Annotated in this window: 54 protein-coding genes and 1 other RNA gene (2 of these 55 cut by a window edge); 24 read left to right on the top strand and 31 right to left on the bottom strand. The window is 68.2% G+C overall.

Annotated features, from left to right (window positions below):
- The 6 genes from galU to BSP_RS00785 form a co-directional block, all read right to left on the bottom strand.
- Positions 1-617: the 5' portion of a UTP--glucose-1-phosphate uridylyltransferase GalU gene (gene galU / locus BSP_RS00810; RefSeq protein ID WP_152948972.1), read on the bottom strand. The gene continues 262 nt to the left of window position 1, outside the view; the window shows 617 of its 879 coding nt (coding positions 1-617); the start codon lies at positions 615-617; the stop codon falls past the left edge of the window.
- 82 nt (positions 618-699) lie between these two features.
- Complete coding sequence (locus BSP_RS00805; RefSeq protein ID WP_152948971.1) at positions 700-1,770, bottom strand: substrate-binding domain-containing protein; 1,071 nt, start codon at positions 1,768-1,770, stop codon at positions 700-702.
- Between the two features lie 87 nt (positions 1,771-1,857).
- Positions 1,858-2,763, bottom strand: a complete 906-nt coding sequence (phnE, locus tag BSP_RS00800; RefSeq protein ID WP_370513365.1) for a phosphonate ABC transporter, permease protein PhnE — start codon at positions 2,761-2,763, stop codon at positions 1,858-1,860.
- The gene (gene phnD, locus BSP_RS00795; RefSeq protein WP_054764039.1) at positions 2,760-3,776 is read right to left on the bottom strand and encodes a phosphate/phosphite/phosphonate ABC transporter substrate-binding protein; all 1,017 of its coding nucleotides are present in this window, start codon (positions 3,774-3,776) and stop codon (positions 2,760-2,762) included. The genes phnE and phnD overlap by 4 nt, the downstream gene beginning before the upstream one ends.
- A complete protein-coding gene (gene phnC, locus BSP_RS00790; protein ID WP_152948970.1) occupies positions 3,773-4,579 on the bottom strand; it encodes a phosphonate ABC transporter ATP-binding protein in 807 nt (268 codons plus the stop codon). Before phnC ends, phnD begins: the two co-directional genes overlap by 4 nt.
- A gap of 143 nt (positions 4,580-4,722) precedes the next feature.
- The gene (locus BSP_RS00785) at positions 4,723-5,955 is read right to left on the bottom strand and encodes a DUF2254 domain-containing protein (protein ID WP_152948969.1); all 1,233 of its coding nucleotides are present in this window, start codon (positions 5,953-5,955) and stop codon (positions 4,723-4,725) included.
- Between the two features lie 242 nt (positions 5,956-6,197).
- On the opposite strand from BSP_RS00785, the gene BSP_RS00780 reads away from it, so the two are divergent.
- The gene (locus tag BSP_RS00780; RefSeq protein ID WP_152948968.1) at positions 6,198-7,463 is read left to right on the top strand and encodes a type III PLP-dependent enzyme; all 1,266 of its coding nucleotides are present in this window, start codon (positions 6,198-6,200) and stop codon (positions 7,461-7,463) included.
- A gap of 61 nt (positions 7,464-7,524) precedes the next feature.
- On the opposite strand, the gene BSP_RS00775 is transcribed toward BSP_RS00780, so the two are convergent.
- The 7 genes from BSP_RS00775 to BSP_RS00745 form a co-directional block, all read right to left on the bottom strand.
- A complete protein-coding gene (locus BSP_RS00775) occupies positions 7,525-9,930 on the bottom strand; it encodes a hypothetical protein (RefSeq protein ID WP_152948967.1) in 2,406 nt (801 codons plus the stop codon).
- A complete protein-coding gene (locus BSP_RS00770) occupies positions 9,927-10,817 on the bottom strand; it encodes a hypothetical protein (protein ID WP_152948966.1) in 891 nt (296 codons plus the stop codon). Before BSP_RS00770 ends, BSP_RS00775 begins: the two co-directional genes overlap by 4 nt.
- A 67-nt stretch (positions 10,818-10,884) precedes the next feature.
- A complete protein-coding gene (locus BSP_RS00765) occupies positions 10,885-12,009 on the bottom strand; it encodes a GTP-binding protein (protein ID WP_152948965.1) in 1,125 nt (374 codons plus the stop codon).
- A gap of 43 nt (positions 12,010-12,052) precedes the next feature.
- Positions 12,053-12,277 carry an alkylphosphonate utilization protein gene (locus BSP_RS00760; protein ID WP_152948964.1) on the bottom strand — a complete coding sequence of 75 codons (225 nt, stop codon included), beginning with the start codon at positions 12,275-12,277 and terminating at the stop codon, positions 12,053-12,055.
- Positions 12,278-12,370: 93 nt separating this feature from the next.
- Positions 12,371-14,518: an NAD(+) synthase gene (locus BSP_RS00755; protein ID WP_152948963.1), complete on the bottom strand. Its 2,148-nt coding sequence runs from the start codon at positions 14,516-14,518 to the stop codon at positions 12,371-12,373.
- A gap of 235 nt (positions 14,519-14,753) precedes the next feature.
- Positions 14,754-15,515: a type I methionyl aminopeptidase gene (map, locus tag BSP_RS00750; protein WP_152948962.1), complete on the bottom strand. Its 762-nt coding sequence runs from the start codon at positions 15,513-15,515 to the stop codon at positions 14,754-14,756.
- Positions 15,512-15,724 carry a ParD-like family protein gene (locus BSP_RS00745; RefSeq protein ID WP_007443174.1) on the bottom strand — a complete coding sequence of 71 codons (213 nt, stop codon included), beginning with the start codon at positions 15,722-15,724 and terminating at the stop codon, positions 15,512-15,514. Before BSP_RS00745 ends, map begins: the two co-directional genes overlap by 4 nt.
- Before the next feature lie 466 nt (positions 15,725-16,190).
- Between BSP_RS00745 and ftsY the strand changes: the two genes are divergently transcribed.
- The 5 genes from ftsY (at position 16,191) to BSP_RS00720 (ending at position 19,598) form a co-directional block, all read left to right on the top strand.
- Positions 16,191-17,126 (top strand): signal recognition particle-docking protein FtsY, encoded by a 936-nt coding sequence (gene ftsY / locus BSP_RS00740; RefSeq protein ID WP_152948961.1) that lies wholly within the window; start codon positions 16,191-16,193, stop codon positions 17,124-17,126.
- Position 17,127: 1 nt separating this feature from the next.
- Positions 17,128-17,784: an inner membrane-spanning protein YciB gene (locus BSP_RS00735; protein ID WP_152948960.1), complete on the top strand. Its 657-nt coding sequence runs from the start codon at positions 17,128-17,130 to the stop codon at positions 17,782-17,784.
- A 117-nt stretch (positions 17,785-17,901) separates the two neighbouring features.
- Complete coding sequence (locus tag BSP_RS00730) at positions 17,902-18,516, top strand: MarR family winged helix-turn-helix transcriptional regulator (RefSeq protein WP_054764027.1); 615 nt, start codon at positions 17,902-17,904, stop codon at positions 18,514-18,516.
- Positions 18,517-18,574: 58 nt separating this feature from the next.
- Positions 18,575-18,850 carry a YdeI/OmpD-associated family protein gene (locus BSP_RS00725; protein WP_152948959.1) on the top strand — a complete coding sequence of 92 codons (276 nt, stop codon included), beginning with the start codon at positions 18,575-18,577 and terminating at the stop codon, positions 18,848-18,850.
- A gap of 406 nt (positions 18,851-19,256) precedes the next feature.
- The gene (locus BSP_RS00720) at positions 19,257-19,598 is read left to right on the top strand and encodes a hypothetical protein (RefSeq protein WP_152948958.1); all 342 of its coding nucleotides are present in this window, start codon (positions 19,257-19,259) and stop codon (positions 19,596-19,598) included.
- A gap of 384 nt (positions 19,599-19,982) precedes the next feature.
- Here the strand turns inward: BSP_RS00720 and BSP_RS00715 are convergent, their stop codons facing one another.
- From BSP_RS00715 to BSP_RS00695, 5 genes are read right to left on the bottom strand one after another with little or no spacing between them, the layout of a single operon-like run.
- Positions 19,983-20,414 carry a phasin gene (locus tag BSP_RS00715; RefSeq protein WP_224764409.1) on the bottom strand — a complete coding sequence of 144 codons (432 nt, stop codon included), beginning with the start codon at positions 20,412-20,414 and terminating at the stop codon, positions 19,983-19,985.
- 38 nt (positions 20,415-20,452) lie between these two features.
- Complete coding sequence (locus tag BSP_RS00710) at positions 20,453-21,238, bottom strand: creatininase family protein (RefSeq protein WP_152948957.1); 786 nt, start codon at positions 21,236-21,238, stop codon at positions 20,453-20,455.
- Between the two features lie 25 nt (positions 21,239-21,263).
- On the bottom strand, positions 21,264-21,878 hold the full coding sequence (locus tag BSP_RS00705; RefSeq protein WP_054764025.1) for a TetR/AcrR family transcriptional regulator: 615 nt from the start codon (positions 21,876-21,878) through the stop codon (positions 21,264-21,266).
- Positions 21,878-23,488, bottom strand: a complete 1,611-nt coding sequence (locus BSP_RS00700; RefSeq protein ID WP_152948956.1) for a DHA2 family efflux MFS transporter permease subunit — start codon at positions 23,486-23,488, stop codon at positions 21,878-21,880. Before BSP_RS00700 ends, BSP_RS00705 begins: the two co-directional genes overlap by 1 nt.
- Positions 23,485-24,564 (bottom strand): HlyD family secretion protein, encoded by a 1,080-nt coding sequence (locus tag BSP_RS00695; protein ID WP_152948955.1) that lies wholly within the window; start codon positions 24,562-24,564, stop codon positions 23,485-23,487. The genes BSP_RS00700 and BSP_RS00695 overlap by 4 nt, the downstream gene beginning before the upstream one ends.
- Before the next feature lie 144 nt (positions 24,565-24,708).
- On the opposite strand from BSP_RS00695, the gene BSP_RS00690 reads away from it, so the two are divergent.
- Together BSP_RS00690 and nth are read left to right on the top strand one after the other, a co-directional pair.
- The gene (locus BSP_RS00690; RefSeq protein ID WP_152948954.1) at positions 24,709-26,025 is read left to right on the top strand and encodes an NAD(P)/FAD-dependent oxidoreductase; all 1,317 of its coding nucleotides are present in this window, start codon (positions 24,709-24,711) and stop codon (positions 26,023-26,025) included.
- A complete protein-coding gene (gene nth / locus BSP_RS00685; protein WP_152948953.1) occupies positions 26,022-26,780 on the top strand; it encodes an endonuclease III in 759 nt (252 codons plus the stop codon). Before BSP_RS00690 ends, nth begins: the two co-directional genes overlap by 4 nt.
- Positions 26,781-26,786: 6 nt before the next feature.
- On the opposite strand, the gene BSP_RS00680 is transcribed toward nth, so the two are convergent.
- Positions 26,787-27,266 (bottom strand): MarR family winged helix-turn-helix transcriptional regulator, encoded by a 480-nt coding sequence (locus BSP_RS00680; RefSeq protein WP_054764020.1) that lies wholly within the window; start codon positions 27,264-27,266, stop codon positions 26,787-26,789.
- A 155-nt stretch (positions 27,267-27,421) separates the two neighbouring features.
- Here BSP_RS00680 and BSP_RS00675 point away from each other — a divergent pair, with 155 nt between their 5' ends.
- Positions 27,422-28,900: a PAS domain-containing methyl-accepting chemotaxis protein gene (locus BSP_RS00675; RefSeq protein ID WP_152948952.1), complete on the top strand. Its 1,479-nt coding sequence runs from the start codon at positions 27,422-27,424 to the stop codon at positions 28,898-28,900.
- Here the strand turns inward: BSP_RS00675 and BSP_RS00670 are convergent.
- The gene (locus tag BSP_RS00670) at positions 28,897-29,763 is read right to left on the bottom strand and encodes a RimK family alpha-L-glutamate ligase (protein WP_152948951.1); all 867 of its coding nucleotides are present in this window, start codon (positions 29,761-29,763) and stop codon (positions 28,897-28,899) included. The two genes, BSP_RS00675 and BSP_RS00670, sit on opposite strands and share 4 nt — an antisense overlap.
- Before the next feature lie 92 nt (positions 29,764-29,855).
- On the opposite strand from BSP_RS00670, the gene BSP_RS00665 reads away from it, so the two are divergent.
- Positions 29,856-30,872, top strand: coding sequence for an adenosine kinase (locus BSP_RS00665; RefSeq protein WP_152948950.1), 1,017 nt, complete (start codon positions 29,856-29,858; stop codon positions 30,870-30,872).
- Between the two features lie 167 nt (positions 30,873-31,039).
- Here the strand turns inward: BSP_RS00665 and BSP_RS00660 are convergent, their stop codons facing one another.
- Positions 31,040-32,170 (bottom strand): aromatic ring-hydroxylating dioxygenase subunit alpha, encoded by a 1,131-nt coding sequence (locus tag BSP_RS00660; protein WP_054764016.1) that lies wholly within the window; start codon positions 32,168-32,170, stop codon positions 31,040-31,042.
- A 109-nt stretch (positions 32,171-32,279) separates the two neighbouring features.
- On the opposite strand from BSP_RS00660, the gene BSP_RS00655 reads away from it, so the two are divergent.
- From BSP_RS00655 to BSP_RS00645, 3 genes are all read left to right on the top strand, one after another.
- On the top strand, positions 32,280-33,251 hold the full coding sequence (locus BSP_RS00655) for an alpha/beta fold hydrolase (protein ID WP_054764015.1): 972 nt from the start codon (positions 32,280-32,282) through the stop codon (positions 33,249-33,251).
- Positions 33,248-33,871: a class I SAM-dependent methyltransferase gene (locus BSP_RS00650; protein ID WP_152948949.1), complete on the top strand. Its 624-nt coding sequence runs from the start codon at positions 33,248-33,250 to the stop codon at positions 33,869-33,871. Before BSP_RS00655 ends, BSP_RS00650 begins: the two co-directional genes overlap by 4 nt.
- A 106-nt stretch (positions 33,872-33,977) precedes the next feature.
- Complete coding sequence (locus BSP_RS00645; RefSeq protein WP_152948948.1) at positions 33,978-36,071, top strand: transglycosylase domain-containing protein; 2,094 nt, start codon at positions 33,978-33,980, stop codon at positions 36,069-36,071.
- Between the two features lie 188 nt (positions 36,072-36,259).
- Here the strand turns inward: BSP_RS00645 and BSP_RS00640 are convergent, their stop codons facing one another.
- Together BSP_RS00640 and BSP_RS00635 are read right to left on the bottom strand one after the other, a co-directional pair.
- Positions 36,260-36,988 (bottom strand): M48 family metallopeptidase, encoded by a 729-nt coding sequence (locus BSP_RS00640; protein ID WP_152948947.1) that lies wholly within the window; start codon positions 36,986-36,988, stop codon positions 36,260-36,262.
- On the bottom strand, positions 36,954-38,234 hold the full coding sequence (locus BSP_RS00635; RefSeq protein ID WP_152948946.1) for a polyhydroxyalkanoate depolymerase: 1,281 nt from the start codon (positions 38,232-38,234) through the stop codon (positions 36,954-36,956). Before BSP_RS00635 ends, BSP_RS00640 begins: the two co-directional genes overlap by 35 nt.
- 212 nt (positions 38,235-38,446) lie before the next feature.
- Here BSP_RS00635 and BSP_RS00630 point away from each other — a divergent pair, with 212 nt between their 5' ends.
- Both BSP_RS00630 and BSP_RS00625 read left to right on the top strand, forming a co-directional pair.
- Entirely contained in the window at positions 38,447-38,785 is a 339-nt protein-coding gene (locus BSP_RS00630; protein WP_054764012.1) for a hypothetical protein, read from the top strand.
- A gap of 116 nt (positions 38,786-38,901) precedes the next feature.
- The gene (locus BSP_RS00625) at positions 38,902-40,125 is read left to right on the top strand and encodes a hypothetical protein (RefSeq protein WP_152948945.1); all 1,224 of its coding nucleotides are present in this window, start codon (positions 38,902-38,904) and stop codon (positions 40,123-40,125) included.
- Between the two features lie 4 nt (positions 40,126-40,129).
- Here BSP_RS00625 and cysQ read toward each other — a convergent pair whose 3' ends face one another.
- Entirely contained in the window at positions 40,130-40,972 is an 843-nt protein-coding gene (cysQ, locus tag BSP_RS00620) for a 3'(2'),5'-bisphosphate nucleotidase CysQ (RefSeq protein WP_152948944.1), read from the bottom strand.
- A 108-nt stretch (positions 40,973-41,080) separates the two neighbouring features.
- On the opposite strand from cysQ, the gene chpT reads away from it, so the two are divergent.
- The 3 genes from chpT (at position 41,081) to BSP_RS00605 (ending at position 43,043) form a co-directional block, all read left to right on the top strand.
- Positions 41,081-41,758: a histidine phosphotransferase ChpT gene (gene chpT, locus BSP_RS00615; RefSeq protein ID WP_152948943.1), complete on the top strand. Its 678-nt coding sequence runs from the start codon at positions 41,081-41,083 to the stop codon at positions 41,756-41,758.
- Positions 41,759-41,853: 95 nt separating this feature from the next.
- A complete protein-coding gene (locus BSP_RS00610) occupies positions 41,854-42,231 on the top strand; it encodes a response regulator (protein WP_054764008.1) in 378 nt (125 codons plus the stop codon).
- Positions 42,228-43,043: a protein-glutamate O-methyltransferase CheR gene (locus tag BSP_RS00605; RefSeq protein ID WP_054764007.1), complete on the top strand. Its 816-nt coding sequence runs from the start codon at positions 42,228-42,230 to the stop codon at positions 43,041-43,043. Before BSP_RS00610 ends, BSP_RS00605 begins: the two co-directional genes overlap by 4 nt.
- A 35-nt stretch (positions 43,044-43,078) precedes the next feature.
- Here BSP_RS00605 and cckA read toward each other — a convergent pair whose 3' ends face one another.
- The 4 genes from cckA to fliQ all read right to left on the bottom strand — a co-directional run bounded on the left by cckA (position 43,079) and on the right by fliQ (position 47,333).
- Complete coding sequence (gene cckA, locus BSP_RS00600; RefSeq protein WP_152948942.1) at positions 43,079-45,124, bottom strand: cell cycle histidine kinase CckA; 2,046 nt, start codon at positions 45,122-45,124, stop codon at positions 43,079-43,081.
- Between the two features lie 63 nt (positions 45,125-45,187).
- Positions 45,188-46,264 (bottom strand): flagellar biosynthesis protein FlhB, encoded by a 1,077-nt coding sequence (gene flhB / locus BSP_RS00595; RefSeq protein ID WP_054764005.1) that lies wholly within the window; start codon positions 46,262-46,264, stop codon positions 45,188-45,190.
- Positions 46,257-47,039, bottom strand: coding sequence for a flagellar biosynthetic protein FliR (fliR, locus tag BSP_RS00590; protein WP_152948941.1), 783 nt, complete (start codon positions 47,037-47,039; stop codon positions 46,257-46,259). The genes flhB and fliR overlap by 8 nt, the downstream gene beginning before the upstream one ends.
- Positions 47,040-47,069: 30 nt before the next feature.
- Positions 47,070-47,333 carry a flagellar biosynthesis protein FliQ gene (gene fliQ / locus BSP_RS00585; RefSeq protein ID WP_054764003.1) on the bottom strand — a complete coding sequence of 88 codons (264 nt, stop codon included), beginning with the start codon at positions 47,331-47,333 and terminating at the stop codon, positions 47,070-47,072.
- A 152-nt stretch (positions 47,334-47,485) separates the two neighbouring features.
- On the opposite strand from fliQ, the gene dinD reads away from it, so the two are divergent.
- From dinD to BSP_RS00570, 3 genes are all read left to right on the top strand, one after another.
- Complete coding sequence (gene dinD / locus BSP_RS00580) at positions 47,486-48,328, top strand: DNA damage-inducible protein D (RefSeq protein ID WP_152948940.1); 843 nt, start codon at positions 47,486-47,488, stop codon at positions 48,326-48,328.
- Positions 48,329-48,557: 229 nt separating this feature from the next.
- Positions 48,558-49,157: a GTP cyclohydrolase I FolE gene (gene folE, locus BSP_RS00575; RefSeq protein WP_152948939.1), complete on the top strand. Its 600-nt coding sequence runs from the start codon at positions 48,558-48,560 to the stop codon at positions 49,155-49,157.
- 46 nt (positions 49,158-49,203) lie between these two features.
- The gene (locus BSP_RS00570) at positions 49,204-50,361 is read left to right on the top strand and encodes an acyltransferase (protein ID WP_152948938.1); all 1,158 of its coding nucleotides are present in this window, start codon (positions 49,204-49,206) and stop codon (positions 50,359-50,361) included.
- An 8-nt stretch (positions 50,362-50,369) separates the two neighbouring features.
- On the opposite strand, the gene BSP_RS00565 is transcribed toward BSP_RS00570, so the two are convergent.
- Positions 50,370-52,214 carry a DNA polymerase III subunit gamma/tau gene (locus BSP_RS00565; RefSeq protein ID WP_152948937.1) on the bottom strand — a complete coding sequence of 615 codons (1,845 nt, stop codon included), beginning with the start codon at positions 52,212-52,214 and terminating at the stop codon, positions 50,370-50,372.
- Positions 52,215-52,523: 309 nt separating this feature from the next.
- An RNA gene (gene ffs, locus BSP_RS00560) (signal recognition particle sRNA small type) lies at positions 52,524-52,619 on the bottom strand.
- Between the two features lie 47 nt (positions 52,620-52,666).
- Here ffs and nudC point away from each other — a divergent pair.
- A complete protein-coding gene (gene nudC / locus BSP_RS00555) occupies positions 52,667-53,587 on the top strand; it encodes an NAD(+) diphosphatase (protein WP_152948936.1) in 921 nt (306 codons plus the stop codon).
- Between the two features lie 20 nt (positions 53,588-53,607).
- On the opposite strand, the gene BSP_RS00550 is transcribed toward nudC, so the two are convergent.
- Entirely contained in the window at positions 53,608-54,345 is a 738-nt protein-coding gene (locus BSP_RS00550) for a 3-deoxy-manno-octulosonate cytidylyltransferase (RefSeq protein ID WP_194166988.1), read from the bottom strand.
- A 156-nt stretch (positions 54,346-54,501) separates the two neighbouring features.
- Between BSP_RS00550 and BSP_RS00545 the strand changes: the two genes are divergently transcribed.
- Both BSP_RS00545 and BSP_RS00540 read left to right on the top strand, forming a co-directional pair.
- The gene (locus BSP_RS00545; RefSeq protein ID WP_054763996.1) at positions 54,502-55,221 is read left to right on the top strand and encodes a cytochrome c family protein; all 720 of its coding nucleotides are present in this window, start codon (positions 54,502-54,504) and stop codon (positions 55,219-55,221) included.
- Positions 55,222-55,435: 214 nt separating this feature from the next.
- Positions 55,436-55,508, top strand: partial view of an acyltransferase family protein gene (locus tag BSP_RS00540; RefSeq protein ID WP_152948934.1) — the 5' end (the start) only. It continues 1,148 nt past the right edge of the window; only the first 73 of its 1,221 coding nucleotides appear in the window; the start codon lies at positions 55,436-55,438; the stop codon falls past the right edge of the window.

The raw sequence follows: 55,508 nt of genomic DNA, 5'->3' as shown, positions 1-55,508 counted from the left end.
AGGTTCGACGGCGCCGTCCCTTGGGCCGGCTTCTCGACCATGCCCTTCATGGTGATTCGGCGGCCGTCACGGCCGGCCGGATCGACGATGCCGTATTTGTGGGTCTCGCTCTCGGGCACGGCTTCGACGCCGATCAGATTGCCGCCGACCTCCTCGTAGGCCTCCAGCAACTGCTTCAAGGCGCCGGGTTGTCCATCCACGATCACGTCGGGCAGAAGGACGGCGAAAGGCTCATGCCCGATGATGTCGCGGGCGCACCAGACCGCATGGCCCAGCCCCTTGGGCTGCATCTGGCGGGTGAAGCTCATCTCGCCGGCCGAGGCCAGTTCGGCGTTCATCATTTCCAGGATGTCGGTTTTGCCCTTGGCCTGCAGTTGAGCCTCAAGCTCGATCTGGTGATCGAAATAGTCCTCGATCGCCCCCTTGGAGCGGCCAGTGACGAAGACGATGTGCTCGATCCCCGCCTCTCGGGCTTCTTCGACGATGTAGGAGAGGATCGGCCGATCGACGACGTTCAGCAGTTCCTTGGGGGTCGTCTTGGTGCCGGGCAGAACCCGGGTGCCGAGGCCCGCGACGGGCAGAACGGCCTTGCGCAGACGCGCGGGCGTGGTGGTCATCAATGAATCCTGACAGCTATCCCGCCCCTCTTAGCCGGTGCGGGCCGGCGAAAGAAGGGGCGGGACGGCGGTCGGTTCCGCCTCAGCCGGCGGGACGCTGCATCGGGGTCAGGGCCGTAGCCGCAGCGCGCTGGGCCTGCAGCTGGTCTTCCGGCAGCGGGATCAGGCCGCGGTCGGCCAGATAGCCGCCCTTGCCCGCGGCGCCTTCCGACAGGAACTCCTGTACGAATTGCTGCAGGCCGGGGATGACGCCGATGTGGGCCTTCTTCACATAGATGTAGAGGCTGCGCGACAGCGGATATTCCCCGCTGGCGATGGTTTCGGCATTGGGCGTGACGCCGTCGATGGTCTCGGGCTTCACCGTGTCCAGGTTCTGTTCCAGGAAGGAATAGCCGAACACGCCCAGCGATCCGGGGGTGCGGCTCAGGGTCTGGACGATGGCGTTGTCGTTCTCGCCCGAGTCGATCCAGGCGCCGTCTTCACGCAGGGTGTGGGCCAGGGCTTCGAACCGGTTCTTGTCGGCCTTTTCCACGGCGGCGGTCGCAGGAACCAGCTTGGCGCCGGGGGTCATGCCCAGCTCCAGGAAGGCGTCGCGCGTGCCGGAGGTGGGCGGCGGGCCATAGACCTGGATGCGCTGGTTCGGCAGGCCCTTGTTGACCTCGTTCCAAGTCTTGGCCGGGTTGGCGACGAACTGACCGTCGGCGCCCGGCACTTCCTTGGCCAGGCCTTCATACAGGTCGTTCAGTTCGAAGTTGAAGCTGTTTCCGTTGCGGGCGGTGGCGATGACGATGCCGTCGAAGCCGATCTTCAGCTCGATGATGTCGGTCACGCCGTTCTTCTGGCACAGGTCGAACTCGGACGCCTTCATCGGGCGCGAGGCGTTGGCGATGTCGGGCGTGGTCGGGCCGACGCCCTGGCAGAAGGCCTGAATGCCGCCGCCGGTGCCCAGGGATTCAACGCGGGGCGCGGCGCCGCCGGAGGTGCGGGCGAAGTTCTCAGCCACGCGGGTGGCGAAGGGGAAGACGGTCGAGGAGCCGGCCGCCCAGATGCCGGAGCGGGCGCTGGAGGCGCCGCCGCCGGTTCCGCCGTCGCCGCAGGCCGCCAGGGCCAGAAGGGCGGCGGCCGCCGTCGTCAGTTTCAGTGTGCGGATCATCGTGCGCTCTCCCTGAGCATCGGTTTGGCGACGGTTAGACCAGAGGATTGTGAAGGTTTTTCCGGCAATGAGCGCGAGGTCGGGGCCTTAGAGCAGGCGCTTGCGCATCACCTGGGACAGGGTGTCGATCAGGGTCACGGCGACCACGATGACGATGGCGATGGCGGCGACGCGGCTGTAGTCGAAGGCCTGGATGCTTTCGAACAGGGTCTGGCCGATGCCGCCCGCGCCGATCAGGCCCAGCACCGTGGCCGCCCGGCTGTTGGATTCGAACCGGTACAGGGCGAAGGAGGTCCACAGGGGCGCCACCTGGGGGAAGACGCCCCAGACGATCTCATGCAGCTTGCCGGCGCCGGTGGCGCGCACCCCCTCGACGGGCCCCTTGTCGATCGACTCGACCGCTTCGGAAAACAGCTTGGCCAGGACGCCGCCGGTGTTCAGCGCAAGCGCCAGCACCCCCGCCAGCGGGCCCAGGCCGACGGCGACGATGAACAGGGTGGCGATCACCAGGTCGGGGATCGAGCGCAGCAGGTCCATGACCCGGCGCACGATGAAGACCATCCAGCCGGGCGCGATGTTGCGTGACGCCATCAGGCTGAGCGGCAGGGCCAGGAAGACGGCCAGGAAGGTGCCCCACAGGGCGATCTGCACCGTCAGCCACATCTGACCCGCCAGGCTGGCGGTCGGCTGGGTGAAGACATGGGTGAAGGCGGTCCAGAAGTCCCCGGGCGGAAAGATGGCGCCCCAGTCGGGCCGCAGCAGATCCGCCCCATAGGTCGAGATGTTCGACGAGCCCGAGAAGAGCCGGCCGATGTTCTGCATGTCCACCTTGCCGAAGCTGGCGATCAGGATGATCGCCAGACCGCCCCACAGCATCAGGTCGAACAGGGTTGAGGACAGGGGCTTCTTCGGCGCGGCGGGAACGGCGTCCGGGGCCAGGCCGCCGCGGGCGGCCTTGTCGGCGGCGGCAATCTCGGCGGCGGCGTCGGTCAAGGCTGGACCTCGCGCTTGGCGCGCAGGGCGGCCAGTTCGCGTTCGGCGGCGGCCACGGCGGCCTGGTCGTTCTTGGCCTTGGCCTCGGCCAGCTTCTGGTCGGCGACCATTTCCCGCACCGGGTCCAGATAGGAATCGTCTGCGGCGCGGAACATCGAATAGTTCAGCCCCGCCAGCACCTGACGTTGACGGTCGGCTTCAGGCCCCTGGCCCTGGCCGTAGGTCAGGAAGAAGCTGCGCAGCTTCTCCTTCAGCACCGGGTCCAGGTCTTCGCGGATGACGATGCCCGATTCCGGGATCGGCGGAGAGACCCAGATGTCCTCGATCTGCGACGCCAGCTGCGGGTTCTCGCGGCGCATGAAGACGGTGTTGACCGAGTTGGAGGTGGCGACGTCGACCACGCCCGTGGCCACGGCGAAGGCGTTGGCCTGGTGGCTGGCCGAGCGCACGGTCTTGAAACACTGGTTCGGCACGATGCCGCGCGGATTGAACAGGAAGGTCAGGGGCGCCAGGGTGCCCGAGGTCGACTGGGCGTCGCCGATGCCGAAGTCGTACTGCTTGCCGCAGGCCAGAACCTTGTCCAGCGTAATGCCCGAACCCTTACGCACGATCAGGGTCGAGGTGTAGCTGTCGCGGCCTTCCGGATCGACGATCCGGGCGATGACCTCGCCTTGGGCGCGGTCCACGGCCTCCAGGGCCGGCTTGGCCGAGAACCAGGCCACCTGGGTCTGGTTGAAGCGCATGGCCTCGATCAGGACGTTGTAGTTGCCCGCGAAGAAGGGCTTCACCGGAACGCCGATCGCCTTGGACATGTCGTCCAGCAGGGGCTGCCACAGCGGGCCGGACGAGGCCTGGCCTTCGGCCGACAGGATGGAGAAGGTCAGTTCCGACGGCATGGCGCCGGACGCCTTCTTGTCCTCGCCGCCGCCGCACGAGGCGACGCCCAGCAGCAGGACCGCAGCGCCGGCCGCCGCGAACAGACGACGGGAAAGAGATGTGCGGGACAGGCTCATGCCTTGGTCTCCCAGAACGCGTCCTCGAATTCGGGACCGTAGATGTCGATGAGGCGCTGGTGGTCCAGGCCCGTGGCGGGACCGTCATAGACGATCTTGCCGCCCTGCAACGCGATGACGCGGTCGCAGTAGCGGATGGCGTAGTCGACCTGGTGCAGGGTGACGATCACCCCCATGCCGTCGCGCCGGTTCAGCTCGACCAGCAGCTCCATCACCTTGCGGGCGGACACCGGGTCCAGCGAGGCGACCGGCTCGTCGGCCAGGATGGCCTTGGCGCCCTGGACGATGGCGCGGGCGATGGCGCCGCGCTGCTGCTGACCGCCCGACAGCGTGTTGGCGCGCTGGCCGGCGTAGTCGCTGACCCCGACCCGGTGCAGCGCGGCCATGGCCCGGTCCTTGTCGGCCTGGGGCCACAGGCCCAAGAGGCCCTGCCAGGTCGGCAGGCGGCCCAGCGCCCCCAGCATGACGTTGGAGAACAGGGTCAGTCGGCCGACCAGGTTGAATTGCTGGAAGATCATGCCCAGCCGCGCGCGCGCCTGGCGCACGGCGCCGGTGACGCGGCCGTCCTTCTGCACCGTCTCGCCGAAGACGCTGATCGTCCCCTTGCCGGGGTCGATGGACTGAAGGCCGGTGATGGAGCGCAGAAGCGTGGACTTGCCCGATCCCGACGGACCGATCAGGGCCACCATCTCGCCCGAGGCGACGGAGATCGAGACGCCGTCCAGCGCCTTTCGCGATCCGAAGGTCTTCGACACGTCACGCGCCAGGACCAGGCCTGGGGCGGCGGCTGTGGATGAACTCATGAACTCGCTGGGAAGGCTGTGGCGAACGGGCGCCGCATGACGCGACCGGGGCGTTTGGGCAAGTCTTAATCGCACGTCCGGCGCAATCTCGTCCAGACCCCGTCGTCCCTGCGTCGTTGCAGCCTGGTGTCGCAGCGGCCCTGTCAGCGCGCCAGGGCGACCGCTTCCAGCCGTCGGATGTCCGCCTCGATGGGCAGGGCGGCGCGCGATCGCTCCACGGCCGCCTGGGCCAGGACGGCGACCGGCTCGGCCAGCTGCGGCGTGGCCGCCAGCGCGGCCAGACCCTTCTGCAGCCGCATGGCGACGGCAAGATCGCCCGCCCCATAACGGGCGATCGGACCGAACAGGTCTTCCAGCAGCTCTTCGGCCGTGACCGCCGGCCCCAGCAGTCGGTCGCAGCGCGGCGGCCTGGGCCCGTCGTCTTCGGGCGTCTGAACCCAGACGTCCAGCAGCCGCACCCCCGTCCCGATCACCTGAATGGCCGTGCCGGGGTCGTTGACGCCGGGCGACAGGGCCTTGGCGGCGATCTCGCCCAGGACGATCAGTCCGAACCGCGGATCCTGGTCGAAGGAGCGCGAATCTCCCAGGGCGAAGGCCGAACGGAAATCGGCCTGGGCCTCTTCGTCGCAGGCCGCCAGGCTGATGCGCGCCAGCACCGCGCCGCGTCGTACGAAGGCGCCGGGAGGGGCGACGATCTCCACCTGACAGTCGCGCGAATCGGCCATGGCCTGAAGCCGAGAGGGATCGACGTTCTGGACGTAGCCGGTGCAGGGGGCGACGATCTCGGCGCCCGTGGTTAGCCGGCCCTCCCGGCCGCCGAAGAAGGGGGCGTCGCGCCGCGTTTCCAGGGCCTTCAGCGCGCGCGCCTCCACCAGGTCGATCGTATGGCCGACCCGCGCCAGGCTGGACAGACGGTTGATCCAGGCCAGCAGCCGAAAGGCCACCAGCCCGACCATGGCCAGGCTGACCAGGAACAGAATGGCCCGCCCGTTCTGGCCGTAATAATGGGCGTTGATCGCCGTCACCGAGACGATGGCGTAGAGGAAGGCGCCGACGAAGGTGGCCAGAGCCTTCTGGGTCTCGTCGTCGGAGGTCACCAGGGCGGCGACGCGGGGGCTGGCGGCTGTGGAGACCGACGTATAGGCCGTCACCATGGCGCCGACGGAGAAGGTCGCCACGCCCAGCAGGCTGGAGGCCAAGATGGTCAGGATGGATTCGACCGACTCGCCGCCCAGCCGTTCGGCCATGTCGTCGGGCACCCAGGGGGCCAGGGCTGCAGCCAGCAGGGCGGCGGCCACGCCCACCCCGGCGTAGGCGGTCGCCTTGACCCACAGTTGGCGCGTCCATTTGCGCCACAGGAACAGCCACCGATTCATTGCGCCCTCCAGCCGAGGCAACGGCGCAGAACCGCTGCGGTTGCCTGACCGCCGTTCAGCTGACCGCCGTCAAAGGGAATTGTGACAGTCAATTCGGCCTCGAACCCAGGCCCTGTCACGAAAAAACCCCTTTACATGACAGTCCAATGCCCCCATATCGCGCCTTCCGGCGGACCCCGTAGGTCTGATGCTGCGCCGCTAACGCCGGTCTGGGTTTAACAATTAGCAGGGGGTTACGTGAATTGCGCACGTACCAACTTCCCCTGGACCTGGTCCGTGAGCGGTCCCCTGAGCGTCCCGTCGCCCTCGTGCGGCCGCGCTCGGTTTCCGTAGCGGCGCGCTGGTTCCAGGATAATCTGAAAGCCGACGTCTTCTATGCGGTGAAGGCGAACCCGTCCGCCTGGGTCATCCAGACCCTGGTTGAATCCGGCGTTCGCAGCTTCGACGTCGCCTCTCTCGCCGAGATCGAACTGGTCCGTTCGGTCAGCCCCGACGCGCGCCTGGCCTTCATGCACCCGGTCAAGAGCCGCTCGGCCATCACCAAGGCCTATTTCGACCACGGCGTGCGGACCTTCTCGCTCGACTGCGTGGACGAGTTGAACAAGATCCTCGACGCCACCGGCGGCGCCGACGACCTGAATCTGATCGTGCGCATGGCCGTCTCGGCCGACGGGGCCGCCTACACCCTGTCGGGCAAGTTCGGCGTGCCGGTCGATCAGGCCCCGGCCCTGCTCCTGGCCACGCGCCAGGCGGTCAAGAACGGGCTGATGGGCGTCAGCTTCCATGTCGGCAGCCAATGCATGCGCCCGACCGCCTATCAGGCCGCCATGGCCCAGGTCGGCCGGTCGATCAGCCGCGCGGGCGTGATCGTGGATATCGTCGATGTCGGCGGCGGCTTCCCCTCGGTTTATCCGGGCATGGTCCCGCCGGACATGAGCGAATACGCCGACGCCATCCATCGCGGCTTCAACGAAATGCCGGTGTCGGAAACCACCGAACTGTGGTGCGAGCCCGGCCGGGCCCTGGTCGCCGAATCCTCGTCGATCCTGGCCCGCGTCGATCTGCGCAAGGGCGACGCCCTGTATCTGAACGACGGCTCCTACGGCTCCCTGTTCGACGCCACCCACTCGCGCTGGCCCTTCCCGACCAAGCTGGTCCGGGACGGCGAAGCCTCGGGCGAGCTGAAGGCCTTCCAGTTCTACGGCCCGACCTGCGATTCGATCGACCATATGCCCGGCCCCTTCTGGCTGCCGGCCGACATCCGTGAAGGCGACTTCATCGAGATCGGCATGCTGGGCGCCTATGGGGTGGCCATGACGACCGGCTTCAACGGCTATGGCGAGCATGAGATCGCCGCGGTCGAGGACGCCCCCATGGCCTCCCTCTACGGCCTGGCCCCGCGTTCCATCCCCACCGTGCGCACCACGGCGGAAGAGAACGCCCGCAAGGTCGTGCGCCTGTCGCGACCCAAGGGCAAGGCGGGCCAGCGCAAGAAGGCCCGCCGCTGAGCGCGGACTGAGACGAGCGGCCGACCCTGCTGAGGGTCGGCCGTCTCACCTGCCGGATGTTTCAATCGCCGGCCTTTCGCCCGGCTTTCCTGCGACGGCCGTGAGCCAGGAACACCCGGACCCCCTGTGCGATGAAGAGCGCCAGCGCCAGGGTCATCAGCACTTCGTTCGCCGATAGAATCCAATCCCCGGTCTCGACCCGCTTCGGCAACAGTCCGAACAGTTCGCGCGCCTTGCCGACCTGCCTGTCTTCGCCGCCCGCTGTCTTTTCGCCGATCCAGTAGAACATCTGGCCCGCGCCGAAGACGCCGGTCATTCCCAGAAGAAGGTTCAGAAGCTGACCGCGTTCAGCGGCCTCGTCGTCGGCCGCCTTCTGCGCCATATCGGCCCGCTTCTGCTGGCGGCGGGCCAGGTCGCTGGCGTGGTCCTCCAGGCTCTGGATCGCCAGGGACAGGGCCTTGTTCTTGCGGCTGACGCCCCGCAGCTCCTCCAGCTTTTTGAACACGTCCCGCTCGGTGTCGTAACGGAAGGGATTGGCGTGTCTGAACCTTTCGTACTGGGCGAACTCGGCCAGCTTAGCCTGGTTGATGGCGAACTCGGCCTGGCTCAGCCGGTCCTCGCCGTCCAGCGGCTCTCGATCCGCCAGGGCGCGGATGCGGGGATCGTCGGCGGGCGCGCGCTCGTCCACCAGGGCCTCGATCCGATCGATCCGGGCCATGGTCTTCTGCTCATGCTCCCGCGCCAGGAACTCGTTGTGCAGGGCCAGGGCGTGGATCAGGAAGGCGTAGGGGCAGGCGCCGATATAGTCGTTGCCGATCTCCAGGCTGCGGCTCTTGGGCACATAGGTGATCATGGCCCGGTGGTTGGCGTAGCGGACGAAGAACCGCTCGTCGCTCTGTTCGGAACTGTCGGGATAGATGGGGTCGATGCTGTCCAGGATCTCCGAGGTATCCTGGTTCATGAAGTCTATGATGTTCTGGTTGAATCCCGCCAGGAACAGATAGTCCAGACAGTCCGCCCGCGCGATTTCGAAAGCGGGAAGGTGATGCTCGATCGGCGTCTCCAGCCGGGGGCGCGCCTCGGCTTCGTTCGGCTTGCGAAAAGCCTTGATCTGGACGGCCTGGCCGGTCCGCATCGCCTCGACGAAATCCGCCATCCGCGCCTGCGGCGTCGCCCTGTCCGAGATCGGCAGCCACCGGCCTTCGTCGCCGCGCGCCGGGTCCGGCGTCGGATTGCGACGCACGAAGACCCCGTCTTCCAAGGCGGCCTCATAGTCCGCCCGGCGCTCGACCCAGTTCCAGAACTCAGGATCAGCCCTTTCGCCGGCCTTGGTCCCTGCGGGCGGGGCGCCCAGATGCACCGCCTTGGGCGGTCGGCCGTTCACGGGCTTGGTCAGGGCGCGGATGCGGTCCTGATACGGGTCGTAACAGAGCGGCTGCACCATCCGCTTGCGCGGCGCCGGGATCTTCGTCGCCTCGTCCACCGGCATCAGCCGGTCGAAGAAGCGTTCGTCGTGCAGCATGAACATGAAGCGCGACTTGGGCGCCTTCAGCCCCGGCGTCTCCATGACGGGCGCCAGTTCCAGCAGACGGGTTTCGAAACCGGGCCTGGGCGGCTTGGAGGGATCGAGTTCCGCCGCCAGACGGGGGAACAGGCGGACGGCGTCGCGCTCGAACACCGTCCTGACGAACGGCCAGAACCGCTGGGGCTCAGCCTGGGTCGGGGCCTGGCCCTCAGGGCCGGTCGCTCGCCTTACCCTGATGTCGTCCAAAGGACCGATGTCCAGCTTGGTCTCGCTGAAGACGTCCAGGAAGGGGTGGGGATCGGCCTCGGCAGGCTTCAGGCGCTGCGGGTCCAGCACATATTCCTTGGGCGCGGCCAGCTTCTGCAGCAGGGACAGGAAATAATAGGTCGAGGGGTCGTAGCCCGAGCGCCGGCGACCCTCCGCATCCACATAGCCGCCGCCGTAATAGTGGCTGAAGCTGAGGTGGTAGCTCAGGGAGCCGTCGTTGTGGGACAGCCAGAACCGGCGCAGCCGCACCAGCCGGTCATCGTCCATTCCGGGCGGATGGGCGTGAAACCGCACCCCCTCGGTGGTCCAGGAGACGGACTTGGGCAGGCTGAAGATCAGGTCTTCATGGCTTCGGATGGCCAGCGCAGCCTCGTCCAGGTTCTTGATTCCCGCATCGTCCGCCGTGGACAGCAGGAACTCCTGCAACTCGCCCCGGACTTCGCGATCGGCGATGTCGTTCATCAGGGGGTCGATGGCGTGGCCCAGGGCGAGGGACGGCAGATGGTTCCTCTGGGTCCGGCGAAAGACGGGCGGCTCGATCCGCTCTCCGGGCGCCAGATTCAGGGCCTCGGCCACCCGATCCGGCCCGATATAGAGCGACAGGGTCCAATACAGGGCGCCCGAGCGCGCCTGTTCATAGTCGTCCGTCTCCGGCCGCTCGCCTCGCACCGTCATCGACCTGCGGCCTCCCTCGCCAAGTCCCGGAAACTGTCGAACCCCGTCCCCCGGCCGGACCGCAGCCGCGCCAGGGCCGGGGTCATCGGCAACAGGGCCGCCGGCTCCCGGCGCGCGGCCAGGTCGGCGATCTGGCGCTCGGCCGCTCCGCCCGGCGGTCCGGCCTCGCCCTTCAGCACCGAGATCCTGAAGAAGCTCTCCAGATGGTCGTGCAGCAGACCCGCATCCACCGCCTCGCCCGGATAGTCGACGGCGGCGTAGATCAGCCCGTCCTCATCGTCCTGATCCGGCGACAAGGCCGGCTGGACATAGGGAAAGTCCACCACCTCGGCTCCTATCCGGGCCCAGATCGCCAGTCGATCCACCTGATCCAGGCCCGAACGCAGGGTGTCGGCGGCGGCCTCCTCGGGCGTCAGGCGCAAGGGATCGTTCTGTTCGATGAAGACGGCGGTCTGGGCGTTCGGACCGGCGTCCAGGGCCTGGGTCGCCAGTCGGCGCACCGCCGAAAGCGCCAGGCGCAGCAGGCCGCGCCCCCGCGCCGCCTCCTCGACATAGACATAGTTCAATGCGACCGCGATGTCCGGCGCCGAGGCCCGGTTGACGGCGGTGGCCAGGAAGTTGATCCCGCCCAGACGCGCGCCGCCTTCGTCCTCCAGCACCGCAACCAGTTCGCAGTGGGTGCGGCCGAACGCCCGGCGATGCGTCCGGTTCAGGGCCAGGCATTTGCGAAAACCCGCCAAATCCTCGCGCTCGTCCGGCAGGACGAAGGCCCGGTCATAGCCTTCGAAGAAGCGGGTCAGGATCGACGACTCCGGATCGGCCGAGGCGAGGGCGCGCACGCCCGAACCCAGGTCGATCGTCAGATCCGGCTGACTGTGCTGTTCCAACGGTCCCGCCCCCCAACAACGGCCAGTTGGCATGGGGCGCGCGGGCGACGCAAGCCCGCCGGACGGTTCAGGCCGCGCAGGCCTCGAACCCGGCCTTCAGCTCCGCCTCGTCCAGATCGCGGCCGATGAAGACGGCGCGGCTCCAGCGGCGTTCGTTCTCGCCCCATTCGCGCTGCAGGTCGCCCTCCAGGATCATATGGACGGCCTGGAAGACCAGGCGGCGGTCTTCGCCCTTCAGGTCGATGATGCCCTTGGCGCGCAGGATGTTCTGACCCTGTTCGCCCAGCAGACGGTCCAGCCAGGCGGTGAACTTCGCGCCGTCCAGCGGCCGGTCCAGCGACAGGGAAATCCCCTTGATGTCGTCCTGGTGGGCGTGACCGCGCGCCCCGTGGCTGTGGTCATGATCATGATGATCATGGTCATGGTCATGATGATGGTGGTCATGGCCGCAGTGTTCGTCATGCACATGGCCCTCGGCGCCGTGCGGCGGGTTCACGAAGTCCGGCTTGACCTCCAGGATCCGCTCCAGGTCGAAGGCGCCCAGGCCCAGCACCTGATCCAGCGGCACGTTCGACCGTTCGGCCCGCACGATCGGCGCCAGGGGGTTCAGCGCCCGCAGACGGGCCTCGACGACGTCCAGCTCTTCCGCCGTGGCCAGATCGACCTTGTTCAGGATGATCCGGTCGGCGAAGGCCACCTGTTCGCGCGCCTCCTTGGAGTCGTCCAGCCGCGCCATCACGTGCTTGGCGTCGACCAGGGTGGTGACGCTGTCCAGCTGTGTCTTGGCCTTGACGTCCTCGTCGACGAAGAAGGTCTGGGCCACCGGGCCGGGGTCGGCCAGGCCCGTGGTCTCGACGATGATGGCGTCGAAGGCCGGCTTGCCGGGACGCTGGCGTTTCATCAGGCCCGAGACCACCCGGATGAGGTCGCCGCGCACCGTGCAGCAGACGCAGCCGTTGTTCATCTCGAACACGTCCTCGTCAGCGCCGACCACCAGATCATTGTCGATGCCGATCTCGCCGAATTCATTGACGATGACGGCGTAACGCTTGCCGTGATCCTCGGTCAGGATGCGGTTCAAGAGGGTGGTCTTGCCCGCGCCCAGATAGCCGGTCAGGACGGTGACGGGGATCTTGCCGCCCGAACCCTGGGGGGCGGCGGTCGAGACGGGGGCGTCGAGGGTGTCGGTCATGGCCGCTAGATGGCGGCTGAGGTTCCGTTTGGGAAGAGGGGCCTTAAGCCTTCTTGACGAACTCGGTGCGCAGGACCAGGCCGCGCACCTTCTCGACATTGGCCTCGATCTCGTCGGGGTCGCCGGTCAGGCGGATGTTCTTGACCAGGGTCCCTCGCTTCAGCGTCACCCCGCCCGAACCCTTGACCTTCAGATCCTTGATCAGGGTCACGTTGTCGCCGTCGGCCAGGATGTTGCCGTTGGAGTCCTTGGTCACGTCTTCGGTCATGGCGAAGCTTCTAGCGAGGGGATCGCCAAATATCCACGCTAAAGATATGGCTATTGCACAATGCCTCCTCCCCACATCGTGGGGAGGAAACAGTTAGTCCGGCACATTGGCCTCCAGCTCGTCCAGCCAGACCCGCGCATTGCCGTCCGACGGGGCGCGCCAGTCGCCGCGCGGGGACAGGGAGCCGCCCGTCACCACCTTGGGCCCGTTCGGCAGGGCCGAGCGTTTGAACTGGGCGGTCTGGAAGAAGCGGATCAGGAATTTCCGCAGCCAGGCCTTGATGGTCGCCAGGTCGTATTCGACCTTTTCATCGTCGGGGGTGTTGACCGGCCACTGTCCGGCGCCGGCGTTGCTCCAGGCCTGGTGCGCCAGGAAGGCGACCTTGGACGGCGCCATGCCGAAGCGGCTGATGTAGAACAGGAAGAAGTCGTTCAGCGCATAGGGGCCGACCGTCCCCTCGGTGGACTGGATCGCCCCGTCCTTGGCGGGGACCAGTTCGGGCGAGATCTCGGTGTTCAGAATGGCGTGCAGCGTCGGGCTCGCCTCGGCGCCGACCAGTTCGCGATCGGCCACCCAGCGAATCAGATGGCGGATCAGGGTCTTCGCCACCCCGCCGTTGACGTTGTAATGGCTCATATGGTCGCCGACGCCGTATGTGGCCCAGCCCAGGGCCAGCTCCGACAGGTCGCCGGTCCCCAGCACAAAGGCCCGGTTCTGGTTGGCCAGACGGAACAGATAGTCGGTTCTCAAGCCCGCCTGAACATTCTCGAAGGTAATGTCGTGCACCGGCTCGCCCGCCGCATAGGGGTGGCCGATGTCACGGAACATCTGTTCGGCCGCCGGGCGGATGTCGATCTCGGCCCCCGTGACCCCAAGCGCCTTCATCAGGGCCCAGGCATTGGACTTGGTCCCGTCCGAGGTGGCGAAACCCGGCATGGTGAAGCCGAGAATATTGGTTCGCGGCAGGTTCAGCCGGTCGAAGGCGCGGCAGGCGACCAGCAGGGCCTGGGTCGAATCCAGCCCGCCCGAGACGCCGATCACCAGACGTTCGCCCTTGGTCGCCGCCATTCGGCGCATCAGGCCCTGAACCTGGATGTTGAAGGCTTCGTAGCAGTCCTGATCCAGCCGCCCCGCATCGTCCGGCACGAAGGGGAAACGGTCCAGCGGCCGGATCAACGCGAATCCTCCCCCCCTGGGGGAGGTGGCGCGGCGCGCAGCGCCGTGACGGAGGGGGCCGCCCCAACCCCTCCACCGCTTCGCGGTCCCCCTCCCCCCTGGGGGAGGAACGTCGCGCGCCATGAAGGGGACGACGGTCGCGGCCTCCCCCTCGTTGCGGGCGCAGTCGGCGAAGGTGCCGTTTCTCAGCCGGTCCAGGCCGATCCGGTCCACGTCGATATCGGCGATCGTCAGATGGTTCTCCAGGGCGAACCGTTCGCCCTCGGCCAGCTTCGTTCCCAGTTCGTGGATGGTCGCCTGACCGTCCCAGGCCAGGTCGGTGGTCGATTCGCCCCAGCCCGAGGCGGCGAAGACATAGGCCGACAGGGTCCGGGCCGAATGGCTGGCGCTCAGCATGGCCCGCTCGTCCGCCTTGCCGATGACGATGTTGGACGCCGACAGGTTCAGCAGGATGCGCGCCCCCGCCAGGGCCGCCCGGGTCGAGGGGGGCAGGGGCGCCCAATAGTCCTCGCAGATCTCGACCGCAAAGACGAAGCCCGGCCGGTTCACCGCCTCGAACACCAGGCCCGGCGCGAAATCCACCGTCTCGCCGTTCAGCCGGATCACATCCTCGGTCCGCGCCGTCGCCGGGGCGAACCAGCGCTTCTCATAATATTCGCGATAGTTGGGCAGATAGGTCTTGGGGACCACGGCCAGCACCTCGCCCCCGCCCATCACCACGGCGCAGTTGAACAGGGCGTCCCCGTGGCGCAGCGGCGCCCCGACCACGGCGATCAGCTCATGCTCGGCCGTCGCCCCCCCGGTCGCCTGGGCCAGGACCGCGACCTGCCGCTCCACCTCGTCCAGCAGGGCCGCCTGCATGTGCAGGTCGTCGATCGCATAGGCGGACAGCGACAGCTCCGGAAACACCATCAGGTCCACACCCTGGTCCGCCGCCTGCCGGATCAGGGCCAGATGCGCCTGAGCGTTCGCGACCGGATCGCCCACATGGCTGACCGGCGTCGCCGCCGCCACCCGCACGAAGCCGTGGGTCTTGGGCGAGAAAAAGGGGTGGCTCTCGGTCATCGCATCGTCCGCATCACCCGGCCCGCGCCGGCCGGACCTCTATAGCGGGGAATGACGTACGGCGGGAATGGTTCGGCGGCCCCTCTCTCCCCCCCCCCCCCCCCCTTGGGGAGGGGGGACCGCCGTAGGCGGTGGAGGGGGCGACGCCGCACCGCTGCCAGACGCTTCACGCCCCCTCCGTCTCGCCGCTTCGCGTCGATCCACCTCCCCCAGAGGGGGAGGATTTCAGACGGCTTCACCGCGCCTCGTCCGGCCTCAGGGTCAGCACCCGCACCCCGTCGGCCGTCACCGCCACCGTATGTTCGAACTGGGCCGACAGCTTGCCGTCGGCCGTCGTCACCGTCCAGCCGTCGTCCTCGGTCCGCACGGTGCGCACGCCCTGGTTCAGCATCGGCTCTATGGTGAAGACCATGCCTTCCTTCAGGGTCAGGCCGGTCCCGGCCCGGCCGAAATGCAGCACCTGGGGCTCTTCATGCATCTCGCGCCCGATGCCGTGGCCGCAATAGTCGCGCACGACCGAATAGCCGGCCGCCTTGGCGTGGCGTTCGATGGCGAAGCCGATGTCGCCCAGCCGGGCGCCGGGCCGCACGGCCCTGATCCCCTTCCACAGGGCCTCATAGGTGGTGCGCACCAGCCTGCGCGCCTGGGGCCCGACCGAGCCGATCAGATAGGTCTTAGACGAATCGGCGATGAAGCCGTCCTTCTCAAGCGTTATGTCCAGATTGACGATGTCCCCGTCCTTCAGCACCTCGTCCGCCGAGGGCACGCCATGGCAGACCACGGCGTTTCGCGAACTGTTCAGCACGAAGCCGTAGCCGTACTGACCCTTGCTGGCCGGCCGCGCCTTCAGCTCATCGACGATGAAGGCCTCGACCCGGTCGTTGATCTCCAGGGTGCTCATCCCCTCCAGGGGCAGGCCGTCCAGATGGGTGAAGACCTGGGCCAGCCGCCGCCCCGCCTCGGCCATCAGGGCGATCTCGGCCGGGGTCTTGGTCATGCCGCCGCGCCCGACAGGTTCGGCGTCTCCACCCCTGCCGCCCGCAGCTCGCGCGCCATCAGTTCCTGAAAGCTCATCCCCGGATGGGTTTCGCACAACATGCCCAGCCTGATCCAGAAGGCGGCCTGGGCGTTGATCGACCGATAGGAGGCCTTGCTGGCCCGCCGCAGCTGTTCGTGCAGCTCATCCTCGATATTGACGATGCCCATGGGGTGGTCCTGATATGATTCGAATACGTTTCGTATATCTATTCCTCGCGGCGCGGCGCAAGCCGGCTGCGGGAGGTCCCCAGGTCCGAAGCGACGTCGCCTCTGCAATATCAATCGGTTGCGGCTGCTGGAGCCAATCGACCCTTCGCCCCGCCACACCGGCGCATAATGGGAATAGCGACGGAGGGGAGATGCAATCGGACACATCGGACACATCGGACACTGTTCTTCGCGCGCCGAGGCCGCGTCGCCGACCTTCCCGCGACTGCCCTCTCCGACCCCGGTTCGGCTGCGCCGAACGCCGGCCTGCCTCTCCCGCCGACGGAAGATGGGCGGTCCGCCCGACCGGACACATCGGACAGTTCGGACACTGTTTTTCCGACGCCCGCCCCTGCCGCAAGGCGGCGGATCGTCCGACGTCGCGAATGCGGGTGACGCCGGGGCTTGCGGGAGCTAAAGCCCTGTCATGACCGATACGCCGAAAAAGGGCTGGTTCCAGCGCCTGTCGCAAGGGCTCTCCCGCTCCTCCAAACAGATGACCGACCAGGTCGTCTCCGCCTTCGTCAAGGAGCCCCTGTCCGAGGCTTCGCTGGAGCAGCTGGAAGAGCATCTGCTGGAAAGCGACCTGGGCCCCGCCGCCGCCGCCCGCATCGTCGAGCGGTTCCGTTCCCTGAAGTTCGGCAAGGACGCCCCCGAACGCGAGGTCAAGGAGGCCCTGGCCGAGGCGGTCGCCGCCGAACTGGCGCCGCGTCAGGCGACCTTCGATCCCCTGTCCGGCCCCAAACCCTATGTGGTCCTGTTCGTCGGGGTGAACGGCTCGGGCAAGACGACGACCCTGGGCAAGATCGCCGCCGATCTGACGGCCAAGGGCGCCAAGGTGATGATCGTCGCCGGCGACACCTTCCGCGCCGCGGCCCGCGAACAGCTGAAGGTCTGGGCAGAACGGGCCGGCGCCCATTTCGAGAGCCGCCGCGACGGGGCCGATGCGGCGGGCCTGGCCTTTGACGCCTATACCCGGGCGCGGGCCGAGGGGTTCGACGTGGTCCTGATCGACACGGCCGGGCGGCTGCAGAACAAGTCGGCCCTGATGGACGAACTGCTGAAGATCGTGCGGGTGCTGAAGAAGGTCGATCCGGACGCCCCGCATGACACCCTTCTGGTGCTGGACGCCACCGTGGGCCGTAACGCCCTGGCCCAGGAACAGATCTTCGGCCGCACCGCCTTCGTCACCGGGGTGGTGATGACCAAGCTGGACGGCACGGCGCGGGGCGGGGTGCTGGTGCCCGTGGCCCAGGCGTCCGACGCCCCCCTGATGCTGATCGGCGTGGGCGAGGGGGTGGAGGATCTGCAACCCTTCGACGCCCGCGCCTTTTCGCGCTCCCTGGTGGGGCTGGAGGACTGAGATGACCGACGCCCCCGCGCCTGCGCCCGAGAGCAAGAACCGCCAGTGGATCCGCCAGCTGGTCGATTTCGGGGCGCTCGCCGCCTTCATGATCAGCTATTTCACCACCCGCGACATGATCTTCGCGACCTGGGTCCTGGTCGGCGCCTCGGCCCTGGCCCTGGTCGTCGGCTATGCGGTGGAGCGGCGCTTCGCGCCCCTGCCGCTGATCACCGGCCTGTTCGCCCTGGTGTTCGGCATGCTGACCCTGTTCACCCACGACGACCTCTATGTGAAGCTGAAGCTGACGGTTCAGAACGGGCTTCTGGCCGTGGTGCTGCTGGGCTCCATCCCGCTGAAGAAATATCCGTTCAAGGCCCTGCTGGGCTCGGCCCTCCGGGTCAATGACGCCGCCTGGCGCACCTTGACCCTGCGCTACGGCCTCTATTTCCTGGCCGTCGCCCTGTTGAACGAGGTGTTCCGCAGCCCTGAGGCCGTCACGGCCGTCTGGCATGCCCTGGGGCGTGAGACGCCCAATCCCAACGACGTCTGGACCAGTTTCCGGGGCGTTCTGTGGATCGCCGCCTCCCTGTTCGGCCTGTCCCAGGTGCCGCTGATCATGAAGAATATGATCAAGGACGAAGAGCCGGGTCCGATCTCGCCGGACACGGGCCTCTGATGGCGGAATGACGGGAGCTCACAGACAAAATGTCGCGTAACCGACATACTTCTCGCGTCAAATCGTAAAGCCCCGCTGATACGCATGCGGACGAAAGACACTCGGGGGACGGTCGATATGGTCAAGTCTGGCAAGGCGGCGCGGAAGGTCGGGCCGCTGGGAACCTCGCCCAGCCATCTGATGCACCGGGCGCTGCAGCTGGCGCTGGACATCTATTCCGAGGAAATGGGCCCCGACGGCCTGACCCAGCGTCAGTTCGCCGTGCTTGAGGCCGCCTCGCTGAAGGCCGGCCTGACCCAGACCGAGCTGGTGCGGATGACCGGCATCGACCGCTCCACCCTGGCCGATCTGGTCACGCGGATGACCGCCAAGGGCCTCCTGGAGCGCGAACGCTCGACCCTGGACGCCCGCGCCAAGGCGGTTCGCCTGTCGCCGGAGGGCGCCGCCCGACTGGAGGCCGCCCGCCCCCTGGTCGAGACCGCCGACAAACGGATCATGGCCCTGCTGCCCAAGGGCCAGCGCGACGCCTTCCTGACCCAGTTGGCCGAACTGGCCGCCGCCGCCGACGCCGCCCCCGACGCCGCCAAGGCTGAGGCCAAGGCCGCCAAGAAGGCCGCGAAACTGGCCGAGAAGGAAGCCAAGAAGGCCGAAAAGGCCGCCAAGAAGGCCGTCCGCCCCGCCAAGCCCGGCAAGGCCAAGAAGCCCAGGCTGAAGGTGGTCGAGGTCGCCTGACGGCGGGGAGGCGGCGAAACGGCTTGCGTCGCACGCCAGGGGCTGAGACCCTCCCGGCATGGCTGATCCGACAGACCTGCCCGGAGGCGTGGTTCATGACCTGCCCGCCGATCTGGCGGAGGCGGTGAGCCGTGACGTCGCCGCCTGCGCCACCTGGATGTCGATCACGCCCCTGGCCCGCAACGAATGGATTTGCTGGGTCGAGTCGGCGAAGAAGACCGAGACCCGGCTGAAGCGGATCGACTGGGGCCGCGAGAACCTGAGCGACGGCAAGCGCCGCCCCTGCTGCTGGCCGGGGTGCCCTCATCGCGAGAAGGGGACGGGCGCGGCTTAGGCGGCCTTCGGGTCCGCCTCCCGTCCAAACCGCAAGGCCGGCCTCTGCGGCGTCCAGAACCCCTCCACCGCTTCGCGGTCCCCTCCCCGCAAGCGGGGAGGAGACAGGAGGGCGCAGCAGCGTCTGTTGTGAGGTCAGACGTTGATTTCGCAAATCGACCCATTGCGGACGTCCGAGCGTGCGCCAACAGTGACTTGCGCGGCTAAGGCTCTTTGGCCGTTGGCGTTGGCGCTGGGTGTAGCTCGCGATACCGGGCCCTAGCTGCGTCGCGCTCAGATTTAGACAGCTTCCATCCAAGCTCAGGATAGAAGAAGCGATGACACCCTTTCACCACGTCGTCCTTGTTTTTGATGGGGTCGTAGAACGTTACGCGCACGTCAAACTCAGGCCGCATGGCATCTAGCGATTGGCGGCTGATGCCAAAGGTTATCGTCTGCTCGTGAAAGGCGTGCGGCTGGACGACCTTCTGGTACACCACGGACCAACGACCATCGCGAACATAGGGCTGATCGCTTCCGGTGAACGGCTCATCGCGAGCCTCAGCGCCCTTGAGATCGGCAGCGACCCACGTAACGACGACGGGGTACTTGCGGCGATTCCAAAGCTCGACTGTGATGGCGAGATTCGTTGTGTCTTTGTCCTTCACTGCTCCGCGCCCCATTGTGGCGTTGTGAAGCAAAAGGGCTGGCTTCCATCCGACGTTCTGGCGATAGCTGAACAGAAGCGCTACGGCGGCGATGAGAACTGACGCTATGGTCGAAGCGACTGAGGCGATGGCTCCAAGAGTGATTGTCATTCGTGTCCCGAATCTAAACCGCGTCACGCTATTAGCCGAATGAGCGGCTGTCCCGCCTTCGGCTAGACAAGGGGTCAACACATCGCCCCTCCAACGTCCGCTTTCCACCCCAAACAGTCCTTCGCAATGTCCGCCTTTGGGCCCCAAGCCGTCATCCTCGGGCTTGACCCGAGGATCGAGCGGTCCGCCGCTGGTGCGATGATCCTGGCGCAGCGCCCGATCGGCGCCCGGTCCTCGGGTCAAGCCCGAGGATGACGAGGCAGGGGGCGGTAAGAGCCCCTCCACCCGCTGCGCGGTCCCCCTCCCCGCAAGAGCGGGGGGAGACAGTCGTCCGCTTCAGCGCTTCCTCAGCCGTTTGGCGTTGGCGACGGCGGTCTTGTGGATGGGGGTCAGGGCGGCGGTCTGGGCCTGGGTCAGTTCGGCGCTCAGGGTCAGGGTCTGGCCGGCGGCGCGGCTCCACCAGCCCAGGGCGTAGCGGAACTGGGCCTGGGCGGCCGCGGCGGGGGTCAGGGCGCAGGCGATCTCGGTCGCGGCCTGCATCGCCCGCGCCCCCTCGTCCAGGGCCGCCTGGCCCAGGCGTTCGCCGACGGCGCCCGCGCGAACCGACAGGGCGGCGGCGGCGGCGGCCAGGGCCTCGGTCTTCTCGGTCGTCATCAGCGACAGCTCGGCCAGATCCTGTCCGGCCGGATCGGTCAGCCCCTGAACCATTCGCCCGGTGCGGGCGGCGATCACCTGGGCCGAGGCGTTCAGCAGTTCGGCGCCCAGCACCACCGGCGCGACGGCGGCGGGGACGCGGGCCCTGCGGCTCAGAACCCGGCTCCCGACACGGCCTGGGGCCGCGTCTCGGCGGCGAAGGCCGCGACGTCGGACAGGAGGGCGGGGACCGCCAGATCGATGATGCGGCGGCCCTTTTCGGGGCTGGCCTGGGCCGGGTCGGAGCCGATGCGGCCGTCGGGGAAGCGGGCGCGATAGTCGAGGGCGTCGCGAATCGGGCCGCTGGGGGCGATCTGAGGGCTGTAGTCGGCCGTCTTGATCCGGTCGGGATAGGCGGCCTGGGTCACGGCGATCTCGGACGGGGTGGCGTGCATGCCGTGGCCGGTGGGGAAGATCTGGTTGCACAGGCCCTGGACCCCCGGCAGGTCCCACCAATTCTTGAGCTTCAGAACAAACGGAGGCTCCTCCTCCATGAAGCTCCATTCGGCGTAGATTTCCGAGAAGGTCGCCTCGATGGTGGCGACGTTCCCGCCGTGGCCGTTGAGGAAATAGATCCGCTCGAACCCGTGCCGGCTCAGCGACGAGACCCAGTCGGTGATGGCGGCCATGAAGGTGGAAGGCCGCAGGGAGATGGTCCCGGCGAAGGCCAGGTGATGCTGGGCCATGCCGATGTTGAAGGTCGGAGCCACCGTCAGGGCGGCGTCGGCGCGCTCGGCCTCATGGGCGATGATCTCGGGACACAGCCAGTCGGTGCCGAGCAGACCCGTCGGGCCGTGTTGCTCATTGGAGCCGATGGGAACCACGATCGTCTTGGACAGGGGCTGGTCAGAGGCGATGCGGGCGTCGATCTCGGGCCAGGACGACAGGTGGATCAGCATGGGCGAACTCCTTTACGCGACCGTCTCACCTAGCTTGATCCAGCGTCGGCGCATAGGCCGTGACGAAGATCCTCGCGGCTTCTCGGGCGCGATGGGCGCGGCGCTCATCGTCGATCTGGGGCACGTTCAGCATAGACCGCAGATGGGCGTGACCCAGGACCAGGCCGGTGAACATCTCGGCCGCCTCGTCGGGGTTAGGCGTGTTCAGCCGACCGGCGCGGGTCTGTTCGGCCAGCCAGGCCGACAGCAGGCTCAGGCTGCGGCGCGGCCCGGCCTCATAGACCGTCTGGGCCAGTTCTGGCGCATCGGCCGACAGCAGCACCACGCCGCGCATCGAACTGACCTTGTCCGGGTGGCAGACCAGGGTCAGCAGGCCTTGGGCGAAGGCTTCGAGCACGACCAGGGGCGATCCGCTGGATCGCAGCGGGGCCACGATCGCCTCGGCCTTCTGGTTCGCCATGGCCCGGGCGATCTCCAGCTTGGAGGCGAAGCGGTTGTAGACCGTCTGTTTCGACACCCCGGCGAGACGGGCGATCTCCTCCATCGAAGCCGACAGGCCCTTCTCGGCGAACAGGGCGGCGGCTGCCTCCAGTATGGCCTCGCTCTTCTTCTCGTCGACCTGGCCCCGGCGGCGCGCCATCAGTGGGCGTCCGACGGGGGCGCGCCCGGCTGGGCCTTGACCGGCTGGGCCAGCAGGGTGACGAAGGCGGCCCCGGCGCACATGATGCCCAGCAAGGCGAAGGCGTCGCCGAAGGCCATGGTGGTGGCCTGTTTCTGCAGGATGCCATAGACGGCCTTCATCGCCGAAGCGGCCGGGTCGATGGTGCCGGCGAAGCGCTGGGCCATGCCGGCCATCATGTTGCGCATGGCCTGGTCGCCCTGGGCGATGCCGCTGGTCAGTTCGCCCATATGGATGGCCGTATTGGTGGTCAGGCCGGTGTTCAGGATCGCCAGGCCGAAGGCGCCGCCGACATTGCGCGACAGGTTGACCAGGCCCGAGGCGTTCTTGACCATGTGCGGCGGCAGGGTGGCCATGGTCACCTGCTGCGAGGCGATCATGGCCAGCATGACGCCGACCCCGCGGAAGGCCTGGACCGAGGCGAATTCCCAAAAGCCCCAGTCGTCGGTGACGATCCGCGCCTCCCACATGCCCCAGGCGCACAGCATGAAGCCGCCGAACATCAGGATCCGCGCGTCCATCCGGCGCACCAGGCGCCCGGCGAAGGGGGCGGTGGCGAACATCGCAAGACCCGAGACGACCATGGTCGTGCCCACTTCCGACGACGAATACTCCCGCACCCGCCCCAGGAAGAGGGGCAACAGGAAGGTGCCGCCGAACAGGGCGAAGCCGACCGTGAAGGTCATGACGAAGCCGACCAGGAAGTTGCGGTTGCCGAAGGCGCGCAGCTCGACGATCGGCTGGCGATAGGTCAGGGAGCGCCAGACGAAGATTGGCCCGGCCACGGCGGCGACGACCGTCAGCATCAGGATATGGGTGTCGTCGAACCAGTCGTTCTTGGCCCCCTCCTCGAGCACATATTGCATCGACATCAGGAAGGCGGCCATCAGGCCCAGGCCCCACCAGTCGAACCCCTTGGCCAGGGACGGGTCGCCCTTGTCGAAGTTCCCGTACCGTCCGACCAGGAAGAGGACCAGCAGGCCCGGCCCCACATTGATGAAGAACAGCCAGCGCCAGCTGAGCCACTCGGTCAGGTGGCCGCCGAGCGTCGGGCCGACGGTGGGGGCCAGGGTGACGATCAGGCCCATGACCACGCTGGCCGTGACCCGCTTGTCCGGCGGAAAGGCGGTGAAGGCCACGGCGAAAACGGTCGGGATCATGGCCCCGCCGACGAAGCCCTGGATGGCCCGGAACAGGATCATCATGTCGATGGACGTCGACAGGCCGGTGGCCACGCTCATCAGGACGAAGCCGGCGCAGGAGGCGAGGAACAGCCGCTGGGTGCCCCACAGCCGCGACAGGAAGCCGGACAGGGGGATCATGACGACCTCGGGGATCAGATAGGCGGTCTGGATCCAGCTGATCTCGTCGGCCGAGGCGCCGACGCCCGCCTGGATCTGGGGCAGGGAGGCGGCGACGATCTGGATGTCGAGGATGGCCATGAACTGGCCCACCACCATGCCGGCGAAGCCCAGCAGCAGCATGGTCCAGTTGATCTCGGGATGGCCGGCGACGGGGGCCCTGGCGTCGGACGGGGCCCCGCCGGCGGCGGCGGGGGCGGCGGCGGTCACGGGCGGGGGGCCGCGATGGAGGCTTCGGCGAAGCTCGCGCCGCCCTGGCTCTTCAGATCCACCTTGACGTCCACCGACAGACCGGGGCGCAGGGCCAGGTTCCGGTCGGCGCCGCTGACGACGATCCGAACAGGTACGCGCTGGGTGATCTTGGTGAAGTTGCCGGTGGCGTTCTCGACCGGGATCAGGGCGAATTCGGAACCGGTGGCGGGGGCGAAGCTGTCGATCCGGCCTTCGATCTTGCGGCCGGGGAAGGCGTCGGCGGAAATCTCGACGGTTTGGCCCAGCCGCATCCGGTCCAGCTGGGTCTCCTTGAAGTTGGCGACGATATAGGTCCGGGTCAGGGGCACGATCGACAGCAGCTGGGTTCCGGCGTTGACGAACTGGCCGGGGCGGACGCTGCGGGCCCCGACGACGCCGGCGATGGGGGCGCGGATCACCGTGCGGTCCAGGGCGATGCGGGCCTTTTCGACCTGGGCGCGGGCCTGTTCGACGGCGGCGACGCTCTGTTCGCGGGTCGAGCCCAGCACCCCGGCGGTGCGCTGTTCGGCGACCAGGGCGGCCTGGGCCTGGGCCACGGCGGCGTCGGCGGTGACGGCGGTGGCGCGTTCGGTCTGGATCCGCTGCTGCGAGACCCAGCCCTGCTGGGCCAGCTTGCCGTAGCGGTCGACCTCGGCGCGGGCCAGGCCGGCCTGGGCGCGGGCCTGGGCTACGGCGGCGGCGCGGGCGGCGACGGTCGCCTTCTCCTGCTCGGCCTGGGCGTCGACATTGCCGACGGCGGCGATGGCCGCCTGAAGATTGGCTTCGGCGCGGATCAGTTCGGCGCGCTGGTCGCTGTCGTCCAGCTTGACCAGGACCTGACCGGCCTCGACCCGCTGGTTGTCGCCGACCAGGACCTCGGTCACCCGGCCGGCCAGCTGGGGGCTGACCAGGGTGGTGTCGGCCTGGACGAAGGCGTTGTCGGTGCTCTCCCACCTCTGGCCGTTCAGCCACCAGACGATCCCGCCCGCGATCAGGGCGAGACCGACGAGGATCGCGGCGAACAGCGGCAGGCGTTTCTTCAGTTCAGGGGACATGGGGACATCCGGGGGAGGGTGCGGCGTTTTGAAGCGGCGCTAAAATGGACGTCGCCGTCCAAAAATCAATCTCCAATCTCCAATCTCCAATCTCCAATCGCCAGAAGCCCGATCACGCCTGGTTTTCGTGTATGTCCTCGCCTCATGACCGACCGCGCCCGAGCTTCGAATCCCCTGCCGTCCGAAGTCGATGTGGCGGTCGTCGGGGCAGGGGCGGCGGGGATCGCCGCCGCGCGGCGGCTGGTGCGGCCCGGCCTGTCGGTTCTGGTGCTGGAGGCGCGCGACCGGATCGGCGGGCGCGCCTGGACGGCCCAGGTCGAAGGCGAGGGCCTGGACATGGGCTGCGGCTGGCTGCACTCGGCCGACGACAATGTCCTGGCCCGGCGGGTGGAGGCCGAGGGCCTGACCCTGGACCGGACCCCGCCGCCGTGGCGGACCCAGGCCTTCGATCACGAGATTACGCGCGCCGACCTGGCCGAGTTCGGCGAGGCCTTCGCGGCCTTCGATCAGCGCGTAAGCGAAGCGGCGGCGCGGGGTGAAGACCGGCCCGCCTCCGACTTCTTCGACCCCGACTGCCGTTGGAACGCCCGGATGGACGCCATCTCGGGCGCCCTGAACGGGGCGCGGTTCGCCGAGGTGTCCAGCCTGGACTACGACGCCTATGGCGACACCGGGGTGAACTGGCGAGTGCGCGAGGGGTATGGCCGGCTGGTCGCCCGTCTGGGCGAGGCCGTGTCGGACGCCGTGGTGCGCGACTGCGCCGTTCGGCGCATCGACCGCTCCGGCCCCCTTTTGCGGCTGGAGACCAGCCGGGGCGAGCTGACGGCGCGGGCCGTGATCCTGACGGTCCCCAACAGCCTGATCGCCAGCGAGGCTGTGCGGATCGATCCGCCGGTTCCCGCCTGGCTGGAGGCGACGGCGGGCGTGCCCCTGGGCCTGGCGTCCAAGGTGCATATGACGGTGCGGGGTGCGGGCGACTTCCAGCCCGACACCCAGCTGTGGACGCGGACCGACACGGCCGAGACCGGCGGCTATCATCTGCGACCGTTCGGACGGCCGATGATAGAAGCCTATTTCGGCGCCGACCTGGCCTGGGGGCTGGAGGCGCAGGGGCCCGCCGCCCTGGTCGACTTCGCCGTGTCCGAACTGGTTGCGGCCCTGGGGTCCAACATGAGGCGGCGGCTGGAGGCTGCGGCGGTGTCGAACTGGGGCGTCGATCCTTGGTCGCGCGGCGCCTATTCCCATGCCCTGCCGGGCCATGCGGGGGACCGGGCGAAGCTGCGGATCGCGGTCGAGGACCGGATCTTCCTGGCGGGCGAGGCGACGGCGCCGGTCTATTACGGCACGGCCCACGGCGCCTGGATGGAGGGCGAGCGGGCGGCGGACGCGGCCCTGAAAGCCCAAGGGTTGGCGACCCTGGGTCTTGACCCGCGCCGCGACGACGGCGACAGCGAGTCATGACGCCGACCAAGGCCAGAAAAACAGCCGCCAAGCCGCTTAAGCCCGGCCCGAAACGCCCGGCGGTTATGACCGGCGCCTCGGTTCCCGTGCTGCGCTGGCCGCCTGACGAGGACCGGGTCGAGACCATCTTCGAACGGCTGTCCGGCGTCATGCCCGAGCCGAAGACCGAGCTGAACTTCTCCAACCCCTTCACCCTGGTCGTCGCCGTCGCCCTGTCGGCCCAGACCACGGACGTCGCGGTCAACAAGGCCACCGACCGGCTGTTCCAGGTCGCGGACACGCCGGAAAAGATGCTGGCTCTCGGGGAGGAGGGACTGGTTCCCTACATCGCCTCCATCGGCCTCTATCGCGGCAAGGCGCGGAACGTCATCGCCCTAAGCCGGATCGTGCTGGAGAAACATGGCGGCGAGGTTCCGCTGAACCGAACCGATCTCCAGGCCCTGCCGGGCGTGGGGCGAAAGACCGCCTCGGTGGTGCTGAACGAACTGGGGATCGAGGCCGCCATCGCCGTCGACACCCATGTCTTCCGCGTCTCGCACCGGCTGGGGCTGGCCAACGCCAATACGCCGGACAAGGTGGAGGCCCAGCTGTTCCAGGTCGTGCCGGAGCCGTGGCTGCCCAAGGCCCACCACTGGCTGATCCTGCACGGCCGCTACACCTGCACGGCGCGCCGGCCCAAATGCCTGGCCTGCGTCATCGCCGACCTGTGTCCGTCGCGGGCGGGGCTGGCGGCTCTGGGCGAGGCGGCGCCCTGAGGGGCTTCAGGCGGCGTTCGCCGCCTCTGCGGCTTCCATATCCGCATTCATCGTCTGCAGGATGGCGCGCAGTTCGGCGATCTGGGCGCCGGACAAGGGGAGGCGCTCCACCACCTGGCAACGCACGCCCAGCACCTTCTCACGCAGGGACCAGCCCGCTTCGGTGGGCTCGACCCAGACCCGACGCTCGTCCTCGGCGTCGCGTCGCCGGGTCAGAAGGCCGGACGCCTCCATCCGCTTGACCTGAGGCGTCAGGGCGCCGGTCTCCATGTGCGTGCGCCGACCAATCTCGCCCATGGTCAGGGGACGCCCGCTCTCCCACAGGGCCAGCAGGATCAGATATTGGGGGTGGGTCAGACCCAGGGGGTCGAGCAGACGTCGATAGATGCGCGTCACCAGACTGGCTCCGGTCTGAAGCGCCAGGCACAGCTGGGCGTCGATCTCCAGATCGCGGAACCCGTCGGAACCAATCTGCGCCTTCGCCATTTCGCCCTCCTCGAGCCGCCGCGGGGGCGCGAGTTCGCACCCAAACACAGGTTGTTAAGCACAAAACCTGAAAAAATCAAAAATATCAAATTTGATATAATCAATCATTAGGCAATCTCGCCGATAACCCTCCGACGAAGACACAGGAGTGTGGAATGTTCGGCACAGCGCAGAAGCGTCGCCAGCAACAAGAGCTTCAGGAACTGACCGGCATGGTCGCGGCGCTGAAGCGGTCGCAGGCGGTCATCGAATTCGCCCTGGACGGGACGATCCTGGAGGCGAACGAGAACTTCTTATCCGTGATGGGCTACCGCCTGGATGAGGTGCAGGGCGCCCACCACCGCATCTTCGTCGATCCGCAAGACGCCAATACGCCCGCCTATGCCGACCTGTGGCGCCGGCTGAATGCGGGCGAATTCATCGCCGACAAGTTCGTCCGCTACGCCAAGAACGGCGCGCGCGTGGTCATCGAGGCCAGCTACAATCCGATCTTCGACGTCGACGGAAAGCCGTGCAAGGTGGTCAAGTTCGCCACCGACATCACAGCCGTCGAGGCCGAGCGCGAGCGGCGTCTTGAGGCGGACCGTCTCGCCGCCGAGGTCCAGGCCTCGGTGGTCCAATCGACCGGGCGCGCCCTGTCCGCCCTGGCGGCCGGCGACCTGTCCTACAGGATCACCGACGCCTTCCCCGGCGAATACGCGGTTCTGCGCGAAGACTTCAACCGGGCGATCGCCGCCCTGGATCAGGCGGTGGCGGTCATTCGTGTCAACGCCGGCTCCATGCAGTCCGGCGCCAATGAGATCAGCAGCGCGGCGGAGGATCTCTCGCGCCGCACCGAGCGTCAGGCCGCCGGACTGGAAGAGACCGCCGCCGCCCTGGACCAGATCACCGCCACCGTGCGTCGGACCGCCGAGAACGCCCAGTCCGCCGACACGGTCGTGGGCCAGACCCGCACCCAGGCCGAGACCGGCGGCGCCGTGGTTCAGCGCGCCGTCTCCGCCATGGAGCAGATCGAGGCCTCCTCCGCCCAGATCGGCCAGATCATCGGCGTCATCGACGAGATCGCCTTCCAGACCAATCTTCTGGCGCTCAATGCCGGGGTCGAGGCGGCGCGGGCGGGCGAGGCCGGTCGCGGCTTTGCGGTGGTGGCCTCCGAGGTCCGCGCCCTGGCTCAGCGGTCCGCCGACTCGGCCCGCGAGATCAAGGCCTTGATTTCCACCTCCAGCGCTCAGGTCGAGTCCGGCGTCAAACTGGTGCGGGAATCAGGCGAGGCTCTTTCGGGCATCGCCATCCGCATCCATGACGTCACGCGCCTGATGGCCGAAATCCGCGCCTCGACCCAGGAACAGGCCGTGGCCCTGGCCGAGGTCAACAACGCCGTCAACGATATGGACCAGGTCACTCAGCAAAATGCTGCGATGGTCGAGGAATCGACGGCCGCCAGCCTGAGCCTCGACCGCGAGGCGACCGATCTGGCCGAACTGGTCGGCCGGTTCCGACTGTCCGAGGGGCAAGGCGAGGCGGCTCCCGCGCCGATCCGCCAAGCCCAGGCCCGGATCGAAGCCTTCGCCGCCGAAACCCTGCGCCCTCGCCCGCGTCTGGTCGCTGCGGCAGGCGAGTGGCAAGCCTTCTAAAGGCGGTTTCGAACCGCTTCGGCGAAGCCTGAGCCGTTCGCCGGGTCATGGTCCAGATAGAAGTCGGGCTCGATCAGCTCGGCCTCCATCAGCACCCAGGCGCCGGCGTCGTCGCGCGCCAGGTCGATGCGGGCGTAGAGCAGCGGCTCCTCAACCGCCGCCAGCACCTGTTCGGCCAGGGCGAAGGCCGCCGCGTCGGGCGTCACGGTCGTGTAGAGGCCGCCGAACTGGATCTGGATGCGGAAGTCTCCGGGGACCGGCCGCTTGTTGACTGCATGGCTGAACCGGCCGCCGAAGAAGAGCAGGGAGGTCTCTCCCTCGGTCTCGATCGACTTCAGATAGGGCTGGATCATGGCCGGACCTTCCGGCGCCTCGGTCAGGGGCTGTCCCGGCGTCAGGCGCAGGGTGCGGAAGGCGCCAGCGGACACCGTCGGCTTTATGATGAGGGTCGGGGCGCCGGTTTCGGCGAAGGCGGCGTCCACCTGGTCCTGGGTGATCGCCTCGCTCCAGCGGGTCGGGGGAATGGGCACGCCCTTGTCCGCCAACCGGGCCAGATAGGTCTTGTCCGAATTCCAACCCAGGACCGAGGCCGCATTGGCGATCGGCAGGCCGGCCGTCGCCCAGGTCGCGCAGGCCTTCAGCCAGCGGGCGTGGTCGCGGTGATAGCCCCAGGCGATGACCGGCAGGATCAGGTCATGGCCCTCCAGCCCCGAGGCGTCCTCGACATGGTCGGTCCAGGGCGTGGGCGTGATCTCTGCGCCGGTCGTCTCCAGCGTGGCCTTCAGACGCGCCAACACCTCGGGCCAGCGGCCGATGTAGGATTTGTCGGCGGGGTCGGGGGTCAGGACGGCGATCCGGGTCATGCGCCCTGCCTATCGCAACCGGCCGATACATATAAGGGCTTCCTTATAGGTTTTCGGGTGACGTGCCGGTCTTCAACCGCTAAGGCGCGCCCATGACCCAGAACACCGCCCAATATGACGTCTGCGCCGTCGGCAACGCCATCGTCGACGTGCTCAGCCCCTGCGACGCCGCCTTTCTGACGGCCCAGGACCTGGCCCCCAACTCGATGCAGCTGGTCGACGCTGAACGCAGCGCCGCCCTGTATGACGCCATGGCGCCCGGCGTCGAGGCCTCTGGCGGATCGGCCGGCAACACCGTGGCGGGCGTCGGCTCCTTCGGCGGCCGGGCGGCCTATATCGGCAAGGTGGCCGACGACGTCCTGGGTCAGGTCTTCACCCACGACATCCGCGCCGCCGGCGTCCATTTCGACACCCCGGTCCTGACCGGCGGGGCCGACCAGGGTTTCGGCACCGGCCGCTGCCTGATCAACGTCCTGCCCGATGGGGCGCGGACCATGGCGACCTTCCTGGGCGCCGCCAATCAGCTGTTCGCCGACGACATCGACGAGGCCCTGATCGGCGCCAGCCAGATCGTCTATCTGGAAGGCTATCTGTTCGACCCGGCCCCGGCGCGCGCCGCCTTCGAACGCGCCGCCGCCGCCGCGCACAAGGCCGGCCGCAAGGTGGCCATCACCCTGTCGGACACCTTCGTCGTGGCCCGCTGGCGCGCCGAACTGCTGAGCTTTATCGAACAGTCGGCCGACATCGTCCTGGCCAATGAGGCCGAACTGGGCGCCCTGTTCGAAACCGATGATTTCGACGCCGCTGCGGCGAAACTGGCCGCCCTCGTCGAGGTCGCCGCCGTGACGCGCGGCGAACACGGCTCGGTCGTGATCAAGGGCGAGGAGCGCGTCGCGGTCGCCGCCTATCCGGTCGCCAAGGTGATCGACACCACGGGCGCCGGCGACCAGTACGCCGCCGGCTTTCTCTTGGGTCTGGCGCGCGGTCTGTCGCTGGAGGAGGCCGGGAAACTGGGCTCCCTGGCCGCGTCCGAAGTCATCGCCCACTGGGGCCCGCGCCCGATGGTGAAACTGGCGGACCTGGCCGGGGAGCATGGGCTGAGGGTGTAATCCGGACCTTCCCCCGCTCGCGGGGGAAGTGTCAGCTCGTCGAGCGCAGCGAGACGGCTGACGATGGGGGAAGTCCTCTTGCTTTAAGCAAGACTTCCCTCTCCGACCCTGGTCCGCTGCGCGGACGCCGGGCCACCTCTCCCGCAAGCGGGAGAGGGTCGTTTGTGTCAGCTCTTCCACCTCAGGGTCGTGGGCTGGATCGGATTGACGAACGGCCGCCCTTCGGCGCGGCTCCTGGTCCATTCGCGCTTGAGCTGCTGGTACCATTTGGCCTGTTTGTCGGCGTCGTCGATCCAGATCAGGGCGGGGTCGTAGCGCAGGCCCTCGTTCTGCAGGTTCACCATGCCGCCGTCCTGTTTCAGGAAGGCGACCACCCCCAGGCGCAGGAAGGGCTTGGCCAGGTCGAAGACCCAGTGGTCGGACCAGAAGATCTGGGTGATGCGGGTCTTGGTGTCGCTGATCGGGGTCAGGCAGGTCAGGGCCAGGACCTGTTTCTCGCCCACCTGGATATGCTCCCAGCGATAGCCGGGCAGGCGGAAGGTGATCTCGGTCGCCGGGGCGCCGCCCAGGATCTTGTAGAGGCGGCTGTTGGACGAGGGGGCATGGCGCACCATGGCCCAGCCGAAGTCTACGGGTGCGAAGGCCTTGGCCTTTTCGTGCATCGAATGTTCGGACCGCCACCACCATTGCTGGTGGACATAGGGGCCGTGGGCCGGGTCCATCAGGCCGACGACGGCATGGTCGATATGGCTGTCGAACTCCATCCATTCGACCAGTTTCGGGCCGGATCCGACGACGCCGGGGAAGACGGGGGGCTCATGGTCCGGTTCTGACGGATTGCGGGCGTCCGAGGCCATCCAGACGAAGACCATGCCCTGGCTCTCGCGCACCGGATAGGACCGCACCTTGATGCGGTTCGCCTCGAACGCCTGATCCTCGACCAGGGACGGAATGGCGGCGCAGACCCCGTCGGGCCGGAAGCGCCAGCCGTGATAGGGGCATTCGATCGTCTCGCCCTCGCCGGGCTTCTCCACCAGCTTCCCGGCCGACAGGGGGGCGGCGCGGTGGGGGCAGATGTCGCGCATCCCATAGACGGCCCCCGCGCGGGTGCGGCCGATCAGGACGGGTTCGCTCATGATCTCATAGCGTTTCAGCCCGGCCGGGGCGACGTCGCGCGACAGGGCGACGAAATACCAGGCGTCGGCGACGAATCCCTTGCCGAACGGCTGGGCGCCGCTCTTGGACGGGGCGGCTTCGGCTTGAGGGGGCTGGACGGGAGCGGCGTCTGCGGGCTTCATGCGCGCCTCATAACAGAGGGACGCGGGGTCTGTCCTCACGAAGTCCTCAGAGAACTTTACAATACAAAGTGAAGACGTCATAAGGGTGGCTTCACAGGGGAGTTTCGCCATGTTTCGCGCCTTGAGTTTCGCTGCGGCCCTCTTCGCCGCCACCACGGTTCAGGCCCAGGCCGAGGCCCAGAACAGGCACGGGACCCATTCCGAGCACGGCTCGGCGCACGGTCACCACCATGCGGACTTCGCCTCCGACCGCATCCACGTCCGCATCGACGGCGACATGGACGGGCGCGACATCATCCTGATCCCCGGCCTCAGCTCTTCGCCGGAAATCTGGCAGGGGACGGTGGATCATCTGACGGCCCAGGACGGGGTCGGCTGGCGCGTTCACCGCATCCATGTCCAGGGCTTCGCCGGCGCCCCGGCCGAAGGCAACGCCCAGACCGGGGGCGCCCCGACCCCCGTCGCCGCACCGGTCGCCGACGAAATCGCCCGCTATATCCGCGAGAACAATCTGCCCAAGCCCGCCGTCGTCGGCCATTCGATGGGCGGAACCATCGGCCTGATGCTGGCCGCGCGCCATCCCGACAGCGTCGGCCGTCTGATGGTGGTCGACATGATCCCCTTCATGGGCGCCATGTTCGGCCCGCCCGGAACCACGGCCGACAGCGTCAAACCAGTGGCGGACCAAATCTGGGCCGCCCAGGCGAACAGCCCGCGCGAGGCCTATGTCGCCCAGGCGACCGCCTCCATCAACGGCATGATCAATACCGAAAGCCGCCGCGAAGAGGCGCTGGAAGACATGCGGACCAGCGATCAGAAGGTCTCGGCCGCCGCCTTCCGCGAACTGGTGGCGACCGATCTGCGGCCCGAACTGGCGAAGATCACCGCCCCGACCGAGGTGCTGTACGTCAAGTTCAACGACCCGCGCATGACGCCCCAGATCACCGACGCCGTCTACCAGATGTCTTACGCCGGCCTGCCGGGCGTGACCCTGAAGCGGATCGACGACAGCGCCCACTTCATCATGTTCGACCAGCCCCAGGCCTTCTACGGCGAACTGGACGCCTTCCTGGCGCGATGAGCCATCCGGCGGCGGACCGAGTGGTCGGTCTCTATCAGGACGGCGCCGAGGGCTGGATCGCCGACCGCGGCCCGTCCCTCTATACGGGACCGAACGGTCCGAACGAGCCCGAATGGCTGGACCGGTTCGTCGCCGACCTGCCGTCGAACGCCCGCCTTCTCGACGTCGGATGCGGCTCGGGCTGGCCGATGGGCGCGGCCCTGCTGGCGCGGGGGTTCAGGGTCGTGGGGCGGGATTCCTCGCCGGCTCTGATCGCCCATGCGCGCGAGACCCTGCCGGCCGGCGTCTGGGAGATCGCCGACATGCGGAATCCGCCGCCTGACGGGATGTTCGACGGCGTCCTGGCCTGGCACAGCCTGTTTCACCTGACGCCCGAGGCTCAGATGCGCGTCCTGCCCGGCCTGGCGAACCAGGTGGGGCCCGGCGGGCGGCTGATGTTCACCAGCGGTCCCGCCCATGGCGAGACCATCGGCGAATGGCGCGGCGAACCCCTGTATCACGGCAGTCTGGACCCCGCCGCCTATCGCGCCCTGCTGGTGGGGGCCGGGCTGTCGGTGGAGGGCGACGGGGCCGAGACCGGCGTCTGGCTGGCTCGCCGCGCCATTCTTTCGGCGAAATAGCCGCTCACGCTGGCGTGAAGTGAGCGGAGCCGTTTCGGCGGCGGTTCATACGCGGTACACGTCGGTATTAGCTAATCCGCCTGAGTGCGGCATCTGAAGGAAAGTCATGGCGGGTCCAGGGTTCGGGGGCGGACAGCAGGGGGGCGACAAGCCGGCCCGCACGCCGTTGCAGAAGGCGCTCTACTGGGGCGCCGTGCTGGCGGTCTGGGGGCTGATCTTCCTGGTGGTCTTCTTCGCGGTGTTTGCGCGCGGCCTGCCCGACACCTCGACCCTGTATAATGTCGATCGTCAGCCCTCGATCACCTATCTGGACCGCAACGGCGCCCTGATCGCGACGCGCGGCACCCAGATGGCGCCGCCTGCGGATCTGGACGCCCTGCCCGACTATGTGCCGGCCGCCTTCATCGCCATCGAGGACCGGCGCTTCTATCACCACCCCGGCTTCGACCCCATCGGCATGATGCGGGCCATGGCCACCAATATGCGCGCCGGCCGGGTGGTCCAGGGCGGCTCCACCCTGACCCAGCAGCTGGCCAAGAACCTGTTCCTGACGCCGGACCAGAACCTGCGCCGCAAGGTGCAGGAACTGATGCTGGCGGTCTGGCTGGAGATGAAATTCTCCAAGAAGGAGATCCTGGCCCTCTATCTGAACCGGGTCTATTTCGGCGCCGGCGCCTATGGGATCGAGGCGGCGTCGCAACGCTATTTCGACAAGTCGGCCAAGGATCTGACGGTCGGCGAGGCCGCGCTTCTGGCCGGCCTGCTGAAGGCGCCCTCGCGCTATTCGCCGGTGTCAGAGAGCGAGCGGGCCGCCAACCGCGCCACCGTCGTGCTGAACGAGATGGAGGAGGCCGGGGTCATCACCGCCGCCCAGCGCGAACAGGCCGTGACCCAGCCCATCATCGTGTCGCGCACCCTGGCCACCCAGCACGCCCAGTATTTCATCGACTGGCTGGACCAGTCGATCCGGGGTCTGGTCGGCGAACCGACCGAGGATCTGGTGGTCGAAACCACCCTGGACCTGACCCTGCAGACGGCGGCCGAACGCTCTGTGCGCCGCATTCTGGACCGCGACGAGGGCAAGGGGGTGCAGCAGGCGGCCCTGGTGGCCCTGGACGGCGACGGCCGGGTGCGGGCCATGATCGGCGGCGGCTCCTATGCCGACAGCCAGTTCAACCGCGCCGTCGAGGCGCGTCGTCAGGCGGGTTCGGCCTTCAAACCCTTCGTCTATCTGGCGGCGGTCGAGGCCGGCTATACGCCCCAGACCCCGGTGGTCGATCAGCCGGTCACCATCGGCAACTGGTCGCCGAAGAACTATTCCAACACCTTCGCCGGCCCCATGCCCCTGTCTCAGGCGGTGGCCCAATCGATCAATACTGTGGCGGCCTCCGTCGCCGACCAGATCGGCCGCGACAGCGTCGCCCGCGCCGCGCGGCGCCTGGGCATCGAAAGCCGGATCGGTCTGGAGCCGGCCATGGCTCTGGGCGCCGTCGAGGTCTCGCCGCTGGAGATGGCCACCGCCTATGACGCCTTCGCCAACGGCGGCCGCCGGGTCGAGGCCTACGGCATCAGCCGCATCCGCACGCCCCAGGGCCGCGTCATCTATCAGCGCGCAAGCGGCCAGAGCGGTCAGGCCATCAACAATCCGCCCCTCTATTACATGAACCAGATGCTGCGCGGGGTCATGACCTCGGGCACCGGGCGCAGCGCGGCCATCGCCGGGCGCGACCTGGCGGGCAAGACCGGCACCACCTCCGACTATAAGGACGCCTGGTTCGTCGGCTACACCGGCGGCTTCGTCACCGCCGTCTGGGTGGGCAAGGACGACAACACCGCCATGCGCGGCGTGACCGGCGGCTCCTCGCCCGCCGCCATCTGGAAGGGCTTCATGGAGGCGGCCCTGCCGCGCCTGAATGCGCCCCGCATCCCCGACGGCCCCGCCATGCCCGAGGGCTGGGTCGCGCCGGACCCGATCGGCGACCTGATGTCGGGCATTGGCGAGGACGGTCTGCCGATCCAGCCGACCGACCCGGCGGCCGAAGGCGACCCCTATGCCGAACCGCCGGAGGCCGCCGCGCCGTCGGACCCGAAACAGCCGCTGGACCGGCCCAAGGCCCAGCCGGCGCCGCGCGATCCGCCAGACCAGCAGCCGGAAGGCCGCCAACCGGCCGAAAAACGCAGCGATCCGCTGTTCTTCTGATCCTTCGGGGAAGCCCCCACAGACCTTCCCCCGCTTGCGGGGGAAGTGTCAGCTCGTCGAGCACAGCGAGACGGCTGACGATGGGGGAAGTCTAGCCTCTTGGAAGAAGACTCCCCTCTCCGACCCTGGTTCGCTGCGCGAACGTCGGGCCACCTCTCCCGCAAGCGGGAGAGGGTCTGGGACGCCGCCTACCGCCCCACCGCATGAAGCGCCGCGCCATGGTCCTTCAGCCATTTGCGCCAGGGCCGGTGATCCCCCACCAGCCGCTCGACCACCGACCAATAGGCCGGGCTGTGGTCGGCGTGGACCAGGTGGGCGACCTCGTGGGCGGCGAGGTAGTCGATGACCGGGGGCGGGGCCATGATCACCCGCCAGGAATAGCGGATGGTGCGGTTGTGCGGGCTGCACGAGCCCCAGCGCGAGCGGGTGTCGGCGATCGACACCTGGACCGGCGTCTGACCCAGGGTCCGCAGATGGTGTTCGGTGCGTTCGACCAGGGTGGCGCGCGCCTCGCGCTTCAGCAGATTCTCGACCCGGCGGGCATAGGCCTCGCCCTCGCCGCCCGAGCGGATGACGGTTCCCTCCTCGACCAGCCGCGCCGCGCCGGCGCCGGGCGTCGCCTCCAGCCGCACGGGCCGGCCGCGCAGGGCGATGACCTGGCCCGGCTGCAACGGCCGGCTCCGGGGGCGCACGGCCAGGCGTTCGGCGATCCAGACGCTTTTCGAACGGGCGAAGGCCACGGCCTGGACCAGGCCGCGCTCGGTCGGGGCGATCACCACCGCCTCGCCGGCCCGGGCGTCGATCCGCACCGACAGCCGCCGCGCGCGCGGATTGACCGACAGTCTCAGCGTCGGACCCGAACCGGGTTCGGGCCGGTCTTCGTCAAGCGGCAGCCGCTGACCGTTGCGATACGCCAAGTCGGGCCTCGTTCCGGGCGATGAAGTCGCGAACGCGGGGATAGATCTCCTCGCGGAAACGACGACCGTTGAAGACCCCGTAATGGCCCACGCCGGGCTGGACGTACAGCACCCTCTGATCCTCGGGGATGTTCGGGCACAGGCCGTGCGCCGCCTGGGTCTGGCCGACGCCGGAAATGTCGTCCTTCTCCCCCTCGACCGTCATCAGGCCGATGTCGGCGATCTTGCTCAGATCGACCCTGCGGCCGCGATGCTCCAAGAGGCCGCGCGCCAGCAGATGCTGCTGGAAGACGATGTCGATGGTCTGGAGGTAGAACTCCTCGGTCAGGTCCAGGACCGACAGATATTCGTCGTAGAATTCCTCGTGCTTCTCCACCCCGTCGCCGTCGCCGGCGATCAGGCTGGTGAAATAGTCCCAGTGGGCGTCGCGGTGACGCTCCTGGTTCATCGACATGAAGCTGTAGAGCTGGACGAAGCCCGGATAGACCCGCCGTCCGAACCCCGGATAGGGCAGGGGCACGGTGTGGATCATGTTCGACTTGAACCAGGTGAAGGGCTTCTCCTCCGCCAGCTGGTTGGTCACGGTCGGCGACAGGCGGGCGTCGATGGGCGAACCCATGAAGGTCATCGAGGCGGGGCGGTTCTCGTCGCCGTCCTCGGCCATGATCGCACAGGCCGCCATGACGGGCGGGCCGGGCTGGCAGACCCCGACGACGTGGGGCCGGCCGCCGATCTCGGCCAGCATCCGCCGGACATGGTCGATATAGTCGAAGAAGTCGAACCGCCCCTCCAGCACCGGAACCTGGCGGGCGTTGATCCAGTCGGTCACATAGACGTCGTGGTCCTGAAGGAAGGCCTCGACCGTGCCGCGCAGCAGGGTGGCGTAATGGCCGGACAGGGGGGCGACGATCAGGACGGCGGGGCCGGACGCGGGTTTTTTGGCGCGCTTCAGATCGCCGATGTTGCGGGCGAAGCGGACCAGACGGCACCAGGGGCTCTGCCAGATGACCTGTTCGACCGTGCGGACCGGCTTGCCGCCGATCTCAATGGTCTCCAGCCGCCAGTCGGGCTTGCCGTAGCGGCGGGTGACGCTCTCGAACAGTTCGGCCGAGGCGTAGGCGGTGCGGGCCAGGGCCGTGTCCGCCGCCGGATTCAACGGCGAGCTCCAGAACCGGCGCGCCATCTGGGCGCCGAAGCGCCAGGGCAGGGCCGACTGATAGGCGAGTTCATGAAGGGCGTAGAGCATGACCATCCGTTGGGCCGCGCCGCGACCGGCGTCGGCGGGCCTCTTGCTGCACGGCAGCATACAGGGTTTCGCCCTTCGCGTCAGTTAATCGCAAAGGGGTGTAAATGGGGCGCAGTTCGACCTTCTCGCCGCCGCATGAACATGATCTGATAGGGCCGACGTTCGGGGCCGTCCCTTCGGAACCGTCTATCGGAAAGGTCTTGGAGCATTCGATGTGGGTCTCGCTGACCATCGCCGGCCTGATGCTGCAACAGGCGCCCGCTGCGGGTCTGGTCTCCTATGAGGAATCGGTGCGTTGCGCCGGCCTGACCCAGGCGGCGTCCGAGCTGGAGGGCGGAGAAAGCGCCGAGGGCCGCAGCCTCTATGACGCGGCCCTTTTCTGGTCGCTGGCGGCCATGCAGGCGGCGACGGCGGCCGGCAAGCCCGCCCGCGCGGCCGAGGCGGATCAGACCCGCGCCCGTATCGAGGCGGTGCGCCAGCTCAGCGCCGACGCCCCCGCCGCCCGCGCCGCCCTGCAGCGGTGTCGGCGCAAGACGCCGAACCTGAACTGAGGCCGAAATGTCGGCTTGGGGCGCGGCTGAACGTTCGTGGCGGCGCTGCGTTTGCAGGAGACCGACGGCAAGGGACGTCTTTCGTCCCGATCCGGGATTTTAAGGCGTTCAATCCTATGTTCGAGTTCGGTCGTGATCTTCGCAAACTCTTCGCCCAGGCTCGTGAGAGCGAGGATCTGGGCTGGGTCGAACTGATCGGAGTCGATCTCCTGGCCGCCGAGGCCCGGCGCGAGGCCACCGACGCCGGCCGCGTCTCCTGCGCCCGCCCCTTCGACACCGAAGTCCGCGCCGCCGCCCTGTGGCGCGAGCACGCCCGCCGCAGCGGGGCGGCCGACAGCCTGACCCGCGCCGACCGTTGCGCCGACAGCCTGGTCCGAAACGCCCAGGGCGACGACCAGGCCGCCCGCGCCGCCGGCGCCAAGGCGCAAGGGTTGATGCTGCGCTTCGACCTGTGCGGCGATCCGGCTCATCTGGACCGCGCCCTGGCCCTTGTGGCGGGGGCGGGGCGTCCGCGCCGATCCAAGACGGCCGCCGACCTGGCGGCGACCCACGCCCGGTTGAAGGCGCGCAAGGCCCGCCTGTCCGGCGATGCGAAGGCGCTGATGGACGCCGCCGCCCTGATGGATGCAGCCCAGCACGACCTGTCCGGCGAGGATATGGACCTTCGTCTGGATCAGGCCGCCTTCGCGCTCGAGGCCGGGGTGATTCAGCGCGACCCCCGCCTGCTGGACCACGCCGGGCGCGACCTGGGCATATTGGTCGAGGGCGCCTCGCCTGATCACCGTCCCCTGACCCGGGCCCGCGCCCTGGCCATGTGCGGCGCCGGCCTGTCCGCCCTGGCGGCCCTGGCCGACCATGCCGAGGCCCAGGACCAGGGCCGCTCCATGTTTGAAGCCGCCGCCGACCAGTTCACCCCCGATCACAGCCCGCTGGACTGGGCGGCGATCCAGGTTCTGCGCTCCGGCGGCGACGCCCTGCCGCTGATGGTGCTGAACCAGGCCGAAGTCCTGACCCAGGGCCAGGGGCTGATCATCGGCGCCCTGGTCCGCGAGCGCCGGCTGGCGCGCGAGATCGCCCTGGTCGAAGCCATGGAAGACCGCGCCGGCCTGGACGTGCTGGAGGATCGGCTGCGCCGTCGTCTGGCCGCCGCCGCCCCGCTCGATTGGGCGGCCGACCAGATCAGCCTGGCCGGTGTGGCCCTGGCGCGTCGGCGCCTTGGCGGCCCAGAACCGCGCCGCCTGAACCTGATCCTGAACGAGGCCGTCCTGACGGCCCGCGAAATGGGCGTCCCCGCCCTGGCCGAACGCGCGGGCCTGCTGCTGTTGCAGTCGGGCCTTTGAAGCCTCAGCCGCCCATGGCCACGAAGGGGCCGTTCAGGAAGCGGGGCTTGCCGTAGGACAGAGGCTGGCCGTCGTCGGCCAGCACGCGCCCTCCTGCGGCCTCCAGCACGGCCTGACCCGCCGCCGTATCCCACTCCGAGGTCGGACCCGAGCGCGGATAGGCGTCGAACCGGCCCTCGGCGATCAGGCAGAACTTCAGGGAGGAGTCCGTGCCCTGCCAGCGGGTGCAGCCGTGCCGGGCGGCCAAACGCGCGGCCTCCTCGTCGGTGACGCTGTGGCTCAACAGGGCCATCCCCTCGGCCGGCCGGTCGCGCACCTTGATCGGCCGCCATTCGGCGCCGGAATGGGCCTCGCCCTCCTGCTGTTCGCCGAACTGGCGACGGAAGGCGCCCTGGCCGGGGGGGCCGGTGCGCCAGGTGGTCGCCGTCGCGGGCGCCGTCACTACACCCGCCACCGGACGGCCGGCGTGGATCAGGGCGATGTTGACGGTGAAGGCTTCGCCACCGCGCACGAACCCCTTGGTGCCGTCCAGCGGATCGATCAGCCAGAACCAGTCCTCGGCTTGGGCCGGGGCGCCGCTTTCGGCGACGGCCTCTTCCGCCACCGTCTGGACGCCGGGATAGAGGGCGGCCAGCCGTTCCAGGATCAGGGCCTCGGCGGCGCGGTCGGCCTGGGTCACGGGGCTGTCGTCGGACTTGGTCTCGACGGCTGTGTCGCTGCGCCAATAGGGCAGGATCAGGCGGGCGGCGTCTTCGGCGATCTCGGCGATCGCCAGGGCCAGGGCGCCGGAGGCCAGATCGCGCGAAAGGGTCTTGTCGGGTGTCGCGGGGGAGGGGGAGGTCGTCATTGCGGGCTCGATAGACCATTGAGCCGGTTCCATGAACCGGCAAATCACGTCAGCTTCTCTTGCGCCTCCTGACTGTGACCTGAACGCCGACGAGAGTATGCAGGCTCAATGATCCCGACCGACGCCGAAAACGACGCCCCGCCCGCCCTGGACCTGCCGTTCGAGGGGACGGAGCTGGCGACCTATGTGGCCGCCAAACTGTGCCACGACTTCATCAGCCCCTCGGGCGCGATCGTCTCGGGCCTGGACCTGATGAAGGACCCTTCGGCCCAGGACATGCGCGACGACGCCTTGGCCCTGATCGAACAGAGCGCCAACAAGATGGTGGCCCTGGTCCATTTCGCGCGGGTGGCCTTCGGCGCGGCGACCAGCAGCGAGCGGTTCACCGCGCGCGAGCTGCGCGATCTGGTGGTCGGCATGACGGCGGGCGGTCGCGCCTCTCTGGACTGGCGAATCGAGGCGCAGGAGTTCTCCAAGCCCCAGGCGCGGGCTCTGACCAACCTCGCCTATCTGACGGTCGGGGCTCTGCCCCTGGGCGGCAATGCGGTGATCCAGTCGCGGGTCGCGCACGGCGCCCTCTTTCTTGAAGGATTCGCCGAGGGCGCGCGGGCCCGGCTGAAGCCCGAGGCCGTCGTCGGCCTGACCGGCCGGCGCCTGACCGAGGGTCTGCCAGGCCAATGGATTCAGCCCTATTGGCTGTGGCTGACGGTCAAGGGGGCGGGCGGAACCCTGCGAGTGGCGGTGCAGGAAGAGCGGATCGCCCTGGTCGCACGGATGCCCCTTTAGGTCGCCCGACAGGCGTTTCCCAACGACTCGTTAACTGGCGATCTGCCATATTAAGCGACGCACATCGGCCGATCGTCTCCGCCTGGGAGCCCGCCTTGAACTTCAAAACCTGCCTGATCGTCGACGACAGCCGCATCATCCGCAAGGTGGCGCGTCGGATCGTCGAAGGCTTCGGCTATGAGGTGGATGAGGCGGCGGACGGGGCCGAGGCCCTGTCCTACTGCACCGGCGTCACGCCCGACATGATCCTGGTCGATTGGAACATGCCGGTGATGGACGGGCTGACCTTTCTGCGGCGTCTGCGCGCCCTGCCCGAGGGCGGACGGCCCAAGGTGCTGTTCTGCACCATCGAAACCCGGCCCGAACGCATCGCGGAGGCTCTTGCGGCCGGCGCCGATGACTATGTGATGAAGCCGTTCGACGGCGAGATCCTTCAATCCAAGCTGACGGAGGTCGGCGCGATCGCGGCATGACTCCCGAGGACTTCGACAAGCTCCAGGGACTCTTGGCCACCCGCGCCGGCTACAGGCTGACGCGGGATCGCATGAATTTGGCCGAGCATCGTCTGGGGCCGATCGCGCGGCGCGAAGGCTACGCCAATGTCGAGGCCCTGCTGGCCAATCTGTGGGCCCATCCGGTCGCCTCCCTCGGCTGGGCGGTGATCGAGTCCCTGCTGAACCCCGAAACCTGGTTCCGCCGCGACCGCGCCCCCTTCGACGTCCTGGAACAGGAGCTTCTGCCTGCCCTGGCCAAGGCGCGGCCCGGCGGGCGGGTCAGCCTCTGGTCGGCGGGCTGCTCCACCGGGCAGGAGGCCTGGTCCATCGCCATGGCGGCCAAGGCGTCCGGCGCTGCGGCCGAGATCGTCGCCACCGACCTGTCGCAGCGTGCGATCGATAAGGCCCGCGCGGGCCTCTACACCGGTTTCGAGATTCAGCGCGGCCTGAACGCGCGGGCCATGCTGCGCTGGTTCGAACCGGACGAGGAGAACTGGCGGGTGCGTCCCGAACTGGCGGAGATCGTCCGGTTCGGCCGGGCCAATCTGCTGGACGAGCCGACGGACGAGATGCGGTTCGACGTCATCTTCTGCCGCAACGTCCTGACCCATATGGAGCCGTCGCGCCGCGCCCGGCTGCTGGACGGGCTGGAGCGCCGCCTGGTCGACGACGGCTGTCTGTTCCTGGGCCTGGATGAGCGGCTGGAAGGCGAGACGGTCGCCTTCCGCCCCGTCAGCGGCCGTCAGGGTCTCTATGTGAAGACCCCCGCCGCCGTCCGCCGCGCCGCCTGATCGGATCGCCTGAACTGATTCCGAGCCGATAAGGCTCAGCCCGCGTGCAGCTCCTGCTTGACCCGCTCCGCCAGGGTCTTGATGTCCAGCGGCTTGGGCAGGAAGGAGACCCCCGCCTCGTCCTGCAACAGGTCCGAAAAATCGCTCTCGGCATAGCCCGAGATGAACATGACCGGGGCGTCGCCCAGATATTTGCGCGCCTTCTTCAGCAGGGACGGGCCGTCCAGGCCGGGCATGATGACGTCCGAGATCATCATGTCGATCTGTCCGGCGTGCTCCTCGGCCAGCATCAGGGCCTCCTCGCCGTCGGCGGCCTCGATGACCTCATAGCCGCGCTGGCGCAACAGGCGGGCGGCGATGCCGCGCACCGCATCCTCGTCCTCGACGAACAGGATGCGGCCGGCGCCCGACAGGTCGCGCGGCGCCTTGACCTTGACCTCGACCGGCTGGACCTCGGCCAGTTCCGCCTCGCCCGCGGCGGGCAGGAAGATGCGGAAGGCCGCGCCCATGCTCATGCCGTGCGGGCCTTCGATATTGCTGACCGAAATATGGCCCCCGGCCTGCTGGGCGATGCCGTAGACGGTGGCCAGGCCCATGCCGGTGCCCTCGTTCACCGCCTTGGTGGTGAAGAAGGGCTCGAAGATCTTGTCCACCAGTTCGGGCGGCACGCCGGGGCCGGTGTCGGACACCTCGATCAGGGCCACCTCGTCGGTCGGGGCGGCGGCCCAGCCCATTTCGCGCGCCTGCTGGGCGGTCAGGCGGCGGGTGGTGATGGTCACGACGGCGTCGCCGGGTTCGACCACGCCGCGCATGGCGTCGCGGGCGTTGACCGCCAGGTTCATCACCGCCGTCTCCAGCTGGCTCTTGTCGGCCAGAACGATCGGCAGGTCCCGACCGTAGTCGGTCTCCAGCCGCACGTCCTCGCGCAGCAGCCGGCGCAGCAGTATGGCGAACTCGCCCACCAGCTCGCCCAGGTCCAGCCGTTCGCGCCGCACCGTCGACTTGCGCGAAAAGGCCAGCAGCTTCCTCACCAGGTCCGCCGCCCGGATGGCCGTCTGGCGGATCTCGTTCAGCCCCTCATAGGAGGGATCGCCGACCGGGTGCCGTTCCAGCAGGCCCGACAGCTGCAGCTGGATGGCCGTCAGCAGATTGTTGAAGTCGTGCGCCACCCCGCCCGCCAGCTGGCCCACGGCCTGCATCTTCTGGGCCTGGCTGAGCTGCAGCTCCATCGACTTCTGGGCCGAGACGTCGAACAGCCAGATGCGTTGGCGCTCGCCCTCGGGCGCCACATACAGATGCAGCATCTTGTCGGGATAGGCCCGCGCCACCAGTTCGATCGGGCCGGACGACCCGGCCGCCAGCTTGGCCCGCGCCTCGACCACGCCCGTCGGATCGAACAGATGGCCGAAGGCGGCGTCGCGCGCGGCGTTGGGTCCGGTCAGGATCGCCAGGGCCGCATTGGCCTCTTCCGCCCGGCCGGCGAACAGGTCCGAACCCGCGACGACGGCCGAGCCGAACGGGGCGCCGGCGGCCATGGCGCGGGCCTCGCCGTTCGTCCCCTGGGCCTGGGCCGGAACGGCGGCCAGCGGCAGGACCGCCTCGGGCGCGGCCCGCATCAGGAACCGGTCGGGGCCGGCCCGGCCGATCACCACCTCGAACTCGCGCGCCCCGATCTGGACGATGGCGTGGCCCGGCTCGCCCCGCCGCGCCTGGGCGAAGGCCATATAGAGGGCCTGGGCCGACTTGCCGCGGGGCAGGGCGGTGGTGGCGCCGTTGGCCTCGGCCCAGGCGCCGTTGAAGGCCAGGACCTGGCCCGTCTCCCACACCAGGGCGGCCGGCTCGGCCATGGCGTCCAGCAGTTCAACCGCCACGTCGCTGGACGGCTGGACCGTCTCGGCCCGGCGGAAACCGAACAGGGCGATCAGGGCGATCAGCCCCACGGTGACGATCAGGATCAGGCCCGGCGCCGAGGTCGGATTGGCCCGAAAGGCCGGATAGGCCAGGGCGGCGACCGTCGCCACCGCCCCGAAAGCCATCACGGCCGAGAGCAGGTCGAACGAAAGACGGCGGTTGGGCGTCATGCGGCCTCGCGAATCAGTAGGCTGATCATACGCTGAAATCGGGCGGCAAGCCTTACGGCGGCGTTACCGGCGTTTTCGCGATTGGAAGACGAAGCCGATGATCTTGGCGGCGGCCTCGAAATGCTCCTTGGGGATCACCTCGTCCACCTCGACGGTGGCGTAGAGCGCGCGCGCCAGAGGCACGTTCTCGACGATGGGCACGTCGTGTTCCTTGGCCACCTCGCGGATGCGCAGGGCCAGGGCGTCCACCCCCTTGGCGACGCAGACCGGCGCCCCGTCCCCCTGGTCCGGCTCATAGCGCAGGGCCACCGAATAGTGGGTCGGGTTGGTCACGATCACCGTGGCCTTGGGCACATTGGCCATCATCCGCTGGCGGCTGCGCTGCATGCGGATCTGCTTCAGCTTGGCCTTGACGTGCGGGTCGCCCTCGGTCTGCTTATAGTCTTCCTTCAGCTCTTCCTTGGTCATCCGCATCCGCTTGGCGAAGCGCATCTTCTGCCAGATGAAGTCGGCGCCGGCGGTGGCTCCCAGCAGGATGATGGCCGCCACGAACAGGGCCAGGGCCATGTCCCGCGCCAGGGGCAACAGGGCCAGGGGGCTCACCGTCACGAGGTTCTCGAACTCGCGCGTGTGGGGCTTCAGCACCATCCAGCACACCACGCACACGGCGATCAGCTTGATCAGGGTCTTGACGAACTGCATCAGGCCGTCAGGCCCGAAGATGCGTTTGAACCCCGACAGGGGGTTCACCGCCGACCACTGCGGCTTCAGCTTCTCGCCGGTGAAGATCAGGCCGGACTGGGCCAGATGCCCGCCCGCCCCGCCGATGATGGTGGCCAGCATGACCGCCCCCAGAAACGGGGTCATGGCCCACAGGGCGCGGGCCAACACTTGCGTCCCCGCTCCGGAATCCAGCATGCCCAGCATCTGGTGCGGGGCGGCGATGAAGGGCAGGAGCTGTTCGGCCATGGACCCGGCGAACCAGCCCCCGGCCCCCAGGATCACCGAGGCCGCCCCGGCGAGCGCCAGCACCTGACCCACGTCCTGGGACTTGGCGACGTCGCCCTTCTTGCGGGCCTCCTCAAGTTTTCGGGGTGTCGCCTCTTCGGTTTTCGACTCGGGATCGGCGCCTTCAGCCACCGGCGCCTCCCATCACCCCGGCCGCGAACAGCTCGCCCAGGCGTCGATAGCGGTCGATGAAGACGGTCCCCAGCGCCCCCAGGCTGAGGGCGAAGATCGAAAGACCCAGGATCACGCTCAGGGGCGCGGCGGCGAAATAGACCTGGAACGACGGCATGACCCGCGCCACCAGGCCCGAGGCCAGGTTGAAGATCAGGGCGAAGACCAGAACCGGCGCCGACAGCTGCACCCCCAACAGGAAGCTGTCCCCCACGGTCCGCACCGCCATGGCGGTGAAGTCGTTCATCATCAGCGGCTGGGCCGGGGCGATCAGCTTGTAGGAGCCGACCATGCCGGCGATGAACAGATGGTGGGTGTCGGTGGCGAAGATCAGCGTCACCCCGAACAGCATCAGAAACGAGGCGATGGTCGATCCCGGCTGGGCCTGCAGCGGATTGGCCGTCTGGGCGAAGCTGAGGGTGGTCTGCAAGGAGACGATCTCGCCTGCCGTGGTCAGGGCCGTCATCAACAGGCGCAGCAACAGGCCGATCATCAGGCCGGTCGTCACCTCGCGGATGATCCAGCCCACCATGCCGCCCAGGCCGTCGGGCAGGCCGGGCAGGCCCGCCCGCACCACGGGCCACAGCACCAGGCTGATCAGCAGGGCCAGGGACAGGCGGATGCGCGGCGGCACATAGGCCTCGCCGAAGCCGGGCATGACCATCAGGATCGCCCCGATCCGGGCGAAGATCAGCCCGCCGGCCCAGACTTGGTCGGCGGTGGCCCAGCCGTCCATCAGACGCCCCGCGTCTCGGACCCGCCCACCCTACATGCCCGCGATGCGGGCGGCGATCTGGCGCATGAAGCCGCCCAACAGGGCGCCCATCAGCGGCAGGAACAGCAGCAGGGAGACGAAGATGGCGATGATCTTGGGCGCATAGATCAGGGTCTGTTCCTGAATCTGCGTCAGGGCCTGAAACAGACCGATCACCACGCCCACCACCAGGCCCACGATCAGCACCGGCAGGCACAGCTGGATCGTCAGCCAGATGGCGTCACGCCCCACATCCAGAACTTCCGCGCCGTTCATCGGCCGAGACTCCCAAAACACACTGGGCAGAAAATGCCGGGAGGATGGTTAACGGGGAGATAACGGTGGCGGATCTCCTGAACCCCAGCCTCTCTTGTCTGTTCTATCATGGGTTGCGATATTGGGGCGCGCTGTCATCGAGGAGGGGCGATATGAAGAGGGAGGTGATCGCTCATCTGACCGAGACCTTCGAAGGTCACGCACAACAGACGGACGCGGGCGTGGACTATTGGCTTGGGCGAGACGTTCAACATCTGCTCGGATACGCCGAGTGGCGGAATTTCCAGAACGTCCTGTCAAAGGCCAAGACGGCCTGTGAGCTCTCGGGACACGAGATCGGGCACCATTTTGTTGACGTCAACAAAATGGTCGACCTGGGGTCGGGCGGGCGACGCCAGATCGATGACGTGATGCTCACACGGTTCGCATGTTATCTGGTGGCTCAGAACGGCGATTCTGCGAAACCTGAGATCGCTTTTGCGCAAAGCTACTTCGCCATTCAAACTCGTCGAGCCGAGTTGGTGGAACAGCGCATGCTCGAAGTGGAGCGTTTGCTTGCTCGCCGCAAGTTGACGCAGACGGAGAAAGAGCTGTCCGGAATTATCTATGAACAAACCGGCGAGAACCAGAACTTCGCTCTAATCCGTAGCAAGGGCGACGGCGCGTTGTTCGGCCGATCAACGCAGGCGATGAAGGCGACATGGAAGGTGCCGGACAGCCGTCCCCTCGCGGATTTTGCGCCCACCATCATCTTGAAGGCCAAGGATTTCGCGACAGAAATCACCATCTTCAACGCCCGCGCCCACGCCATGAGAACGGAAGGCGCCATTTCTTCCGAACATGTCACCAACAACAAGGCAGTCCGAAAAACCCTTTTGGACCGCGGCATTCGGCCGGAGGCCCTGCCTGCTGCGGAAGACATAAAGAAGGTTGAGCGCAGAGTGGCGTCGCACGATCGCAAGTCGCTCCAGAATCCAGATCGAATCGACGAGTAGATGGACGGCTGTTCCTGACCTTCTGCGGAAGGCGCTCCTATGGACCAGATGCGGCGCGCAACTTGGATACATCGGACAGATCGGACACATTTTTTCGCGCCCGCCGCCGATTTCCGGACACATCGGACACATCGGACACTGTTTTTCCCGGTCCGGCGTCTGACCGCGTCGCCGCAGCGTAAGGGGTAGGATTTTTGCTTTTCGTGTTCGGCTCGCTATAGGCCCTGTCATGACCGACGTCCCCCCCAAGACCGCCCGCGCCTCCCGTCTGACCCAGGCCGACGCCGAGGCGGCGGTGCGCACCCTGATCGAATGGGCGGGGGACGATCCCGACCGCGAGGGTCTCCTGGAGACGCCGGCGCGGGTGGCGCGCAGCTATCGCGAGCTGTTCTCGGGCTATGAGACCGACCCTCTGTCCTATCTGGAGAAGACCTTCGAGGAGACGGGCGGCTATGATCAGCTGGTGGTGCTGAAGGACATCCGCTTCGTCAGCTTCTGCGAACACCATATGCTGCCGGTCGTGGGCCGGGCCCATGTGGCCTATCTGCCGACCGACCGGGTGGTGGGCATCTCCAAACTGGCGCGGGTGGTGCGCGGCTTCGCCCGGCGCCTGCAGATCCAGGAGAAGATGACCGCTGAGATCGCCGAGGCCATCAACACGGTGCTGAAGCCGCACGGCGTCGGGGTGGTGATCGAGGCCGAGCACAGCTGCATGACCCTGCGCGGGGTCAATGCGCCGGGCGCCAGCCTGTCGACAAGCCATCTGATCGGCGTGGTCCGCGACGATCCGCGCACCCGCGAAGAGTTCCTGAGGCTGGTCCGGGGCTGAACCCGGCCCGTCTCTTGCGGGGGAGGGGGCCAAGGAGGCCTTCCCCGTGCCCTGGACCCTGATTTCGACCCGGAATGAGACAACCCCGATCGCTCGGGGCGGCTGGCTCGACGCCCTGCGTTTCATTGTGGCCTTCCTGATCATTCTGCACCACTTCCAGGCGGCCGGCCCGGTCCCGCTGGCTGAGGCGGTTCATCCGGTGTTCGAACGCGGCGGCTTCCTGCTGACCAACTTCTTCCTGATCGATTCCGGCTATGTGCTGATGCGGGTCTATGGGGCGGCGGTCGGCGGCGGGCGGATGTCGCACGGCGACTTCGTCCTGAAGCGGGTGTTGCGGGTCGTCCCGGCCCATCTGATCCTGGGCCTGTCTCTGGTCGCCCTGGTGCTGCTCAGCGCCTCGGTCGGGATCGCGCCCCGCAATCCCGAATGGTTCCGCTGGGACCAGCTGCCGGCCCAGCTGCTGCTGGTTCAGTCCTATGGGGTGTACGGCGGCCTGGGCTGGAACGCGCCGACCTGGTCGATCTCGGCCCTGATCGGCTGCTATCTGTGCTTCCCCTGGATCCTGCGCGGCCTGACGCGGCTGGGGCCGTGGAGCGCCCTGGCCCTGGGGATCGGCGGCTATCTGGTCGCCAACCAGCTGTGCTGGAGCCTTCTGGCCTATCCCGTCTATCAGATGCCCATGGGCTACGGCTTCATCCGGGCCCTGCCCCTGTTCGTCCTGGGCATGAGCCTGGCCTGGTTCGCCCAGTCGGTGTGGATCCATCCGCGCTTCGCCGGCTGGATCGGCATCGCCGCCTTCTGCGGCCTGGTCGTGGCCCAGGCCTTCGGCAAGACCGCCCTGGTCTCGCTGGCGATGATCTCGCTGATCATCCTGGCCGCCGGCGCCGTGCCGGTGCGCCGCCCGTCCAGGCTGGTGGAGACCGCAGCCCTGGTCTCCTTCTCCATGTTCATCTCCAACGAAGTGGTCCGCATCGCCTGGTTCGGCGTGGTCAATGCGGCGAACGCGCGCTTCGCCCTGTCTGAGCCGGCCCAGTGGGTTCTGTGGGGCTGCGGCGTCCTGGCGGCTGTGGCCTTCGCCTTCGCCTTCCACTTCGCCGTCGACGACCGGATCCAGTCGCGCGTCCGCGCCTGGCTGAAGCGCCGCCGCGGCGGACGCCGGTCCGCCCCGGTCGAGGCCGGGCCGGTCATCTCCCTGGAAGGCTGAACCCTCGGTCAGTCCTCGTCGTCATCCTCGGCGACGTCGGGGATTTCGGGCGTGACGACGGTTGGGGCGATGGTCTTGATCTCGCCCAGCTGGGCGCCGGGAAAGGCCAGCAGCACGGCCTTGATGAAGGGATCGGCCTCGATCTTCTGGCGCTCGGCGGCCCGTTCCTTCCTCTGGCGTTCGATCAGGGTGTCGCCGCCGCCCTGGCCGTTGGCGGCGATCAGCCAGGTGCGGCCGGTCCATTCCTTCAGCCGGCCGGCCAGCCGCCGGGCCAGTTCGACCGGCGCGCCCTCAACGCTCTCATAGACGATGGCGCCGGGCTTGAACGAGACGGGTTTGACGAACCGCTCCACGTCCATCTGCAGGCCGACTTCGCGCTTCTCGCCGATCAGGGCCACGACCTGTTCGAAGGTCTGGGGATCGGGCAGGGCGGGGGCCATGACCGGCCGCGCGGCCAGCTGGGCCGAGGTCCCGCCCCCGCCGCCGGAGCCGCCGCCACGCGGGGCCGATCCGCCCCCGAAGGGCTCGCCCGACTGAAGCCGCTTTAACGCCTCCTCCGGTCCCGGCAGGTCGGCGGCGTAGGCCAGGCGGACGATGGCCATCTCGACCGCATCGGCGGGATTGGGCGCGCGCCGCACCTCGTCCAGGGCCTTCAGCAGCATCTGCCAGGTGCGCGACAGGGTGGCGGCCGGGATGGCGGCGCCCAGGGCGGCCAGTTTCTGCGCCTGGTCATTGGGCAGTCGGGTCGCGTTCGGCCCCAGCATCTTGGCCACCGAGGCGGCGTGGCAGTGTTCCAAGAGGTCGTTGGTCACCTGCACCGGGTCGGCGCCGTAGCCGTAAAGGGTGCGGAAGTTTTCCAGGGCTTCGGGCGTGCGGCCGGCCATGACGCTTTCGAACAGGGCGATGGTCTGGCTGCGGTCGGCCAACCCCAGCATGTCGCGCACTGTCTCGGTCTTGACCACCTGTCCCCGTTCGGCCTGAACCAGGGCCTGGTCCAGCAGGGACAGGCCGTCGCGCACCGAACCCTCGGCTGCGCGCGAGATCAGGGCCAGGGCGTCCTGCTCGATCTTCATCCCCTCCCGCTCGGCGATCCGGCCCAGGTGATCGACCAGAATCTCGGGCTCGACCCGGCGCAGGTCGAAGCGCTGACAGCGGCTCAGGATGGTCACCGGCACCTTGCGGATCTCGGTGGTGGCGAAGATGAATTTGGCGTGGGGCGGCGGCTCCTCCAGCGTCTTCAGCAGGGCGTTGAAGGCCTGCGTCGACAGCATATGGACCTCGTCCAGCACATAGACCTTGTAGCGGGCCTCGACCGGCGCATACCGCACGCTCTCCAGGATGTCGCGGATGTCGTTGACCCCGGTGTGGGAGGCGGCGTCCATCTCCATCACGTCCATATGCTGGCCGGCCATGATGGCGGCGTCGTGCCGGCCGTGGGCGGTCAGGGTCAGGGACGGACGGTCGATCGTCTCCGTCTCATTGTTCAGGGCGCGGGCCAAGAGACGGGCGGTGGTCGTCTTGCCGACGCCCCGCACCCCGGTCAGCATGAAGGCGTGGGCGATCCGCCCGGTGGCGAAGGCGTTGGTGAGCGTCCTCACCATCGCCTCCTGACCGATCAGATCCTCGAAGGTGCGCGGCCGGTATTTGCGCGCCAGCACCTGATAGGCGGCGCCGTCGTCGGCCTGATCCTCGCTGACGGCGGCGACAGGCGGCGGCGCGGCCGGCGCAGGCGCAGGGACGGGCCCGGCCGCCGGGGCGGAGGCGCCGAACATGTCGTCGGTGTTCTCGTCGCGCTCGACGACGTCGTCCTCTTCCCAGGGCGGGCCGTCGAGATTCGGGTCGTTGTCGCTCATGGGCGAAGTCTTACAGCGGGTGAGCGGCGGGGCGAAGGGCTTCCTTCGGACCTTCCCCCGCTTGCGCGGGAAGTGTCAGGTCGTGGCGCGCAGCGACACGCCTGACGATGGGGGAAGTCACGTGTCCTGAAGGAAAACTTCCCTCTCCGACCCTGGTCCGCTCTGCGGACGCCCGGCCACCTCTCCCGCAAGCGGGAGAGGGACGCGAACACACGCGCTCAAGCCGCGAGCGACCGCGTCGCAAGCGTTAGCGCACCAAACGCGCTCAAGCAGCGAGCCGCCGCGCGGCGAGTGTTAGCGCACAAACAAAGGAAGTAGAGACCGCGACCCGAAGGGGAATTCGTTGTGGCTGCTGCCTTCCGGCCCTGACCAGGTTGGCGAAGCCTTCGCCCGCGATCTCCGAGGGGAGATATGACGGGTGCGGCGGACGGAATCAAGGGTTACAAGGCCGCATGGCTCATCAGAACGTCTTCTCCGGCAATCCGCTCGACCGCGCGGGCGATCTTCGCAACGACCCCGACTGGCTGGCGGAGCAAGAGGCCAATCCCGAGGCCCTGTGCATGGTGCTGTGGGAAGGGCGGCCCCTGGTCGAGGAGACGGCGGAGGGGCCGCGCCTGGCCTGGCTGTCGCTGAAACACGCCCGCGACATGGTTCCGGATCGCGACGTCTTTCTCGGGCTCTGGAAGGAAGCGCCGGTCTTCGCCGTCGAGTTCGAGGGCTCCGTCGATCCGGCCGAGGGGCCGGTGAAAGGCTTGGGAGCCTTTCATGAGATGCGCGCCGCCGCAGCCATTCTGCCGGCCCAGGACGCGGCCATGGCCGGCGGGGCCAAGAGCCTGTTCGACTGGCGCCGCAAACACGGCTTCTGCGCCAACTGCGGCACACTGAGCGAGACGGCTTCGGGCGGGTGGAAGCGGCGCTGCCCGGCCTGCGGGACCGAGCATTTCCCGCGCGTCGATCCGGTCACCATCATGCTGCCGGTCTATAAGGGCGGGGCCGAGCCGGTCTGTCTGCTGGGCCGCCAGGCGGCCTGGCCGGCGGGGCGGATGTCGGCCCTGGCGGGCTTCCTGGAGCCCGGCGAGTCGATCGAGGAGGCCTGCGCCCGCGAGGTCAAGGAAGAGGCGGGCCTGACGGTGATCGACGCCGTCTATCACTCCAGTCAGCCCTGGCCCTTCCCGTCACAGCTGATGATCGGCCTGATCGCCGAGGTCTCGGACGACCAGGCCCGGCCGGATCAGACCGAGCTGGAGAGCGTGGCCTGGCTGACGCGGGCCGAGGCGAGGGCGGTTCTGGCCGGCGCCCACCCGACCATTCAGGCCCCGCCGCCCTTCGCCATCGCCCACAGCCTGATCAAGGCCTGGGCGGAGGAGGCGTAGGGTAGAGACGTTATCTGCCCTCAGACCAGCGCCCGCGCCGCCTCCAGGTCGGCGGGATTGTCGACCGACAGGGGCGCCTCGTCGATCACGGCGGCCCAGATCTGCATCCCCATCTCCAGGGCCCGCAGCTGTTCCAGCTTCTCGCGCTTCTCCAGCGGCGACTGGGGCGCGGCGCAGAAGCGGTTCAGGGCCGCGCGGCGATAGCCGTAGACGCCGATGTGACGCCAGATCGGCGCATCGCCATACAGGGTCGAACGGGTGAAATAGAGGGCGCGGCCCTGACGCTCGGCCTCGCCCCATTCGTTGCTTTTCAGGGCCAGGACCGCCTTGACCACATCGGGATTGGCCCGGTCCGACGGATCGGCCTCTGCGGCGACCAGGGTGGCGATGTCGCAGGCCGGCTCGCCGTGCAGCACGGCCGCGCAGGCGGTCGCCAGGCCCGGATCGGCGAAGGGCATGTCGCCCTGGACGTTGATCACGGCGTCGAAATCGCCCTCGGGGTCTATGGCGTCCACGGCGGCCCGGATGCGGTCAGAGCCGGACGGCAGGTCGGGGTCGGTCAGGATCGCCCGGCCGCCCGCCGCCTCGACCACGGCCACGATCTCGGGATCGCCGGCGGCGACCACGACGGGCAGGCCCGAGGCGGCGGCCTGTTCATAGGCCCGCACGATCATCGGCCGGCCGCCGATGTCGGCCAGGGGCTTGTTCGGCAGGCGGGTGGCGGCCATGCGAGCCGGTATCATTATCAGAGGATTCATGGGTCTGGCGGGGCCTGTCCTGGTCGAGCGGCGCCGTCGCGTTCGTCGCGCCGGTTGCGAACCCTGCGCTACCGTGCAAGACGTGATCCGGCAAGGAAGGCTTCTCTGCGCAAGACGGGGAAGTTGGGAAACCTAGGGACGGGTGAGACGACGCGCATGAGCGGCGATCTAAAGTGGAACAAGATTTTCGGCGCGGCTCTGGGGACGGCCTTCGTCATCCTGGTCGTTCAACAGGCGTCGGGCCTGATCTATCATTCCGAACCGCCGGAAAAGATGGGCTATTTCGTCGATGCGCCGGATGAGGTCGCCGGCGCCGAACAGGCCGAGCTGCCGCCGGACTGGGGCACGGTCCTGCCGACCGCCGACCTGGCCGCCGGCGAGGCCGCCTTCGCCCGTTGCCAGGCCTGCCACAACGCGACGCAGGGCGGGGCGGACGGCATCGGCCCGAATCTGTACGGGGTGGTGGGCGGCCCGGTCATGCACCGCGCCGGCTTCGCCTATTCGGACGCCATGGCCAAGCACAAGGCCGAGGCGCCGACCTGGGGCTATGACCAGCTGAACAGCTTCATCACCGCCCCCGCCCGCTATGTGCCCGGCACCAAGATGTCCTTCGCCGGCATCCGCGACACCCAGACCCGGATCAATCTGATCGCCTGGCTGCGCAGCCAGGGCTCGAGCGGCTTCGCCATCCCCGCGCCCGATCCGGCCCGCCAGCCTGGCGCCGCCGCCCCCGCCGAGGGTGAAGCCGCCCCCGCCGAGGGCGCCCCCGCCACCGAGGCGACGGGCGAGGCCCCCGCCGTCGGCGAACCGGCGACCACCCAGGCGACCCCGGCCGCGCCGCCCGCCGCCACCAGCCCGGCGCCGCCGAACAGCTGATCGCGCGCCCGACGGGCCGCCCTCATCGATCTTCGCCCGGCGTCTTAGGATCCCGGGCGTTTTTCGTTTCTAACGAAGCGGTCGACCTTAAGGGCGCCGGTCGGGCGGTCGCCCCGAACGCCCAGTCGAAACGCCATGATGTGGCCTTTGGCGAACAAGTTTGAAAAACAAACAAGTCTGTGCAATATGTCTCTCGAACAGGGAGACGAGGATCATGACCGCAGACGACATCAAGACGGGCGAGCGCCTTCACGGCCTGGACGCCCTACGGGGCGCCGCCCTGCTCC

The organism is Brevundimonas sp. Bb-A, assembly GCF_009394735.1.
Taxonomy (GTDB): domain Bacteria; phylum Pseudomonadota; class Alphaproteobacteria; order Caulobacterales; family Caulobacteraceae; genus Brevundimonas; species Brevundimonas aurantiaca.
Note: the sequence above shows the minus strand (reverse complement) of the source record. Positions and strands in the feature narration are given on the sequence as shown.

Bases quoted from the DNA above. Each gene is read 5' to 3' on its own strand.
- phnD (WP_054764039.1), bottom strand. From the start codon at position 3,776: ATGAGCCTGTCCCGCACATCTCTTTCCCGTCGTCTGTTCGCGGCGGCC.
- BSP_RS00690 (WP_152948954.1), top strand. From the start codon at position 24,709: ATGACCGACCGCGCCCGAGCTTCGAATCCCCTGCCGTCCGAAGTCGAT.
- chpT (WP_152948943.1), top strand. From the start codon at position 41,081: ATGATCCCGACCGACGCCGAAAACGACGCCCCGCCCGCCCTGGACCTG.
- BSP_RS00785 (WP_152948969.1), bottom strand. From the start codon at position 5,955: ATGAATCGGTGGCTGTTCCTGTGGCGCAAATGGACGCGCCAACTGTGG.
- fliQ (WP_054764003.1), bottom strand. From the start codon at position 47,333: ATGAACGGCGCGGAAGTTCTGGATGTGGGGCGTGACGCCATCTGGCTG.
- BSP_RS00765 (WP_152948965.1), bottom strand. From the start codon at position 12,009: ATGACCGACACCCTCGACGCCCCCGTCTCGACCGCCGCCCCCCAGGGT.
- BSP_RS00775 (WP_152948967.1), bottom strand. From the start codon at position 9,930: ATGACGGTGCGAGGCGAGCGGCCGGAGACGGACGACTATGAACAGGCG.
- dinD (WP_152948940.1), top strand. From the start codon at position 47,486: ATGAAGAGGGAGGTGATCGCTCATCTGACCGAGACCTTCGAAGGTCAC.
- BSP_RS00805 (WP_152948971.1), bottom strand. From the start codon at position 1,770: ATGATCCGCACACTGAAACTGACGACGGCGGCCGCCGCCCTTCTGGCC.
- BSP_RS00675 (WP_152948952.1), top strand. From the start codon at position 27,422: ATGTTCGGCACAGCGCAGAAGCGTCGCCAGCAACAAGAGCTTCAGGAA.
- BSP_RS00625 (WP_152948945.1), top strand. From the start codon at position 38,902: ATGTTCGAGTTCGGTCGTGATCTTCGCAAACTCTTCGCCCAGGCTCGT.
- BSP_RS00645 (WP_152948948.1), top strand. From the start codon at position 33,978: ATGGCGGGTCCAGGGTTCGGGGGCGGACAGCAGGGGGGCGACAAGCCG.
- cckA (WP_152948942.1), bottom strand. From the start codon at position 45,124: ATGACGCCCAACCGCCGTCTTTCGTTCGACCTGCTCTCGGCCGTGATG.
- BSP_RS00730 (WP_054764027.1), top strand. From the start codon at position 17,902: ATGGTCAAGTCTGGCAAGGCGGCGCGGAAGGTCGGGCCGCTGGGAACC.
- BSP_RS00665 (WP_152948950.1), top strand. From the start codon at position 29,856: ATGACCCAGAACACCGCCCAATATGACGTCTGCGCCGTCGGCAACGCC.
- BSP_RS00655 (WP_054764015.1), top strand. From the start codon at position 32,280: ATGTTTCGCGCCTTGAGTTTCGCTGCGGCCCTCTTCGCCGCCACCACG.
- BSP_RS00745 (WP_007443174.1), bottom strand. From the start codon at position 15,724: ATGGGCATCGTCAATATCGAGGATGAGCTGCACGAACAGCTGCGGCGG.
- BSP_RS00760 (WP_152948964.1), bottom strand. From the start codon at position 12,277: ATGACCGAAGACGTGACCAAGGACTCCAACGGCAACATCCTGGCCGAC.
- BSP_RS00705 (WP_054764025.1), bottom strand. From the start codon at position 21,878: ATGGCGCGCCGCCGGGGCCAGGTCGACGAGAAGAAGAGCGAGGCCATA.
- phnC (WP_152948970.1), bottom strand. From the start codon at position 4,579: ATGAGTTCATCCACAGCCGCCGCCCCAGGCCTGGTCCTGGCGCGTGAC.
- BSP_RS00755 (WP_152948963.1), bottom strand. From the start codon at position 14,518: ATGACCGAGAGCCACCCCTTTTTCTCGCCCAAGACCCACGGCTTCGTG.
- folE (WP_152948939.1), top strand. From the start codon at position 48,558: ATGACCGACGTCCCCCCCAAGACCGCCCGCGCCTCCCGTCTGACCCAG.
- BSP_RS00695 (WP_152948955.1), bottom strand. From the start codon at position 24,564: ATGTCCCCTGAACTGAAGAAACGCCTGCCGCTGTTCGCCGCGATCCTC.
- cysQ (WP_152948944.1), bottom strand. From the start codon at position 40,972: ATGACGACCTCCCCCTCCCCCGCGACACCCGACAAGACCCTTTCGCGC.
- map (WP_152948962.1), bottom strand. From the start codon at position 15,515: ATGACCAAGACCCCGGCCGAGATCGCCCTGATGGCCGAGGCGGGGCGG.
- BSP_RS00670 (WP_152948951.1), bottom strand. From the start codon at position 29,763: ATGACCCGGATCGCCGTCCTGACCCCCGACCCCGCCGACAAATCCTAC.
- BSP_RS00565 (WP_152948937.1), bottom strand. From the start codon at position 52,214: ATGAGCGACAACGACCCGAATCTCGACGGCCCGCCCTGGGAAGAGGAC.
- nth (WP_152948953.1), top strand. From the start codon at position 26,022: ATGACGCCGACCAAGGCCAGAAAAACAGCCGCCAAGCCGCTTAAGCCC.
- BSP_RS00545 (WP_054763996.1), top strand. From the start codon at position 54,502: ATGAGCGGCGATCTAAAGTGGAACAAGATTTTCGGCGCGGCTCTGGGG.
- BSP_RS00660 (WP_054764016.1), bottom strand. From the start codon at position 32,170: ATGAAGCCCGCAGACGCCGCTCCCGTCCAGCCCCCTCAAGCCGAAGCC.
- BSP_RS00735 (WP_152948960.1), top strand. From the start codon at position 17,128: ATGACCGACGCCCCCGCGCCTGCGCCCGAGAGCAAGAACCGCCAGTGG.
- nudC (WP_152948936.1), top strand. From the start codon at position 52,667: ATGGCTCATCAGAACGTCTTCTCCGGCAATCCGCTCGACCGCGCGGGC.
- ftsY (WP_152948961.1), top strand. From the start codon at position 16,191: ATGACCGATACGCCGAAAAAGGGCTGGTTCCAGCGCCTGTCGCAAGGG.
- BSP_RS00635 (WP_152948946.1), bottom strand. From the start codon at position 38,234: ATGCTCTACGCCCTTCATGAACTCGCCTATCAGTCGGCCCTGCCCTGG.
- BSP_RS00650 (WP_152948949.1), top strand. From the start codon at position 33,248: ATGAGCCATCCGGCGGCGGACCGAGTGGTCGGTCTCTATCAGGACGGC.
- BSP_RS00550 (WP_194166988.1), bottom strand. From the start codon at position 54,345: ATGAATCCTCTGATAATGATACCGGCTCGCATGGCCGCCACCCGCCTG.
- BSP_RS00725 (WP_152948959.1), top strand. From the start codon at position 18,575: ATGGCTGATCCGACAGACCTGCCCGGAGGCGTGGTTCATGACCTGCCC.
- BSP_RS00630 (WP_054764012.1), top strand. From the start codon at position 38,447: ATGTGGGTCTCGCTGACCATCGCCGGCCTGATGCTGCAACAGGCGCCC.
- fliR (WP_152948941.1), bottom strand. From the start codon at position 47,039: ATGGACGGCTGGGCCACCGCCGACCAAGTCTGGGCCGGCGGGCTGATC.
- BSP_RS00680 (WP_054764020.1), bottom strand. From the start codon at position 27,266: ATGGCGAAGGCGCAGATTGGTTCCGACGGGTTCCGCGATCTGGAGATC.
- BSP_RS00605 (WP_054764007.1), top strand. From the start codon at position 42,228: ATGACTCCCGAGGACTTCGACAAGCTCCAGGGACTCTTGGCCACCCGC.
- BSP_RS00710 (WP_152948957.1), bottom strand. From the start codon at position 21,238: ATGCTGATCCACCTGTCGTCCTGGCCCGAGATCGACGCCCGCATCGCC.